The organism is Flavobacterium hydrocarbonoxydans (assembly GCF_009789235.1).
GTDB classification, from domain to species: domain Bacteria; phylum Bacteroidota; class Bacteroidia; order Flavobacteriales; family Flavobacteriaceae; genus Flavobacterium; species Flavobacterium hydrocarbonoxydans.
Window position 1 is genome coordinate 1 of the sequence record NZ_WSTB01000011.1, and the last position, 57,671, is coordinate 57,671.

Annotated in this window: 54 protein-coding genes, 2 tRNA genes, 1 rRNA gene and 1 other RNA gene (1 of these 58 running past the window's edge); 28 read left to right on the forward strand and 30 right to left on the reverse strand. The window is 33.3% G+C overall.

Annotation, left to right across the window (positions count from 1 at the left end):
• The first annotated feature begins 13 nt into the window (after nucleotides 1–13).
• From rrf to GON26_RS17240, 12 genes are all read left to right on the forward strand, one after another.
• Nucleotides 14–123, forward strand: a 5S ribosomal RNA gene (gene rrf / locus GON26_RS17185).
• Between the two features lie 74 nt (nucleotides 124–197).
• A tRNA-Phe gene (locus GON26_RS17190) sits at nucleotides 198–270 on the forward strand.
• A gap of 6 nt (nucleotides 271–276) precedes the next feature.
• Nucleotides 277–362: transfer RNA gene (locus GON26_RS17195), tRNA-Leu, on the forward strand.
• Nucleotides 363–628: 266 nt separating this feature from the next.
• The gene (locus tag GON26_RS17200) at nucleotides 629–2,434 is read left to right on the forward strand and encodes a glycoside hydrolase family 2 protein (RefSeq protein WP_160376007.1); all 1,806 of its coding nucleotides are present in this window, start codon (nucleotides 629–631) and stop codon (nucleotides 2,432–2,434) included.
• A 241-nt stretch (nucleotides 2,435–2,675) separates the two neighbouring features.
• Complete coding sequence (locus tag GON26_RS17205) at nucleotides 2,676–3,929, forward strand: tyrosine-type recombinase/integrase (RefSeq protein WP_160376008.1); 1,254 nt, start codon at nucleotides 2,676–2,678, stop codon at nucleotides 3,927–3,929.
• Nucleotide 3,930: 1 nt separating this feature from the next.
• Nucleotides 3,931–4,596 (forward strand): hypothetical protein, encoded by a 666-nt coding sequence (locus GON26_RS17210; protein ID WP_160376009.1) that lies wholly within the window; start codon nucleotides 3,931–3,933, stop codon nucleotides 4,594–4,596.
• A gap of 104 nt (nucleotides 4,597–4,700) precedes the next feature.
• Nucleotides 4,701–4,979, forward strand: coding sequence for a helix-turn-helix domain-containing protein (locus GON26_RS17215; protein WP_089350558.1), 279 nt, complete (start codon nucleotides 4,701–4,703; stop codon nucleotides 4,977–4,979).
• A 79-nt stretch (nucleotides 4,980–5,058) separates the two neighbouring features.
• Complete coding sequence (locus GON26_RS17220) at nucleotides 5,059–6,285, forward strand: primase-helicase family protein (RefSeq protein WP_160376010.1); 1,227 nt, start codon at nucleotides 5,059–5,061, stop codon at nucleotides 6,283–6,285.
• Nucleotides 6,286–6,540: 255 nt separating this feature from the next.
• A complete protein-coding gene (locus GON26_RS17225) occupies nucleotides 6,541–7,473 on the forward strand; it encodes a toprim domain-containing protein (protein WP_160376011.1) in 933 nt (310 codons plus the stop codon).
• 122 nt (nucleotides 7,474–7,595) lie between these two features.
• Nucleotides 7,596–7,976, forward strand: a complete 381-nt coding sequence (locus GON26_RS17230; protein ID WP_160376012.1) for a plasmid mobilization protein — start codon at nucleotides 7,596–7,598, stop codon at nucleotides 7,974–7,976.
• A complete protein-coding gene (locus GON26_RS17235; protein ID WP_160376013.1) occupies nucleotides 7,973–8,992 on the forward strand; it encodes a relaxase/mobilization nuclease domain-containing protein in 1,020 nt (339 codons plus the stop codon). Before GON26_RS17230 ends, GON26_RS17235 begins: the two co-directional genes overlap by 4 nt.
• Nucleotides 8,993–9,011: 19 nt before the next feature.
• Complete coding sequence (locus tag GON26_RS17240; RefSeq protein WP_160376014.1) at nucleotides 9,012–9,563, forward strand: hypothetical protein; 552 nt, start codon at nucleotides 9,012–9,014, stop codon at nucleotides 9,561–9,563.
• Between the two features lie 481 nt (nucleotides 9,564–10,044).
• Here GON26_RS17240 and GON26_RS17245 read toward each other — a convergent pair whose 3' ends face one another.
• From GON26_RS17245 to GON26_RS17255, 3 genes are all read right to left on the reverse strand, one after another.
• Nucleotides 10,045–11,583 (reverse strand): SulP family inorganic anion transporter, encoded by a 1,539-nt coding sequence (locus GON26_RS17245; protein WP_160376015.1) that lies wholly within the window; start codon nucleotides 11,581–11,583, stop codon nucleotides 10,045–10,047.
• A 542-nt stretch (nucleotides 11,584–12,125) separates the two neighbouring features.
• Nucleotides 12,126–12,521: a transfer-messenger RNA gene (gene ssrA / locus GON26_RS17250) on the reverse strand.
• A gap of 64 nt (nucleotides 12,522–12,585) precedes the next feature.
• The gene (locus tag GON26_RS17255) at nucleotides 12,586–13,791 is read right to left on the reverse strand and encodes a serine hydrolase domain-containing protein (protein WP_160376016.1); all 1,206 of its coding nucleotides are present in this window, start codon (nucleotides 13,789–13,791) and stop codon (nucleotides 12,586–12,588) included.
• 240 nt (nucleotides 13,792–14,031) lie between these two features.
• Here GON26_RS17255 and GON26_RS17260 point away from each other — a divergent pair, with 240 nt between their 5' ends.
• Nucleotides 14,032–15,234, forward strand: a complete 1,203-nt coding sequence (locus tag GON26_RS17260; protein WP_160376017.1) for an NAD(P)-dependent oxidoreductase — start codon at nucleotides 14,032–14,034, stop codon at nucleotides 15,232–15,234.
• A 355-nt stretch (nucleotides 15,235–15,589) separates the two neighbouring features.
• Here the strand turns inward: GON26_RS17260 and fumC are convergent, their stop codons facing one another.
• Nucleotides 15,590–16,975, reverse strand: coding sequence for a class II fumarate hydratase (gene fumC / locus GON26_RS17265; protein ID WP_160376018.1), 1,386 nt, complete (start codon nucleotides 16,973–16,975; stop codon nucleotides 15,590–15,592).
• 695 nt (nucleotides 16,976–17,670) lie between these two features.
• Between fumC and GON26_RS21580 the strand changes: the two genes are divergently transcribed.
• On the forward strand, nucleotides 17,671–17,841 hold the full coding sequence (locus tag GON26_RS21580) for a hypothetical protein (protein ID WP_041515998.1): 171 nt from the start codon (nucleotides 17,671–17,673) through the stop codon (nucleotides 17,839–17,841).
• A gap of 206 nt (nucleotides 17,842–18,047) precedes the next feature.
• Here GON26_RS21580 and GON26_RS17270 read toward each other — a convergent pair whose 3' ends face one another.
• Nucleotides 18,048–20,522 carry a TonB-dependent receptor domain-containing protein gene (locus tag GON26_RS17270; protein ID WP_160376019.1) on the reverse strand — a complete coding sequence of 825 codons (2,475 nt, stop codon included), beginning with the start codon at nucleotides 20,520–20,522 and terminating at the stop codon, nucleotides 18,048–18,050.
• 93 nt (nucleotides 20,523–20,615) lie between these two features.
• Nucleotides 20,616–20,960, reverse strand: a complete 345-nt coding sequence (gene arsC, locus GON26_RS17275) for an arsenate reductase (glutaredoxin) (protein ID WP_160376020.1) — start codon at nucleotides 20,958–20,960, stop codon at nucleotides 20,616–20,618.
• 112 nt (nucleotides 20,961–21,072) lie between these two features.
• Here arsC and GON26_RS17280 point away from each other — a divergent pair, with 112 nt between their 5' ends.
• Nucleotides 21,073–22,005 (forward strand): CPBP family intramembrane glutamic endopeptidase, encoded by a 933-nt coding sequence (locus GON26_RS17280; protein ID WP_160376021.1) that lies wholly within the window; start codon nucleotides 21,073–21,075, stop codon nucleotides 22,003–22,005.
• A 5-nt stretch (nucleotides 22,006–22,010) separates the two neighbouring features.
• Nucleotides 22,011–23,054 (forward strand): AMP-binding protein, encoded by a 1,044-nt coding sequence (locus GON26_RS17285; protein WP_160376022.1) that lies wholly within the window; start codon nucleotides 22,011–22,013, stop codon nucleotides 23,052–23,054.
• A 215-nt stretch (nucleotides 23,055–23,269) separates the two neighbouring features.
• Here the strand turns inward: GON26_RS17285 and GON26_RS17290 are convergent, their stop codons facing one another.
• The 9 genes from GON26_RS17290 to GON26_RS17330 all read right to left on the reverse strand — a co-directional run bounded on the left by GON26_RS17290 (nucleotide 23,270) and on the right by GON26_RS17330 (nucleotide 35,151).
• Nucleotides 23,270–24,502, reverse strand: coding sequence for an RsmB/NOP family class I SAM-dependent RNA methyltransferase (locus GON26_RS17290; RefSeq protein WP_160376023.1), 1,233 nt, complete (start codon nucleotides 24,500–24,502; stop codon nucleotides 23,270–23,272).
• A 317-nt stretch (nucleotides 24,503–24,819) separates the two neighbouring features.
• Nucleotides 24,820–25,005, reverse strand: coding sequence for a hypothetical protein (locus GON26_RS17295; protein ID WP_160376024.1), 186 nt, complete (start codon nucleotides 25,003–25,005; stop codon nucleotides 24,820–24,822).
• A 78-nt stretch (nucleotides 25,006–25,083) separates the two neighbouring features.
• A complete protein-coding gene (locus GON26_RS17300; protein ID WP_160376025.1) occupies nucleotides 25,084–26,244 on the reverse strand; it encodes a DUF2931 family protein in 1,161 nt (386 codons plus the stop codon).
• Nucleotides 26,245–26,362: 118 nt separating this feature from the next.
• Nucleotides 26,363–27,505 (reverse strand): DUF2931 family protein, encoded by a 1,143-nt coding sequence (locus GON26_RS17305; RefSeq protein WP_160376026.1) that lies wholly within the window; start codon nucleotides 27,503–27,505, stop codon nucleotides 26,363–26,365.
• A 6-nt stretch (nucleotides 27,506–27,511) separates the two neighbouring features.
• Nucleotides 27,512–29,434, reverse strand: a complete 1,923-nt coding sequence (locus GON26_RS17310) for a phospholipase effector Tle1 domain-containing protein (RefSeq protein WP_160376027.1) — start codon at nucleotides 29,432–29,434, stop codon at nucleotides 27,512–27,514.
• Complete coding sequence (locus GON26_RS17315) at nucleotides 29,431–29,781, reverse strand: hypothetical protein (protein WP_160376028.1); 351 nt, start codon at nucleotides 29,779–29,781, stop codon at nucleotides 29,431–29,433. Before GON26_RS17315 ends, GON26_RS17310 begins: the two co-directional genes overlap by 4 nt.
• 3 nt (nucleotides 29,782–29,784) lie before the next feature.
• Entirely contained in the window at nucleotides 29,785–31,608 is a 1,824-nt protein-coding gene (locus GON26_RS17320) for a type VI secretion system Vgr family protein (protein ID WP_160376029.1), read from the reverse strand.
• A gap of 191 nt (nucleotides 31,609–31,799) precedes the next feature.
• Nucleotides 31,800–33,764, reverse strand: coding sequence for a KUP/HAK/KT family potassium transporter (locus GON26_RS17325; protein ID WP_160376030.1), 1,965 nt, complete (start codon nucleotides 33,762–33,764; stop codon nucleotides 31,800–31,802).
• A 130-nt stretch (nucleotides 33,765–33,894) separates the two neighbouring features.
• A complete protein-coding gene (locus tag GON26_RS17330; protein ID WP_160376031.1) occupies nucleotides 33,895–35,151 on the reverse strand; it encodes a hypothetical protein in 1,257 nt (418 codons plus the stop codon).
• Nucleotides 35,152–35,269: 118 nt separating this feature from the next.
• Between GON26_RS17330 and GON26_RS17335 the strand changes: the two genes are divergently transcribed.
• A complete protein-coding gene (locus GON26_RS17335; RefSeq protein WP_160376032.1) occupies nucleotides 35,270–36,331 on the forward strand; it encodes a sialidase family protein in 1,062 nt (353 codons plus the stop codon).
• Between the two features lie 115 nt (nucleotides 36,332–36,446).
• Here GON26_RS17335 and GON26_RS17340 read toward each other — a convergent pair whose 3' ends face one another.
• The 5 genes from GON26_RS17340 to GON26_RS21690 all read right to left on the reverse strand — a co-directional run bounded on the left by GON26_RS17340 (nucleotide 36,447) and on the right by GON26_RS21690 (nucleotide 39,632).
• Entirely contained in the window at nucleotides 36,447–36,908 is a 462-nt protein-coding gene (locus GON26_RS17340) for a sensor of ECF-type sigma factor (RefSeq protein WP_160376033.1), read from the reverse strand.
• A 17-nt stretch (nucleotides 36,909–36,925) separates the two neighbouring features.
• Nucleotides 36,926–37,339, reverse strand: coding sequence for a hypothetical protein (locus GON26_RS17345; RefSeq protein WP_160376034.1), 414 nt, complete (start codon nucleotides 37,337–37,339; stop codon nucleotides 36,926–36,928).
• 33 nt (nucleotides 37,340–37,372) lie between these two features.
• Nucleotides 37,373–37,915 carry an RNA polymerase sigma factor gene (locus GON26_RS17350; protein WP_160376035.1) on the reverse strand — a complete coding sequence of 181 codons (543 nt, stop codon included), beginning with the start codon at nucleotides 37,913–37,915 and terminating at the stop codon, nucleotides 37,373–37,375.
• Nucleotides 37,916–37,980: 65 nt separating this feature from the next.
• The gene (locus tag GON26_RS17355) at nucleotides 37,981–39,120 is read right to left on the reverse strand and encodes an SRPBCC family protein (RefSeq protein ID WP_160376036.1); all 1,140 of its coding nucleotides are present in this window, start codon (nucleotides 39,118–39,120) and stop codon (nucleotides 37,981–37,983) included.
• 323 nt (nucleotides 39,121–39,443) lie between these two features.
• Nucleotides 39,444–39,632, reverse strand: coding sequence for a hypothetical protein (locus GON26_RS21690; RefSeq protein WP_160376037.1), 189 nt, complete (start codon nucleotides 39,630–39,632; stop codon nucleotides 39,444–39,446).
• Between the two features lie 81 nt (nucleotides 39,633–39,713).
• On the opposite strand from GON26_RS21690, the gene GON26_RS17365 reads away from it, so the two are divergent.
• The gene (locus GON26_RS17365) at nucleotides 39,714–40,094 is read left to right on the forward strand and encodes a pyrophosphohydrolase domain-containing protein (RefSeq protein ID WP_160376038.1); all 381 of its coding nucleotides are present in this window, start codon (nucleotides 39,714–39,716) and stop codon (nucleotides 40,092–40,094) included.
• Nucleotides 40,095–40,155: 61 nt separating this feature from the next.
• Here the strand turns inward: GON26_RS17365 and GON26_RS17370 are convergent, their stop codons facing one another.
• Entirely contained in the window at nucleotides 40,156–41,226 is a 1,071-nt protein-coding gene (locus GON26_RS17370) for a branched-chain amino acid aminotransferase (protein WP_160376039.1), read from the reverse strand.
• A 308-nt stretch (nucleotides 41,227–41,534) separates the two neighbouring features.
• On the opposite strand from GON26_RS17370, the gene mnmD reads away from it, so the two are divergent.
• Together mnmD and GON26_RS21695 are read left to right on the forward strand one after the other, a co-directional pair.
• The gene (gene mnmD / locus GON26_RS17375; protein ID WP_160376040.1) at nucleotides 41,535–42,200 is read left to right on the forward strand and encodes a tRNA (5-methylaminomethyl-2-thiouridine)(34)-methyltransferase MnmD; all 666 of its coding nucleotides are present in this window, start codon (nucleotides 41,535–41,537) and stop codon (nucleotides 42,198–42,200) included.
• Nucleotides 42,201–42,366: 166 nt separating this feature from the next.
• Nucleotides 42,367–42,564 carry a hypothetical protein gene (locus GON26_RS21695; RefSeq protein WP_160376041.1) on the forward strand — a complete coding sequence of 66 codons (198 nt, stop codon included), beginning with the start codon at nucleotides 42,367–42,369 and terminating at the stop codon, nucleotides 42,562–42,564.
• Nucleotides 42,565–42,595: 31 nt separating this feature from the next.
• On the opposite strand, the gene GON26_RS17385 is transcribed toward GON26_RS21695, so the two are convergent.
• Nucleotides 42,596–43,537 (reverse strand): LysR substrate-binding domain-containing protein, encoded by a 942-nt coding sequence (locus GON26_RS17385; protein WP_160376042.1) that lies wholly within the window; start codon nucleotides 43,535–43,537, stop codon nucleotides 42,596–42,598.
• Between the two features lie 107 nt (nucleotides 43,538–43,644).
• Between GON26_RS17385 and GON26_RS17390 the strand changes: the two genes are divergently transcribed.
• From GON26_RS17390 to can, 4 genes are all read left to right on the forward strand, one after another.
• Nucleotides 43,645–44,124 carry a Dps family protein gene (locus GON26_RS17390; RefSeq protein ID WP_160376043.1) on the forward strand — a complete coding sequence of 160 codons (480 nt, stop codon included), beginning with the start codon at nucleotides 43,645–43,647 and terminating at the stop codon, nucleotides 44,122–44,124.
• Between the two features lie 133 nt (nucleotides 44,125–44,257).
• Nucleotides 44,258–44,542: a hypothetical protein gene (locus tag GON26_RS17395; RefSeq protein ID WP_160376044.1), complete on the forward strand. Its 285-nt coding sequence runs from the start codon at nucleotides 44,258–44,260 to the stop codon at nucleotides 44,540–44,542.
• An 82-nt stretch (nucleotides 44,543–44,624) separates the two neighbouring features.
• A complete protein-coding gene (locus tag GON26_RS17400; protein ID WP_160376045.1) occupies nucleotides 44,625–46,280 on the forward strand; it encodes a SulP family inorganic anion transporter in 1,656 nt (551 codons plus the stop codon).
• Between the two features lie 123 nt (nucleotides 46,281–46,403).
• Entirely contained in the window at nucleotides 46,404–47,042 is a 639-nt protein-coding gene (can, locus tag GON26_RS17405; RefSeq protein ID WP_160376046.1) for a carbonate dehydratase, read from the forward strand.
• Between the two features lie 32 nt (nucleotides 47,043–47,074).
• Here can and GON26_RS17410 read toward each other — a convergent pair whose 3' ends face one another.
• The 3 genes from GON26_RS17410 to GON26_RS17420 all read right to left on the reverse strand — a co-directional run bounded on the left by GON26_RS17410 (nucleotide 47,075) and on the right by GON26_RS17420 (nucleotide 49,514).
• Nucleotides 47,075–48,277, reverse strand: a complete 1,203-nt coding sequence (locus GON26_RS17410; protein ID WP_160376047.1) for an LETM1-related biofilm-associated protein — start codon at nucleotides 48,275–48,277, stop codon at nucleotides 47,075–47,077.
• A 129-nt stretch (nucleotides 48,278–48,406) separates the two neighbouring features.
• Nucleotides 48,407–48,976: a YdeI/OmpD-associated family protein gene (locus GON26_RS17415; protein ID WP_160376048.1), complete on the reverse strand. Its 570-nt coding sequence runs from the start codon at nucleotides 48,974–48,976 to the stop codon at nucleotides 48,407–48,409.
• Between the two features lie 10 nt (nucleotides 48,977–48,986).
• Complete coding sequence (locus tag GON26_RS17420) at nucleotides 48,987–49,514, reverse strand: superoxide dismutase family protein (protein WP_160376049.1); 528 nt, start codon at nucleotides 49,512–49,514, stop codon at nucleotides 48,987–48,989.
• A 211-nt stretch (nucleotides 49,515–49,725) separates the two neighbouring features.
• Between GON26_RS17420 and GON26_RS17425 the strand changes: the two genes are divergently transcribed.
• The 4 genes from GON26_RS17425 (at nucleotide 49,726) to GON26_RS17440 (ending at nucleotide 52,303) form a co-directional block, all read left to right on the forward strand.
• Nucleotides 49,726–50,178 (forward strand): META domain-containing protein, encoded by a 453-nt coding sequence (locus GON26_RS17425; protein WP_160376050.1) that lies wholly within the window; start codon nucleotides 49,726–49,728, stop codon nucleotides 50,176–50,178.
• Between the two features lie 53 nt (nucleotides 50,179–50,231).
• Nucleotides 50,232–50,756: a DUF4251 domain-containing protein gene (locus GON26_RS17430; RefSeq protein ID WP_160376051.1), complete on the forward strand. Its 525-nt coding sequence runs from the start codon at nucleotides 50,232–50,234 to the stop codon at nucleotides 50,754–50,756.
• Between the two features lie 58 nt (nucleotides 50,757–50,814).
• Complete coding sequence (locus tag GON26_RS17435) at nucleotides 50,815–51,738, forward strand: transporter (protein WP_230407964.1); 924 nt, start codon at nucleotides 50,815–50,817, stop codon at nucleotides 51,736–51,738.
• Between the two features lie 76 nt (nucleotides 51,739–51,814).
• Nucleotides 51,815–52,303, forward strand: a complete 489-nt coding sequence (locus GON26_RS17440) for a hypothetical protein (protein ID WP_160376052.1) — start codon at nucleotides 51,815–51,817, stop codon at nucleotides 52,301–52,303.
• Between the two features lie 75 nt (nucleotides 52,304–52,378).
• Here the strand turns inward: GON26_RS17440 and GON26_RS17445 are convergent, their stop codons facing one another.
• The 5 genes from GON26_RS17445 to tnpA all read right to left on the reverse strand — a co-directional run.
• A complete protein-coding gene (locus GON26_RS17445; protein WP_160376053.1) occupies nucleotides 52,379–53,473 on the reverse strand; it encodes a glycoside hydrolase family 18 protein in 1,095 nt (364 codons plus the stop codon).
• A 269-nt stretch (nucleotides 53,474–53,742) separates the two neighbouring features.
• Nucleotides 53,743–55,548: an acyl-CoA dehydrogenase family protein gene (locus GON26_RS17450; protein ID WP_160376054.1), complete on the reverse strand. Its 1,806-nt coding sequence runs from the start codon at nucleotides 55,546–55,548 to the stop codon at nucleotides 53,743–53,745.
• 57 nt (nucleotides 55,549–55,605) lie between these two features.
• Nucleotides 55,606–55,956: a four helix bundle protein gene (locus GON26_RS17455; protein WP_202110894.1), complete on the reverse strand. Its 351-nt coding sequence runs from the start codon at nucleotides 55,954–55,956 to the stop codon at nucleotides 55,606–55,608.
• 47 nt (nucleotides 55,957–56,003) lie between these two features.
• Nucleotides 56,004–57,185: a thiolase family protein gene (locus GON26_RS17460; RefSeq protein ID WP_160376055.1), complete on the reverse strand. Its 1,182-nt coding sequence runs from the start codon at nucleotides 57,183–57,185 to the stop codon at nucleotides 56,004–56,006.
• Between the two features lie 368 nt (nucleotides 57,186–57,553).
• Nucleotides 57,554–57,671, reverse strand: partial view of an IS200/IS605 family transposase gene (gene tnpA / locus GON26_RS17465; RefSeq protein WP_160376056.1) — the 3' end only. Its footprint extends 344 nt past the window's final position; only the last 118 of its 462 coding nucleotides appear in the window; its start codon lies off the right edge, out of view; it ends in the stop codon at nucleotides 57,554–57,556.

Consider the following 57,671-nt stretch of genomic DNA (forward strand, 5'->3'; position numbering starts at 1 on the left):
TGCAAAACGACCTTAAGGTGGTTATTGCGGCGGGGCTCACCTCTTCCCATCCCGAACAGAGTAGTTAAGCCCGCCTGCGCAGATGGTACTGCAGTTATGTGGGAGAGTATGTCGTCGCCTTTCTTTTGAAAACCCTGTTTCGTAAGAATCAGGGTTTTTTATTCTTAATTTTATTTATAAATATAAGTAAATTTTAAGGTACCTTAGCTCAGATGGTAGAGCAATGGACTGAAAATCCATGTGTCCCTGGTTCGATCCCTGGAGGTACCACATCATGCTCGGATGGTGAAATTGGTAGACACGCTGGACTTAAAATCCAGTGAACAGCAATGTTCGTGCGGGTTCAAGTCCCGCTCTGAGTACTAAAACTTCAATTGGATAAAACCAATTGAAGTTTTTTTTTGCAATAAAATGAAAGGTTTCATCGGATACAAAAAAAATCTTTCGCATCAGTCGTAGATAAAATTATTAAAATTTAGTTTTAGACACAAAAAATACAAATAATTAAAATTTATTTGTATTTTTTGTGTCTTTATTTAAAATGATCGAATATAACACGTGATAAAGTGTTTGAACTGATATGTTATTAAAAAAAAACTAATAGTTGTAATAAATAAATGATTTTGACATGAGAAAAATTATAATGCTTTGTTTTGTTTTTTTAGTTGTTGGAAAAACAATGGCACAGGAAATTCCGTTACTATCTAATATTTCATCCCGAAATAACATTAATTTAAATGGAAAATGGAGTTACATCGTGGATCCACTCGAAAACGGTTATTACGATTATCGTTTAATGCCTTTTAAAACCAACGGATTTTTCGAAAATAAAAAATTCAATACGAAAGAATTGTCCGAATATAATTTTGCAACTTCGGCAACTATGGACATACCTTCTGATTGGAATTCAAAAGATCAGGGATTGTTTTTTTACGAAGGAACAGTTTGGTTTGAAAAAGATTTCCATTACAAAAAGAATTCTCAAACCAAAGGGATTCTCCATTTTGGAGCAGTTAATTATGATGCAAAGATCTATGTAAACGGGAAATTAGCCGGAAGTCATATTGGCGGTTATACGCCTTTTAACTTTGATGTGACTGATTTATTGGTTGATGGAAACAACTTTGTGGTTGTAAAAGTGGATAATAAACGTCATAAAGACAATGTTCCGACAGTTAATATGGATTGGTGGAATTATGGCGGTATCACCAGAGATGTTACATTAGCACAGGTACCAAATACCTATATTCAGGATTATCTGGTTCAGTTAGACAAAAAAGATAAAACAAAAATTGCAGGATGGGTAAAACTGAACACTGAAACCGCAAATCAGTCCATTTCAATAAAAATCCCAGAATTAAAAATCAAAAAAAGCATTACAACCGACAGCAAAGGAATGGCTTATTTTGAGATAAAAACCAATCCTGTATTATGGACACCGGAAAAACCAAAATTATATGATGTTGTAATTGATAAGGCAGATGAAAGTATTGAGGATAAAATTGGCTTTAGAACAATTGAAACAAAAGGGAAAGAAATTCTGTTAAATGGAAAAAAAGTATTTTTAAGGGGAATTAGTATTCATGAGGAAGCGCCTTACCGATCAGGAAGAGCGTGGTCAAAGGAAGATGCTATTACTTTGTTGACCTGGGCAAAAGAATTGGGATGTAATTATGTACGTCTGGCACATTATCCGCATAACGAAAACATGGTTAAAGAAGCTGAAAAGATGGGATTAATGATTTGGTCCGAAGTTCCGGTTTACTGGACCATTTCCTGGACAAATCCTGATACATATGCAAATGCAGAACGCCAATTACATGATATGATTTACAGAGATAAAAATCGTTGCGGCATCGTAATTTGGTCTATTGCCAATGAAACTCCACATGGAGAAGATAGAGATGTATTTTTAACAAAACTGGCTAAATATGCCCGAACGCAGGATAATTCCCGTTTGATAAGTATGGCGATGGAAGTTACCCAAAGTCCTAATAATGTGAATACACTTCATGATAATATGAATGAATATGTGGATATTGTGAGTTTTAATCAGTATTTGGGATGGTACAGAGGAACTAATGAATCCTGTAAGGACATGCAGTGGGTAATTCCGTATAATAAACCTGTAATTATAAGCGAATTTGGAGGTGGAGCTTTACAAGGTCTGCATGGCGATAAAACAGAACGCTGGAACGAAGAATATCAGGAGGAGTTGTATATCCAAAACACACAAATGTTCAACCGTATAGAAGGTTTGGCTGGTGTTTCTCCGTGGATATTAGTCGATTTTAGATCACCAAGAAGACAATTGCCCAACATTCAGGATTTCTTTAACCGCAAGGGTTTGATTTCAAATACAGGAATAAAAAAGAAAGCTTTTTATGTGATGAAGGATTGGTATGCTCAGAAAGAAAAGGAATATAATGATTAGTATGTTTTAGGACAAGGTATGGAAAGATTGTTTAAAAATTGATTTAATAAAAAAAGGGAAGATATCTAAAAATCTTCCCTTTTTCTGTGGAGTCGCCGGGTATTGCGCTAATTACATCAGAATTGGTTGTTAATAATTGATTTTCAGTAAGAAACGATTGTTTTTGCAGGAATTCTTATATTTGTTATTACTAAATTTTTATAACTAAATATAACATTATTGTCAACTAAATTGTCAACTGATGAAATACACTTTTAATCTTAAAGAACCGAAGAGTGATAAAGAAACTTTGATTTTATTTTCATGCTATTTTAAAAATGAGAATAAGAAATTTGTCTTTTCAACAGGTGAGAAAATAATGCCTGAAAATTGGGATTTTGAAAATAGATTCCCTTTTGTAAATGGGAAAAAGAAATCAAAATTTGTTCAAAGTATAAGACTTCAGATGAATCGATACTCTGACTTATTTCTTGAAACAGAAAGCTTGTATAAAAGAATAAATGAACCTTTTACTTCGAAGAATTTAAAAAAAGTTTTTGACGAAGAGTTTAAAAAAGCTCCGTCTGGGAAAAATGCATTTTTTGACGCGTATGATGAGTTTACTGCCGAAAAGGAAAAAGGCAAAGAATGGTCTTTGTCAACAATCAAAAGGTATAAAAATATAAAAAATATTCTAGAAAAATTTGAAGCAGCTAGAAAATTCAAATTGACATTTAGTAAGATCGATGAAACATTTCATCGTGAATTCACTTCCTATTGTATGGATGATTTAGAGCATATTAATAATACTTATGCTAGAAATCTGGGGCTTTTCAAGACCTTTATGTTTTGGGCTAGGAAAAATAAATTCACTTATAATGATAGTTTTGTAGGGTTTAAAAAAGTTGAGAGAGTAATTACAAATCAAATTGCATTAACTATAGATGATTTGAATAAGTTGATGCAACACAAATTTGAAAGTGAAAAGCTAGGGAAAGTTCGTGATGTTTTTGTCTTTGCTTGTGTAACTGGTATGCGTTTTGGTGAGTTGTCATTGATAAGGAGAAGTAATGTAACTAATGATTTTATCTTATTAAAAGAAAATAAAGATGAAACTAAAGAAACCAGGGAGATACCTTTAACCAGTATTTCTAGATATATTTTATTAAAATATGATTATAAACTGCCTTTAATTGCCAATCAAAAACAGAATAAATATATAAAAGATGTATTTCAGGAGATGGAATACAATAATAAAGTTCAAAAAGTTACAACTAAAGGGAAAGAAAATATTAAAGAAGAAATGTTTTTCTACAATAGAATAAGTACCCATACAGCCAGAAGAACTTTTATTACTATGATGAAAAGACAAGGTAAAAGTGATAAATTAATTGCATCTATAACTGGACACAACGATATGAAAACTTTGAATCAGTATTATCAGATTAGTGAACCAGAGAAAAAAGAAGCCATGGATGAAGTTTTTAATGTTGAATTGAAATTGAAAATCGTTTAGTATGGATTTTAAAAAGAAATATTTTAAAAAGAAATCTGAATTTATTGATTTAAAGCCTCTTGATAATAAGAAAACTAATGGTGAAATTAAACTAGGTGTAATTATTCTTATTATGGTTTTTCTTTTTTTGATTGCTTTTTATTTTTTCGAAAATGTTTTTCTGAAATCAGGAGGGATATTTAGACTAGTTGCTATAGGAATAACATTTTCGGCTGCAATTATGGTTGTTTTATATTTTCGTCTTTTGATTGATAAGACAGATAAGAGGAATAAAATAAATTCAGCAATAGTAAATTATGATTTCTTGAATGATGAAAATAATACAATAGAAGTTCGGTTTAAAAATTTTTTTAAAGATGAATTTTGCTATTTAAATTTTAAAAATAATGCAATTAAAATTGGATTAATTGACCAAAATTGTAAGTGGCTGTATAAAGAAAAAGAAATTTTATACTTCGCTTTATTGTTTTCAAAGTTAAAAGAGAATAATTATTTTAAAAACAGAATTGAAAACAAAGATTTTTGTGAGGTTTCTAGCCAATTTTTAGATATTAAAATTAATTCAACGATGCTAACAAAATATGATCTTTCCAAGGAAAATAATCTAATTAAAGCACATCATGAAAAATACTATGAAGATGATTATTCCATTTTTAACCAAATATAATTCAACTCATTTTCAATTGTATTCAATTGAACATATTGAATACAAATAAATTATAATTAATATGATTAAGTTATAAAATTGTAAAAAATTAAATCTACAATTTTATGCAAAATCCATTTGAAACAATTCAATCAGAATTGAAAGAGCTAAAAGGTTTAGTTGCACAACTTCTTACTAAACCAGAAAAAGATTTATCGAATAACATGTACACTGTCAAAGAAGCGGCAGAACTTTTACATGTGGATCGCCAGACCATTAGAAACCATATTGATAATGGTAATATTAAAGCTTCTTTTATTGGGAGAAGAATTTTAATAAATCACGAAGAGTTATTTGACTCTCTTAATGAAGTAAAATCCCTTAAATATAAAAGACAAGTATAGAAAGCACCATTTCTATACTTGTCTTTTGTTATCTAACCTATTGTATACACCATATATACAATAAAAAATATTGTACAAAATGGAAGAAAAATATTTACGAGTAGGAACTTCCTATTTCAAAATTATAGATAAACCTTTAATATCTGGCGATAAAGTAAAAGTAATGGTTCGGTGGAATCGTGAAACAATCATTTCAGATCATGGAAAAACGTTTTTAAACGATATATCCAAATTAGATGGTTTTTGCTGTATTCCGAATCATTTTGGTTATGAGCAAATTGTAGATGATTTCTATAATACCTATCATGAACTGCCTAACCAACCAATAGCTAAGGATTTTTCAATTCATGAACTCGAAAAATTGATTCCAAATTCATTACAATTTATTCAACATATTTTTGGAGACCAAACGCAATTAGGCTTAGACTATATAAAACTTTTATATGAAAAACCTACGCAAACATTGCCAATTCTTTGTTTGGTAAGCAAAGAACGATCGACAGGAAAAAGCTCTTTTATAAAGTGGTTGAAAGCAATTTTTGGAATGAATATGACTTACATAAAAGGCGATTCATTTGGGTCGCAGTTTAATTCTGATTGGGCGAGTATGTTACTTGTAGCGATTGATGAAGTGTTTTTTGATAAAAAAGAAATTACAGAACGTTTAAAATACCTTTCTACGACGGACAAAGATAAAATAGAAGCAAAAGGAAAGGATAGACAAGAAATTGAATTCTTTGCAAAATTTATTCTTTGTTCTAATAACGAAGATAATTTTATCCAAATCGACGAGGAGGAAATCCGTTTTTGGATTCGTAAAATTCGCACTATAAATACAGAAGACGTATTCTTTCTTAAAAAACTGAACAAAGAAATTCCGTATTTCTTAAAGTACCTGCAAATGAGAAATTATTTTTCCGAGCAAAAAACAAGAATGTGGTTTAAACCCGAACAGATTATGACCGCTTCCTTGTTAAAGCTTGTAAATCGAAATAAAGAGGAAATGCTTATTCTTGAATTGATACATGAGTGTTTTGAAAAAATGGAAGACGATGAGCTGAAATTTGCTCCTAATGATATTTACATTTTATTGAGGAAACAAAATAACAGAATAAATATTTCTGCTAGTGAAATAAGAAATATTCTGAAGCGATGGGGTTTTGCACCCGAAGACAATACAAAGTCTTATTGTGGAATTGAATTATTGTCGCACGGTGAATATGTGAAAGTCGATAGAAGAGGACGTTTCTATACTATCAAAAAGATTTTGTTTTATAAAATATTTGATGCTTTGATGCAAAATTAGTGTAAAGTCTTGTAATTGAGGTAAACAGATCTGCATCAAACCTTGCATCAAACTACAAAACAATCTTTTTTGATGCAAAACTGATGCAGGGTAAAAATAAATTGATGCACTGATGCAGCTATTGATGCAATGTAATGATAAGTTAATCAATGTGTTAGGTGGTATTTGCATCAAAACATCAAAAAAATATTTTTTTTTCATCAGCAAATGAACAGACTTGTGCCAAATAAAATAGAAGATTAAAAAAAAACAATTATGGAAAAGTTCAATTGTAAAATTGCAAATCAAATTGATTTGGTCAATTATCTGGAAACATTAGGGCATGAGCCATCAAAAATAAAAAATCAGGATTATTGGTATCTATCGCCACTCAGAAATGAAAACACACCCTCTTTTAAAGTGAATCAGAAATTAAATTCATGGTATGACCATGGAATTGGCAAAGGAGGGAATGTAGTTGATTTTGGGATTGAATATTTTAGATGTACTGTTTCGGAATTTTTACAGCATTTAAATAGTAATAGCATTTCCTCCGGTATAAGTTTATCACTTAAGAATGATAATCGAGAGTCTTCAAATCTAAGAATTGTAAATGAAAAGAAAGATAATCCCCTTGATAAAATTATCATTCTTAATGTACGCATATTGGAAAATAAGTTATTGATGGCTTATTTAGATAAACGAAGCATTACGCGAGAGATCGCAAGGCAACATTGTAAAGAAGTTGATTTTTGTTTAAATAATCGAAAGCATACTGCAATTGGATTTGAGAATATTTCAGGAGGATATGAATTACGCAGTGAAAATTTTAAAGGTAGCAGCTCACCAAAAGATATCACTTTCATAGATAATCAAGCAAAATCAGTTGTTGTTTTTGAAGGCTTTTTTGATTATCTCTCTTATAAAATGATGAATCAAAAATCGGTTAATCTACAAACAAATTTCATGATACTAAATTCCCTATCTTTTTTTAAGAAGTCTATGCAATTAATGGAAAAACACGAGAGAGTAGATCTCTATTTAGACAGAGATATAGGAGGGATAAAATGTACTCGTGAAGCCCTGCAAAGTGATTCGATAAAATATATTGACCAAAGTTTTTTATATGAGCAGAAGAAAGATTTAAACGAATGGTTAAACCAGGAACAGCAAGTTAAACGAGGTCATAATTTTAGACGATCTATATAACGTTCCGGTGGTAGCCAGCTATGTTTTGGTAAAACCAAAACGCTGGCTCCTCTCATGCTATGGCATTCGTTGAGAGAATTTTTTTCATGCATCCGCATTCAAAAAATAAATGATGAAAGACTATGGAAGAGCAGAAAGAAACTAAAAAAAATACAGGAGGCAGACCCAAAAAGGCAATAAAGAGAGACCAACTGATGGCGATTAAATGTACACCCAACGAGCGTAAAATAATTGAATCGAAAGCTAAAAAAGTAAATCTTACAGTTTCCGAATACCTTCGTGAAATTGGACTCAAGGCAAAGATTGGTTACAGAAATAAAGCTTTTCCAAAAGAAATTCTAAGCTTTACCGGAGTGCTTAATCACATGGCAGCCAATCTGAACCAAATCGCTAAAAAGAGAAATAGCAACGATGAATTAAGTCCGCTTGAACGAGCAGAATTAAAAGTACAGTCAGGTCAGGTTAAAGATCTAGCTGTCCAAATTAAAAACTTTATGTCATGATAGGTCGTGTAAGCATAGGCAGCTCTTTTTATCATTGTATTAGCTACTGTTTGGAAGATAAAAGAGAATTATCACAAGAGAAAAAACTTGCACTTGCAATGCAGGACCGTTTGCAGCATAAAGACCGAGCAGAAGTATTAGAATATAATAAATGCTTCGGTAACAAGTATGAGCTTACACAGCAGTTTAAAGATGTTAGGAGATTAAGCAGCCGTGTTGAAAAACCAATGTTGCATCTGACCTTACGTTTATCTCCGGAAGATACATTGACTAAAGAACAATTGAGAGAAGTTGGCAGAGAATGCGCCAAGGAGTTTGGTATTGCAGACAACCAATACATCTGCGTACTGCATAAGGATACCAAAGAGCAGCATATTCATATTGCAGCCAATCGAGTAGGTTTTAATGGCAAGGTTGCTAATGATAGTAATAGCTATAAACGCATGGCAGAACTTTGTCGTCGTCTTGAACGAAAATATAGTCTCCAAGAAGTATTAAGTCCAAGGGCATTTCTGTCCCCTAAAGATAGGTTATTGCCTCGCCATGATAGTAGAAAAGAAAAACTAAAAGTAGATATCCAACAGACATTAAGGTATGCAAGTTCCTATTTAGCATTTGAAAGACAAATGAAGGATTTGGGGTATAAAGTTCTCAAAGGCAGAGGGATTTCGTTTATAGATGATAAAAAAGTAAAAATAAAGGGGAGCGAAGTTGGTTTTTCTTTGACAAAAATTGAAAAGATATTACGTCAGAAACAACAGCTTGTCATGAAAAATACAGTGGAAGAAAAAAAACATAATAGAGACAGCCAGTCAATATCCAATTCTTTCAATACTGGAAAGCAGAATGAAGAAAAACAAAACTATAACTCAGGTAGAACAGGAGAGGAAGTTGTTAAAGAGATTTTAGGATTTACAGGTCAACTAATGAATTCTGAATATCAACCGGATTACAGTGATCCTGAATTAATGAGAAGACTTCAAAAGAAAAAAAAGAGACCATCATTAAGGAGATAATATTTTAAAAAATAGTAGTATGGAAACAGATGCAAACAAAGAACATATAGAACGAGAAACATTACAATTAGTATTGGAGGAATTTGCCCAGGAACAGAAGACAAATAATCAGCATATTGAGGCGCTTATTATTGCCATAAATAACATAGGGAATAAAATCGATGTATCTATAAAGGAGCAGAAAGCAGAAAAAAATGTTTTGGAATCATTGGATATTAAACCAATAGAGGCTATCCTGCAAAAAAGCTTCCTGGATATTAAATTTATGATTGGCAGGCAGCCAAAAAGTATCGTTAGGAAATTTCAGATTTTGTTATTTCCGGAACAGGATGCAAAACTGTTTTACAAAATTGTTTTTGGAAGATGGTTTTTATGGCTTGCTATAATGATAGCCTTAAACAATCTTTACAGCTGGGGCATACATTATAGCGATAATAGCAAAGAAATTGAAATACGACAAATTCAAAATGATAGGATAAGAAAAGCTTGGGAATATCTCTATGTTAATAATGACAAAGAAACCAAAAAGCTTATGAAAAAAGCATATGCAAACTCGGTAGAAAGTAAATGACGATTGAAATTTGAAATAAAAAATAATTTCTTTTATTCAATTAAGTAAATAGAATTGGAGATTTATAAAGGATTTTTTTGTCTTAAAAAATGGTAGGCAGCATTTAAAAATTAAGATTTATTTTCTCAATGCAGAAATTACTAGTTCAGTATTTACTGAGCCTAACAGTTGTCAAGGCACAATTACGTTACGACTCTGAACTAAATAATAAGAAACAAAAATAAACAGACATTATTCTTTTTTTACTAGAATTAAGAATTTTGTTGAACTGTAGTATATCTTTTAAGAACACATTAATCTAGTGGTTGAAGCAAATTAAAAAAAGATCATTAGCAGGATTGATATTTGAAGATGAGCAATTATAACAACACTAGGTAAAAGATTATTTATAACATAATGCTTTATAAGTTGCATATAAAAAAAAGAGCAATAACATTTTGTGTCATTGCTCTTTTATTTGCCTTATGAAAAATATATTTTTTTACTGTTGATCTACCGCTACTCTGTAAGTAGGATCTTCGATGATACTTACATCTATTACCGCCTCAGCATTTCTAAGGAGTTCCCGGCAGTCAGCACTAAGATGTTTTAATTCTACTATTTTGCCTGACTCGCTGTATTTTTTTGTCAGGTTGTTCAAAGCATCTATAGCCGACATGTCACTTACCCTACTTTCTTTAAAATCAATTATAATTTGTTTAGGATCACTTTCAATATTGAATTTCTCCATAAAATTCATTACCGAACCAAAGAAAAGGGGACCATAGATTTCATAATGTTTGATTCCATTCTCATCAATATAAGTCCTTGCGCGAATTCGTTTAGCACTTTCCCAAGCAAAAACAAGAGCAGAAATAATTACTCCTACAAGGACTGCTAATGCTAAATTATGGAGCAGTACAGTTATCACAGCAACAAGAATACCTATAAAAATATCATGTCTTGGCATTTTATTTATGATATTAAAACTTGCCCACTCAAATGTACCAAAAGCAACCATTATCATAACACCAACCAGCGCAGCCATAGGAAGTCTTCCTATAACTGGTGCTCCAAATAGAATGATTAATAGAATTGTAATTGCGGCAATAATTCCCGATAGTCTTGCTCTGGAACCTGCAGAAAGATTCACGAGTGTCTGAGCAATCATTGGACATCCTCCCATACCAAAAAAGAACCCGTTTGTAATATTAGAGGCTCCCTGAGCAATACATTCCCTATTTCCATTACCTCTTGTACCCGTTATTTCATCTACCAGGTTCAATGTCAATAGTCCTTCGGTAAGTCCCACGGCTGCAACTATCATAGAGTAAGGTGCAATTATTTTCAGAGTTTCGAAATTCAGAGGAATTTGCGGAATGTGAAATGGAGGAAAGCCTCCCTGAACTGAAGCAATATCCTGAACTGTCTTTGTGTTGATATTAAATACAAGTACCAAAACAAAAACAACTATGATAGCCACAAGTGATGCAGGTACCGCTTTGGTTATTTTAGGAAACAAAACAACAATGGCAATAGTTAATAAAACCAGTCCCAGCATAATGTAAAGGCTGCTGCCCTGAAGCCAGACAGTCTCTCCGTTAATAAGAGTTTTAAATTGTTCTAATTGTGACATGAATATGATTACAGCCAGACCATTTACAAAGCCATACATCACTGGCTGGGGCACGAGCCTGATAAATTTGCCCAGCTTGAAGACCCCGATCAGGATTTGGAAAACCCCGGCAAGGGCTACAGCAGCCAAAACATATTCAAGTCCATTTGATCTCATAAGAGCAATAAGTACCACAACAGTTGCACCTGCACCACCAGATACCATTCCTGGTCTTCCGCCAAATACGGCAGTTATTAGTCCTGCTATAAAAGCAGCATACAATCCCATGAGCGGAGGAAAGCCGGCCAGAATGGCGAAGGAAAGAGATTCAGGTATCATGGTCATAGCCACGGTCAAACCTGCTAAAATTTCATTTTTGTAATTGACTTGTTGTGAAAAGTCGAATAGATTGTAAACTTTTTTCATATATATAGTTATAGGGTACTGTCTTTCTGTTCATAAATAGAAACAGAAAAACATACAGATATTATCGGTAATATTTTTTTAGGCTTTGCCTGTCGATTTAAAAGGCTTAAATCAAGGCGGAGTAACTTTAATGAAGTATGTAGTAGTATTATCTTTCATAAGGTTCTGCAAAAATAGATTTTAAAAGACAATTTTGCAAGATTATGTGTTTAATTTTTGATGGATTTTTCTATTTGTGATTTATAATGCAAACTTTGTTTCGTGCTTGTACATTCGGGTTTCGATATTTAAATTTGTATACATCAAGAGCATTTCATGCAACCAAATAGTAAAAAATTAATTTCTGGAAGTGAAATTAACTTAATGCATATTTTTTTTATTGAAAGATAGGCTCTATTAATTAATACTGTATAGAGATGTTTTTAATTTGTGATAGGGAGAGTTCTTGAATTGTTTTTATAATTTTTATTAACAATTAAAACATCAACTAAATTGTCAACTAAAAAATAAAAAGCCTGTAAACATTGAGTTTACAGGCTTTTTTGTGGAGTCGCCGGGAATCGAACCCGGGTCCAAACAAGCAACTAAAGAGCTTTCTACACGTTTATTTCCTGATTAGATTTTCGATAGGATGCTAGGCCAGAAACAGCCACATACTACTTATCTTCTTAATTTCGAAATCCACCCGAAGCTCATGGAAATCTAGGTCTATTTTTACGGTTCCCCTGTACTGACCGCCACAAACCAAGGCTTTCAAGGAGAATCCAGCTTCCCTATCTGATAGGGACGTGGCTAATCTTACTATAATTCGGATTATGCAGCTAAAGCGTAGTTATTTTCGCCGTGTAAAAGTGTAAGATCTTATATTTACGAGCAAGGTCTTAATGCTCGACGTGCTTACTTTTCAATTCGACTTGCTGTCAAAACCAGTCGACCCCAAAAATGAGTTTGCAAATTTATACTTTTTGAAGTTAGTTTTGCTATAAAGTGCAAAGAAAAATTTTATTCTTCGCCATCTTTAAATTTAAACGGATAATCACCAAAAACCGGTGCCAGTTTACGGACCGCATAGGTTCTTCTGGTCATTTTGTTAGAGAGTGCAATTATCGTAACGTGTTCTTTCATCAGCGTAATGTAGGATGACGTATTACCATGCCACCAGCCATTATGAAAGTAGAAATTTTGTCCGGTCTCCCAATTGATCATTCGGATGCCTAAACCGTAATTTTTTTGTCCTTTATGTTCATTGCTATAACCGGTGTACACTTCTTTTAATAAAGCAGGTTTTAGAAAGTCAGGTGAATTTCTCGCTCTGTCAAATTTTAATAAATCGCGGGGAGTTGAGAAGATGTTTTTGTCTCCGTAAACATTGTCCAGGTAATCAAAACCAATTTCGACATTATTTCCTTTGTAAGAGGGAACAATCGTTTTTCGATGTTTATCGTAATCAAAAGCATACGTATGCGTCATTCCCAATGGTTTAAAAATCATTTGCGACATGGCATCCTGATAGGTTAAACCCGTGATTTTTTCAATAATAAGTGCTAACATGGCGTAATTGGTATTACAATACCCAAAACGTGTTCCTACTCTTGATTCTAAACCAACATTTTTCGTCGCCAGAATATCCAGAATGTCTTTATTGGTGAGCTGGTTATGTCTGTCCCAAACCGATTTGTCTCTGTCTGTAAAATAGGCATAATTACGCATTCCGCTGCGGTGAGTTAATAACATTCGAACCGTACATTCTTCGTACGGAAATGTTTTCAAAATGGTATTTACTTTTTGATCTAATTTAAGTTTTCCCGCATTTACCAATTTCAAAACGGCAGTCGCTGTCAGAATTTTGCTTACAGATGCAATATGTAACGGAGTATCTTGTGTAATTTTAGTTTTTTCATTCTTGTTGGCATATCCATTATATCTTTCAAAAATAATCTGACCGTTTCTGGCCACTAAAAAACTTCCGTTCATGCTGTTGTTAGGCCAGTTTTTGTTGTAAAAATGATTTATTCTTGGTTTTACCGAGTTGATATATTGGGCAGGAAGTTTTTTTTCAGCTCCTAAAGGCTTCATTTTAGGTAAGGTATCTTCTACTACTGAAACATTATTTTTATTCGTTTTTTTATCGTCTCCACACGAGTTTAAAACTAATAATAGGAGAAGGAATTGTGGTATATTTGTTTTTTTTAGGAATATCATTTGCATCGTTCTTGAAAAACAAATATATAGAATTCAATATTTATAGTTTTTGGATTTTGTGAATTTCAAAAGCTCAAATTAACAAAAAATTAAGAACCTTTTTTGTTAGTTATTTGTTTTTCAGGTTTTAACGAGTATTGTGTATTAAAAAAATAAAATCAGAAGTAAAATTTTAACGAAATTTGTTATATTTGAAACAAATAAGATTAAAAAAGTTATATTAATAATTATCATAAACCCATATAAATGAAATTTGGAATTATAAAAGAAAGAAAAAACCCACCTGACAGAAGAGTTGTTTTTACTCCAAATGAGTTGGCTAAATTGAAACAGCAGTATCACGAAGCTATTGTTGAAGTTGAAAGTTCTGATATTCGAATTTTTTCTGACATTCAGTACAAAAGCATGGGAATTACCGTAACAGATGACGTTTCGGATTGTGATGTTTTATTTGGTGTAAAAGAAGTTCCGGTTGAAAATTTGATTCCAAATAAAGCCTATTTCTTTTTTTCGCATACCATCAAAAAACAACCTTATAATCAGAAATTACTAAAAGCTATTCTCGAAAAAAATATCGATTTATACGATCATGAAACGATTGTCGATGCTCAAAATCGTCGTTTGATTGGTTTTGGAAGATACGCCGGAATGGTTGGTGTGTACAACGGAATTCGTGCTTTCGGAATAAAATTCGAATTATTTAAATTGCCAAAAGCCGAGACTTTAGACGGCAAAGATGCTCTAATTGCACATTTGAAACGCATCACAATGCCTGCTTTAAAATTTGTGATTACCGGAACTGGAAAAGTAGGGATGGGTGCCAAAGAAATTTTGGATGCTATAAAAATTAAAGAAATTACAGTTGATAATTATTTGACTAAAAATTATACCCAGGCCGTTTATGTTCAGCTTGATGTGTTGGAATATAACAAGCGTGCAGATGGACAATTATTAGATTTTAAAGATTTTGTTGCGCATCCGGAAGCCTATGTTTCTGATTTTGAAAAATTCACCAAAGTGACCGATATTTATTTTGCAGGACATTTTTACGGCAACGGAGCTCCAATGATTCTAACGAAAGAAATGCTAAACGCAAGTGACTGTAAACTAAAAGTTGTAGCTGATATTTCATGTGATGTCAAAGGTCCAATTGCCTGTACAGTGCGTTCATCAACTATTGCGGAGCCTATTTATGGTTATTTCCCTTTAGAAGACAGAGAAGTAGATGTTTTTCATCCAGCAGCTGTTGTGGTAATGGCGGTTGATAATCTACCATGCGAAATTCCAAAAGATGCAAGTGAAGGTTTTGGAGAACAATTTATGGAACATGTAATTCCGGCTTTCTTCAACGGAGACAAAGACGGAATTTTAGAAAGAGCCAAAATCACCGATAAAGGAAAATTAACTCCAAGATTCAGCTATTTGCAGGATTATGTTGATGGAAAATAGTTATGAGTTTTGAGTTATCGGTTATGGGTATCTCATTATAAAAATATAGATATGCAGTATTAATTTTTGGAGCTATTTTCAGCTATCCGTTACAAACGAAGTTCACTGAACTCCGATTAAAATAAAAATTAAGTGAAGTAATCTTTTGTGGCGAACCCCGCCACAAAAGGATTTTTACTTCTATCTGGGCTAGGAATAAGTTATAGAAAGTTTAATTCAAGAAAAACGACTCATCTAAAAAAAAGCTAAAAAAGCTTTTCAAAATTAAAAAATTTGAAAGGCTTTTTTTAACCCAAATTTCAAGTTTCAGAACTCAGAATCCAAAACTCACCACCCACAACCCACAACAAAGCTCTTAAACCATCTCCTCCGGTTTCACCCAGTCATCAAAATCTTCTGGAGTAACGTAACCTAAACGAACGGCTTCCTCTTTTAATGTTGTTCCGTTTTTGTGTGCGGTTTGGGCAATTTCAGCAGCTTTATAGTAGCCAATTTTGGTATTTAAAGCGGTAACTAACATTAGAGAATTATCAACTAATTCTTTAATACGTTTGTAGTTGGGTTCAATTCCCTGAGCGCAATGTTCGTCAAAAGAAATACAGGCATCACCTAATAATCGGGCTGATTGCAGAAAGTTTGCAGCCATGACAGGTTTAAAAACATTCAATTCATAATGTCCCTGCATACCACCAACGGCAATTGCCATATCGTTCCCGATTACTTGTGCGCAAACCATTGTGAGCGCTTCGCATTGTGTTGGATTTACTTTTCCAGGCATAATAGATGATCCTGGTTCGTTTTCCGGAATGTGAATTTCGCCAATCCCGGAACGTGGTCCCGAAGCCAGCATTCGGATGTCGTTTGCAATTTTATTTAGGGAAACAGCCAATTGTTTTAGCGCTCCGTGCGTTTCTACAATGGCATCGTGTGCCGCTAAGGCTTCAAACTTATTCTCAGCAGTTACAAAAGGATGGTTGGTGAATTTTGCAATATATTCCGCCACTTTTACGTCGTACCCTTTTGGAGTATTGAGCCCTGTACCAACAGCGGTTCCGCCTAAGGCAATTTCGGATAAGTGGGCTAAGGTATTTTTTAGCGCTTTTAATCCGTACGATAATTGAGCGGCGTAGCCTGAAATTTCCTGTCCTAAGGTTAACGGCGTGGCATCCATAAGATGGGTTCGGCCAATTTTTACCACTTCTTTGAATTCTTTCGCTTTCGCGGATAAAGTAGCGTGTAGTTTTTCGACTCCAGGAATGGTGGTTTCTACGACCATTTTGTAAGCGGCGATGTGCATCGCAGTAGGGAAGGTGTCGTTGGAGGATTGCGATTTATTAACGTCGTCATTGGCTTTTATAAACGGTTCACCTTCGCCAATGTTAAAGCCTTTCAGAACTTGTGCACGATTAGCAATAACTTCGTTGACGTTCATGTTGCTTTGCGTTCCGGAACCTGTCTGCCAAATCACTAACGGAAATTGGTCTTTTAGTTCTCCTGCTAAAATTTCGTCACAAACGGCTGCGATGGCATCTCTTTTTTCTACAGGTAAAACACCTAAATCGCAATTGGCGAATGCGGCTGCTTTTTTGAGATAGGCAAATCCTTCGATGATTTCCTGTGGCATGGAGGCTGATTGACCAATTCTGAAATTATTTCTGGAACGTTCGGTTTGGGCTCCCCAATATTTATCGGCTGGGACTTGTACTTCGCCCATGGTGTCTTTTTCTATTCTGTATTTCATGGCTTTTTTGTGAAATGTGATTTGTGATTTGTGAAATGTGATATGTAAAAAGTGATATGTAAAAAGTGATTTAAAACTTTGTGTTTAATGAACCGCGGATGATACGGATTCGCTAAAGCGAAAACGCTGATTTGTACGGATTTTTATTTTTTATTTTATTAATGATATACTTTGTGTTTAATGGACCGCGGATGACACGGATTCGCTAAAGCGAAAACACGGATTTGAACGGATTTTATTTTTTATTAATGATAAATTTTGTGTTTAATGGATCGCGGATGACGCTGATTCGTTAAAGCGAAAACGCTGATTTTAACGGATTTTTATTTTATATTTTATTAATGATAAACTTTGTGTTTAATAGAACGCAAATGATGTTGATTTACTTTGTAAAAACGCGGATTAAAACGGATTTTTATTTTTTTAACTGAAATTTCTTTTGAAAACGGATGCCCTAGCCCCGATAGAAGTGGAAATCCTTTTATGTTTTTTCTTTAAAAACATAAAAGATTGCAACGGATAGCGGGAAATAGCTCCTGAAAAATATTATTTTTTGAACGTTTGAATTTTAAAGCTATTTAAAACGAGTTTAAATGTACGGATTATTGCCTTTTTATGAAAATTGATTTGGTTTTTATTGGTGCGAAAGAATATAAAACATACATTTGTGGCTACATTCAAAAATTCCGGAAAACATGTTTGAATTTTCACAGTACTTAGGTTTTTTACTTTTCTTGACCATACTAACTATAGGGTTTTGGTTGATGTTTTTCTTGGTGGGTTTCGTATCTTATTGGGTAACGGGAGCAAGCTGGGAAATGATCAAAGAGAAAAGAGCAAAGAAAAAGCAAGAACAATCGATTTAATTTTAAATTGATTTCATAAAAAAAGGACCCGTTTATGCGAGTCCTTTTTTTTTGTGCCAAAAAATAAATTCCAAAATTGAAATTCCAAATTCCAAAATCCAAAATCCAAATTCCAATAAAAAATTCCAAATTCCAATTTTCTAAAACCTGATTATTAAGTTTTTAAATTGGAATTTGGAATTTTAAAATTTGGAATTTAACCTATGTTATCCCGGAAAGTCTCCACCACCTTCTTCGCCACCATTTCCGTTTTTAGGAGCATTTTTATCTCTATCGGTTTTCTTCATGTTTAAACGGTATGTAAAGGACAGATTGATTTGTCTTTTTCTCCATTGAAATTCGCTATACGAAGTAACGCTTTCCAAATTGGTTTCGTTTTTCATCCTTCTGGAATTGAATAGATCGCTTACGTTTAATGCGATTGTGGCTTTATCTTTTAAAATATCTTTGCTAAATGCGGTATTTATGACATAATTGCCTAAAACTTTTCCCTGAGCAGTATTTCTTGGACCAAAATACATTCCGGATAATTGCCAGTCGATTTTGTACGGCAATGACAAACGGGAGTTTACTCTGGAGAACCAAGAGAAGGTTTCGTTGTTTAAATTGGTTGTAATGATATCACCTTGGGTGTTTGTAAAACTATAATCTCCTGTTGTTTTGGTGTCTGAAAGATTAAAACTACTGTTGATTTTCCATATTTTGAATGGTGTGTAGTTTAATGTAAATTCGAAACCAAATTGCTGTTCTTTGGCTAAATTTATAGGACTGCTCAGAATTACGGGGCTGTTGCCAACATATTCTCCTGTTTCGCTACGCACAAATGAGAATACATCTTTGGTGTTTTCGTAATACATAGAAGTACTAAAAGTTACTTTTTCCCAACGTTTTAAATAGCCTACATCGTATTTATCAGTAAAAGAAGGGTCTAAGTCCGGATTACCTCTAAACAGGTTGATATTACTTGAAAAGTCTGTTGCCGGGTTCAGGAAACGTCCTCTTGGTCTGGATAAACGTTTACTGTAACTTAACGAAACACTGCTTTCGTCTGATATTTCGTAGTTTACAAATGCGCTTGGGAAAAAATTATTGTATTTTTTAGTATTAAAATTTTGGGTGTCTAATAAATTGATGTCAATTTTTGTGTCTTCCCAACGTAAACCAAAAAGAAAAGAAAACTTAGTTACTTTGAATCCATATTGCGTATAAAACGAATTGATTAACTCATTGTATTCTAAAGTGTTAGAAAGAAAGCCGTCAATTGGGTTTCCTTCGTCATCTGTAGAAACGCTGTATTCGTTATTTAGTTTGTTGAAATTTCCTTTATATCCGGCTTCAAACTGGCTTCCGTTATCAAAAGGCAAAACGTAATCTAATTGCGACTGAAACTGATTTTGTTTCTGATTATTAAAAGTGGTATCAAACTTTGCTGGTTCGCCACTTCCAATGGTTTCATCAGTAATAATAGCATTATTGGCATCTTTGTCTTTAGAATATGAAAAATCTATAGTTAACTTATGACCCTTATCGTTGAAGTTTTTCAGGAAGTTTGATGTAAATTCTAAATCTTTTCCGCTATCATCAGCGTTGCTCAAACGGTAACGGGTAGAGGTGAAAACATTATTTTCATCATACGAATCATAGTTGACCAGATCGCTGTTTGTACCGTTGTTGTTTCTGTAACTGATGGCATTTGTCCAGTAGGTATTAGGAGCAAGAGTCCATTCTACACCTGTTTTGGTAGAAATTCCTTTTCTAAGACGTTCAGTTTCTTTGTCTTCATTAGTATAACCAATAATATTACCACTGTTTAAGTTTGTAGCATTGGTCATTCCTGATCCTTCACTGGTTCTGTAATCGTATCCTGTAGAAGTAAAAAAGTTTAATTTTTCGGTTTTGTAATTCAGATTGGCACTTGCACCATAGGTTTCCGGAATTCCGGTCGAAAGGATAAAACTTCCATTAAAACCTAAGTTTTTACCTTTTTTCAAAACAATATTTAGGATTCCAGCTCCACCTTCGGCATCATAACGTGCAGATGGATTGGTGATAACTTCAACTTTGTCAATGGCGTCTGCTGGAATTTGGCGTAAAGCTTCAGCCATGTTCAGTGCGTTCGAAGGACGGCCGTCGATAAAAATACGTACGTTTTCATTTCCACGTAAGCTTACATTTCCTTCAACATCTACCGAAACAGAAGGTACGTTTTCTAACACATCGCTTACTGTTCCGCCTTTTACAATCATGTCCTGACCTACGTTATATACTTTTTTATCAAGTTTTATTTCTACCGTAGATTTTTCTGCACGAACCACAACTTCGTTTAATTGTGCAGCATCTTCGGATAAGTTTACTACTCCTAAATTAGTATTGTCCTGAATGCTTTTTTGTTTAAATTCCGTTGCTTTAAACGAAATAAATTCAATTTTTATATCGTAGGTACCCGGATCTACTGCAACTTCGAATTCTCCTTTCGGATTGGTAATTCCGCCCGTGATAACTTTTGTTTCGTTAGGCAGCATTACAGATACAGTTGCGTATTCCAGAGGTTGTTTGGTTGTTTTTTCTAAAACTTTACCTGTGATTTTAACTTTTGTTTTGGTAGTTGGTGCTTGTTGTGCATAGTTGTAAAAACTTGTAAATAGCAATACAAGCCATACTGCAAATTTGAATTGTTTCATTGTTTTTTTGGTTTCTTTTCTCTTTAGACCGCAAAAATAGCTTTTGGTTTAAAGAGGAGAATCACAAAAAAATGTTAATATAACACTTTATAATTATTCTAAAAAAGAAGCAACTAAATCCAGATCTCTCCCTATAATTGCTTTTCCGTCTTTAATAACAATTGGGCGCTCCATTAAAATAGGATTATCAACCATTGCCTGAATGATTTCTTTATCCGTCAGTGTTTTGGATTTGTAATTTTCTGTCCAGATTTTTTCTTTAGTTCTGATTAATTGAAGTGGCTGTAGGTTTAATTTTTCCACTAAAGATTGTAATTCTTCAAAGGTTGGCGTTTCGGTTAGATATGGAATGATTTCGTATTTCTGATTGGTTTGCTCAACAAAAGCCAGACAGTTTCTTGATTTTCCGCAACGAGGATTATGATAAATTTGTATCATTTTGTGATTTTTAGAAGTTATAAAGACAGTTAAAATAAAAATTAGGTATTTTAGCTATCCCAAAAATAGTATTTACTTATTAAATAGAATTCTCATTTTAAACTTTTAATATATGTTTTTAGAGCAAGGAATTAACCACGAAAATAAATTTTGGAAATATCTAATAGGATCTGTCTTGATTATTACAGCTTCGTTCGTTGGGCAAATTCCGCTTTCACTGGCTGTATTGTACCAGAGTATGGTCAATAAAGTAAAATATCCTACCACAGATAAGGAAGTAATGACCATGTTTGAGTCTAATCTTACCCTTTTTTTAGTCATGTTGTCTTTTGTTTTTGCTTTTGTCGGACTTTATTATGTTGTAAAATACCTGCACAATCAAACCCTTTTGTCTGTGGCTACTTCCAGATCAAAAATTGATTGGAAGAGAATTGGTTTTTCTTTTGTGTTATGGGCTGTATTTGCTGTATTAAGTTTTTTATTTGTGTATTACAGGTCTTCTGAGCATTTTGTTTGGAACTTTAAATTGATTCCGTTTTTGATTTTATTTTTGGCTGGTTCTATCTTGATTCCGATACAAACTTCTACTGAAGAATTTGTTTTTAGAGGATATTTGATGCAGGGTTTTGCGAATTTGACCCGAAATAAATGGTTTCCGCTTATCATGACTTCTGTCATTTTTGGATCGTTGCATGTTTTTAATCCTGAAGTAGCCAAAATGGGTTACATCATTATGATTTATTATATTGGCACAGGCCTTTTTCTAGGGATCATTACATTGATGGACGATGGAATAGAATTGGCTCTCGGGTTTCATGCCGCCAATAACCTTGTAGGAGCATTGTTAGTCACTTCGGATTGGTCTGTATTTCAGACACATTCTATTTTTATTGATTTATCCGAACCTTCAGCTGGTATAGATGTCATTTTGCCAATAGTAGTTATTTATCCTATACTGCTTTTTATTTTTTCCAAAAAATACAATTGGCATGACTGGAAAGAAAAATTAACCGGGAAAATTGCAGTAAACGAACCTTTAAATTAGATAGCATGACAACATTAACACATCATAATGTACATAATTATTTTAAATTAAATGGTTATCATTTAAACGGAAAAGAGTTAAGCCGCGTCGCGTATAGCTATATAAAAGAAGGCGATTTGTACGAACAGGTTATTGGTGAGTTTTTATTGGATTGGTTTGATAATAAAGACTATATCGAAGTAACGACTTCTGGCTCAACAGGACTTCCTAAACAGGTGAGCCTGCAAAAGAAAGCCATGATAGAGTCGGCTCTTGCAACAGGTGATTTTTTTGATTTGAAACCTGGAGACAAAGCATTATTATGTTTACCAGTCCAATTTATTGCCGGAAAAATGATGCTGGTTCGTAGCTTGATTCTCGGACTGGATATTGATGTTATTGAGCCAAGCTTAGAGCCTTTAGCCAGAAATAAAACAAAATATGATTTTGTAGCGATGGTACCCTTACAGGTTCAAAATTCGATTAAAGGTTTGGTAAACGTAAAAAAACTGATCGTAGGTGGTGCCAAAATGGATACCTCATTAGAAGAAAAACTGAGGCCTCTAAAAACCAAAATCTACGAGACTTACGGTATGACCGAAACCATCACACATATAGCGGCCAAACAAGTAGGAGAGAAGGCTTTTTCTGTTTTACCAAATGTAAAAATTTCCAGAGACGAACGCGAGTGTTTGGTCATTTCGGCTCCTTCAGTTTCTGATGTGCCAATAGTGACAAATGATTTGGTTGAATTAATCAGCGAGAATCAATTTGTTTTTATAGGAAGAATTGACAATGTCATCAATAGTGGTGGAGTAAAATTGATTCCAGAAAAAATTGAAACAAAATTAATTGGAAAAATAAATGCTCGTTTTTTTGTAACAGGAGTTCCTGATATTGCTTTAGGCGAAAAATTGATTTTGGTTATCGAAGGCGAAAAGCAAGATTTTGCCCCTGACTTTTTTGACTTTTTAGACAAATTTGAAAAGCCAAAAGAAATTGTTTTTGTTCCGAAATTCAAAGAAACCGGAAACGGAAAAATGCTTCGTAAACCAAGTTTGGAGGGATAAAGGAATAAAATAAATTCCATAAATAAATTTCAAACCCCAAGTGTAAAATTAAATTTTGATTACATTTTTGTCATTCCGCAGGAATCTCTATCCGTAAAGAATTACCAGTTTTGAGATTCCTGCGGAATGACAAGATTGAGTTTTTTTTAAAATAAAAAATTCCAAATCCTAACTGTAAAATTGGAATTTGGAATTTATTTTTTGGAATTTAAAATTTACTCAGCTATAGTTGGAGCGTTTTTACGTTCTAATAACGCCATATAAAACCCATCAAACCCTGATTCTGATGCCAAAATTTTTCTGTCTTTTATAAAAGTAAATTGCTTTCCGATTTCTGTTTTTAAGAATTTCTCTACCTGCTCCTGGTTTTCAGATGGCAAAACGGAACAAGTTGCATAAACCAGTTTTCCGCCTGGTTTTACGATTTTCGAATAGCTTTCTAAAACTTCGGCCTGTACTTTACGAATATTATCGATAAATTCAGGTTTCAGTTTCCATTTTGCATCAGGATTTCTTTTTAGAACTCCTAAACCGCTACAAGGTGCATCAATCAATACACGATCAGCTTTTTCGTGTAACTTTTTGATTACTTTGGTAGTATCGATTATACGATATTCTATATTGAAAGCACCATTTCTTTTGGCTCTTAATTTTAATTGTTTCAGTTTGCTTTCGTACAAATCCATTGCAATCAATTGTCCTTTGTTTTCCATCAAAGAAGCAATATGCAGCGTTTTTCCGCCAGCACCTGCACACGTATCTACCACACGCATTCCTGGTTTTACATCAAGGAAACCGGCAACCAATTGTGAGTTGGCATCCTGAACTTCAAAAAGCCCTTGTTTAAAAGCATCTGTCAAAAAAACATTGGCTCTTTCTTTCAAAACCAAAGCTTCAGGCTGATCTTTCAAATATTCGGTTTCGATATTCAAATCCATTAAGGTGTTTCTTAGACTCTCTTTTGTTCCTTTAAGCGTATTGGTTCTCAAAATAACTTTGGCAGGTTGGTTTTGAGCGGCAATTTCTGTAGCCCAAACTTTTTCACCCAATTCTTTAACCCCCAATTCATCCATCCAGTCCGGAATAGATTCTTTAAGTGCTCTAACTTTCGAAAGTTCGTCAAAACGACCTTTTATTTTTCGTTCAGGAGTTCCTTCTAATTGTCTCCAGTCCGGAATAGGGTATCCTCTTAAAACGGCCCAAACGGCAAACATTCTCCAAAGATTGTCTCTATCAAAAGGTTCTTTTACTTCGGCAATTTCTGCGTATAATCGTTTCCAACGAACAATTTCGTATATCGTTTCAGCAACAAACTTCCTGTCAGAACTTCCCCAACGTTTGTCTTTTTTTAATGCTCTTGCTACCACTTTGTCTGCATATTCTCCTTCGTTGAAGATAGCATTCAATGAATCAATGGTAGTATAAACTAAATTTCTGTGTAATCTCATTTTAATTATTTGAGTTGCAAAGGTACTATTAATTGCTTGAAAGTTAAATTTTATATTTTGAATGTTATTTTTGACTTTTAATAAAAAGAAAAAAAACACTCAAATAGTACCTAAATGAGTGTTTTTGAAATTATTTATTTAATAGATTGTATTATTTTTTGTTTATAGTAAATGTTAAAAAAATCTACAGTATGAAACTGACCTTCTTCATGAAAAATTTTATTAGCAATTTCCGGAATGTCTTTAGATAAAAGCAAAGTAATTGTAGTCCCGTTTTTTCGTCTGATTTGATCACCTATTTTTCTTAACGATTATCTTTAGTCATCAATAACAAAACAGCCAGGATCATTAAGTATTACGTTTCCATATTCATCATCAAATCTCATCCCTTTTCCATAAACACCAAAGTAAGCATCATTTTTTGAGTTTCTAAAGTTGAAGATATCTGCTCGTTCTTCTTTTATTATAATTCCTCCAATTATTGTTGTTTTTATATGTTCCATTTTTTTGTTTTTTAATTTAAGGTAGTGTTTTTGTTTCCTAAATATTAACTACCGTTTTAAAATCGATCGTCACCTTTTTTATTTTTCTTGCCAATAATCCAGTTCAGGAAATGTTAAAGGTTCTCTGCCTTCCCATTTTGGAAATACAAAACCTTTTGGTAGAGAGTATTTAGAAACACTGTATTTTCTAGTTTTATAATTTAATTTTGCTAATCTAAACTTCATTATTTTTTTTTTGTTTAAAGAACTTTGTAGCCAAATATTTCCAAACGTATAGTCTTGTGAAGAATCAATTTTGTCCATTACAAATACAATATTAGCTGTCTTGTGCTTATTATAAAATTTTTCAAAAGTTATCTGAAAATCTAATGGAAATATCAACTCTCCTTCGTACCATTCTTTATCATCGTATGAAATCCATTGAATCGAAGTATGAACAGGTAATTTACCTTTTTTTAAATTATGTTTCCATTCGATCTTATTATGTGTCCATTTTGAATATGGAAAAATTTCAACATCCTGATTAAAAAAAATATAACTGCCATCTTTGGAAATTGGTCCTATGTTTACAGTAAATTTATTATCACCCTCGCTGCAAAAAACAAAGTTATAATTATACTCTTTTTCGCCTTTCTCCCAAACGGAATATGGGATTCCGTGTAAAGAAATATATTTTAAAATCCCTTTTGCTTCTGTACCTTTAGAGGTCCAAAGTGTTACGGAATTAGAATTGTATTTGTCTGTTTTTCCTATAGAATCGACCTTAAATTTCTGGACTATTGTACTTGCATTACCACCCTGCATCCAGATGGTTACGTTTCCTCCGGGAGCCATGCCTGCGGTTATCACACTATATTCTTTTAGATCTCCATAAGAATCGATTACTCCATCCTTGAATAGTTTAACCATTTTATCTTTAGGTAATTTGTTTCCTCCTTTGTATTCTATCAAATCGAAACCACACCTCCAACTTACAGCTACACTATCGGGCACTTCTTTATATTTGTCACTTCCTACATAACCTCCACTTCTTATTTCCCATCCAGGATTAATTCCTACATTGGAAGAAGCTCCTGCCAGGCTTTTTCCTTTATAAAAATACTCTACAAAAGGACCACCTGCAATATAATTTTTGGGAGCAGAAATTCCTGCATTCCAATCGAATTTATCTTTGGGTTGGCAACATGATAAACTCAATAATAGTAATAAAAAAAATGGATATGATTTATATATTTTCATCCTCAATTATTTGTTATAATAAATTTCTCTGTGATAAGTTACTTTATTGTCTGCGATAGTAGGCGCGACAGGTTGATTGAAAAAGACTACACTTTCTAGTATGTGATGGTCTCCTGTTTTATGGTTCTTGCCAATAATCCAGTTCAGGAAATATTAAAGGCTCTCTGCCTTCCCATTTTGGAAATACAAAACCTTTTGGTAGAGAGTATTTAGAAACCTTGAAATCTTTTATATCAAAATTAAATTTTGCTAATCTAAACTTCATAATTTCTTGTTTTTGAATGGAGTTCTGTAAAAAAATTGTACCATAATTATTATCCTCATTTTTATTTTGTTCTTTAATAAAAACTACGATTTTTGAATTTATGCCATATTTTTTTTGAAAATCAATAAATATGTTAGGCAAATTTTTTGGGAGTATTATTGTTCCCTCATACCAGTCTTTTTGATCATGAGATATCCATCTTACTGAAAATTGTACAGGTAATTTTTTAGGATTTATTTTATGTTTTTCATTGAATTTTACTAAATCTTGAGAATCAGAATAAACATAACTTCCATCTTGAGTAATCCCTGTAATTGCTATATCAAATAATGAGTTTAGTTCTTTTGTACTACTAAACCCTATGTCATAATTATACTCTTTTTCGCCTTTCTCCCAAACGGAATATGGGATTCCGGGTAAAGAAATATAATTTAAAATCACTTTTGCTTCTGTACCTTTAGAGGTCCAAAGTGTTACGGAATTAGAATTGTATTTGTCTGTTTTTCCTATAGAATCGGCCTTAAATTTCTGGACTATTGTACTTGCATTACCACCCTGCATCCAGATGGTTACGTTTCCTCCGGGAGCCATGCCTGCGGTTATAACACTATATTCTTTTAGATTTCCATAAGAATCGATTACTCCATCCTTGAATAGTTTAACCATTTTATCTTTAGGTAACTTGTTTCCTCCTTTGTATTCTATCAAATCGAAACCACACCTCCAACTTACAGCTACACTATCAGGCACTTCTTTATATTTGTCACTTCCTACATAACCTCCACTTCTTATTTCCCATCCAGGATTAATTCCTACATTGGAAGAAGCTCCTGCTAGACTTTTTCCTTTATAAAAATACTCTACAAAAGGACCACCTGCAATATAATTTTTGGGAGCAGAAATTCCTGCATTCCAATCGAATTTATCTTTTGGTTGGCAACATAATAAACTCAATAATAGTAATAAAAAAAGTGGATATGATTTATGTACTTTCATCCTCAATTATTTGTTATAATAAATTTCTCTTTGATAAGTTACTTTATTGTCTGCGATAGTAGGCGCGACAGGTTGATTGACAAAGACTACACTTTCTAGTATGTGATGGTCTCCTGTTTTTACTGTTATAAAATCATTTTTTAGCCCACCAAAATGGGCAGACAGATGTATGTATTTGTTACAGATGTGTCTGTACATCTCAAAAGGTATTTCGTACGAACTGTTTTGGTCTTTATTTTCTTCTTTCGAAATTTTTTTCATCAGTTCCAGATAATCAGTCAGTATTTTAAATTCTTCTGTCTGAGGAATTTCATATTCAAATTTCTTTTTTACATCTGGAGCTATGTTATAATCGTTATAAAAAGGAACTTTATTTTCAATTGCTTTTTCTAGCATTAAATACATAGAAACTAAAGAATATTTATTTGAGATATATCTAGAATCTTGCAGTACATAATGATCTGACTCTTTGGTTTGATAAATTTGATGAGATGGATTTTTTGAAATTGCTGTACCATTATCCGGAAAATCACTTGGTGCTTCTATGTCTCTACTATAAATACCAGGCCCTTTAGCATTTGGTGTTATTGTAGTTTCGGTAACATGGTCATAGGTATTTATAAACTGTAAGGCATCGTTGGTACACAGATATTGGTTTACATAAAATTCTTTAAATTTTTGCATGTCGGTTAATGTGCCTGCGCTATTTTGGGGAACATCAAAAAAACTTAATGCGGGTTCATGCTTATCCAATTCGGCATAACCACCCCCAATATCTGAGTGAGAACCTAACATTTCTAATGTATATCCTTGTTCTGAAGGGGTAAAGGCAAAGTTTTTTCTCCACTCGGTCTGGGCTTTTATATGAAAAACTTTACCAATATTTAAACCGCTTAAATTGGTTTTTATATCCTGTAAGGCTTCCTGACCTAAGGGAGCAAGAGACAATAAAGGAATAAGAACACCGCCTAATCCTAATTTATAACCCATGTTGTCTTTTGTAATCATATCGGATACAACAGTATCAAAAAGTCCTAAAAAACGAACTTCTATTACAAAAGTTTCTCCAACAGGTATGCAGCCTTCTTCTTTTAGCTTATTTCCCAGAATCCCACCTGCGTGTTGCGATATATAGGTTTTCCCCGTATAGATAGGAATTCTATCTCCTGGCACTCTTTTTTGTTCTAGTTTGGTTTCGGCTTTTTTTAATACTTCATTACAAAAATGTCTTGCTGCTGTTGCGCCACGGCTAAACCCAAATACATCAAAAACTATTTTGTTTATTTTTTTGTCTTTCGGGATATTGACAAACTGATCTGTTATCAGTTTCTCGATACCTTCTTCTACACGTTTTAGAACGCCCCAGCTTCCTCTGGCCAAACCAGAACCTAATATATCATCTCCCTCATCTTGTTTGGTGCCAATGCCTTCTACATATTGTTTGAGGATGGAATATTCTCCATATTCAGGATAAATATCGTCTTTGTTACTTTTTTTCTTCTCTTTATACAAATCAAAAAGTTTAGCCACGTTAGAGTAAGGGTTCCAATAACTATCCCGGTCTGTTATTTTTACTTTTACCTGTTTTTCACTATTGTCTTTTGTTTTTATTGTTTTGGTATGTAAAAAATCTGAGGGAATGTCTTTTGCATTAATTTTATCACCATTGCCTTTTATTTTGGAGTAATAGGTAGTATCAGAGTTGTGTCTATTATTACCAGTGCCATCAAAAAACATCCCAACATATACATTTACTGAGTTTTCAGCTTGTTTTGGAGTGTATTGTTCAGGGTCTTCGTGAGTGTATTCTTGTGCAAAATAATCTATATGCCCTTCAGAGTTATGTTCTATACCTTCTTTTGCAAAAACTTTTGAGATTCCGCCTGTTTTTTCAATAATATTTCCTTTTACGCGTGTTCTTTTTGTCATAATTCGTCTTGTTCTCTTATGGTAAAAGTCAAAAAATCTATTATATGAAATTGCCCATCTGCATAAAAACTTCTATTAGCAATTTCCAGAATTTCCTCAGGAGGTAGAGATGTTATAATTCTTTCATTTTTTAATCCAGGAAGATTATCTCGCCCTCTTAATCCAGAAACCTCATAAGGAGGTATCATGGGATGATATAAGATAATGTTCCCAAAGGGATCTTCGTACTGGATTTGATTTTCTGAAATAGAAAAAAAAGCATTATTTCTTAAATTCCGAAGTATAAACCCACCATCTTCGCATTTGGTAATTTTTATGTCATTGACATATTCGCTAAACTCTTTCATAATTTAATTCATTCTGGTTCCTTCTCCACTATTGTTTTTTATCACTTTATCAGTATGAAACTCATGGCCTTTAATACTTTGGGTGATAATTTTGTTTTCGGTAGCAGTTTGTCTCTCTTTTTTAACTTCAGAAATATAATCACCTTCAATTTCTTCGTCATGATCCCCTGTAACTTTTAATGTATTATTACCCTTTACACCAGTATATAGATTTACCCCAACGCTAGTAGTTTTATTAACAATCACCGTTTCGGTAGCATTTTGCCCAACAGTAGTAATCATATTGTCTCCAATATTTATAATAAGGTCTTTACAATTTAGTGTCAAAGTTCCTGGTGTGCTTAGAGTTATACTTTTGCCTTCCTCATCCAAATACAGTTCGTTGCCACTTGGGTCTGAGAGTTTGATGTACATTTTTTCTACAAATTTTAGCATTTGTCCAAATCTCAGAAAAATACCTTTTATCATATTCTTCGGGTCAAAATTCTCTGGTTTCGCTTGTCCGTTATAAAGCGAATGCGAAACAAATGGTCTGTCGATATCGTCTCCTTCAAAACCTATCATGACTTCGTCTCCAATTTCTGGATTTTGGTAGTAACCTCTTCCTTGGCCTGCATAAGTAGTACCTACACGCATCCAGTCGCTTTCGTTTTTATCATCGCCAGACCAGTTAAAACGAACTTTTACGCGTCCTAATTTTTCAGGATCGTTATTCTCGGTTATTTTTGCAGGTTGTGTTCTGGCTAACGAAAAAATCTCGACATCGGTATATGGAGGAGCGTAAACATCGGAAGGAATCGCAACAAATTCGCAACAATAATTACCTCTTCCGGTTGACAAATGGGTCACTTCGATTACGACTAAATCTCTTGGAATTTCTTGCTCTTTGATGTTAAAAACCTGCCCCAAACCTAATGGCAAATGCGACATTCCGGTATAAAGAACACTGCCGGCATCTTTTGCAGCGGCCTGCATTTTGACCATTTCTTCTATTTCTGTGCTATTATGGGCTTGGGAGGTATAACTTCCGTAAATTCGCAGATAATCATGCGAATAAACTATCTGAGCCTGATCACGAGTGATGACCCTGGACAGCGAATCCTGACTACCTGTTGGGGTTTTGGGTACATGACTTTTTAGTGTATTGGCGGTATTAAAATCATACCCCGACAACGAAGTTTTGTGTGATTCCAGAACGGTTTCGATACCAAAATTATGCAGCGAAGAACCGTTTATGAGCTTTATTTTACTTTGTTTGAGTTGCCCAAACTGCATGCGCATGCCATCAAAATAAAACCATTGTCCGTAGCGGATTGCCGTTCTTCTGAGGAATTCAAAATTGGTTTCGTTGTTTTGCGCAATGGCATCAAAACGTTTAGTATAGGTGGGTTTTATGGCTTCCTGCTGGTAAAATTCGCCCGGACCTTCTTTTGAAAAAATATCCAAAGCAATTTCTTCCAGGGTCTGATTCTTAAAGATTCGGGTTTTTCTTAAATCATTTAGCACTGCGGTATGACTAACACCTGTTACCTGAAGCCCAACAGGGCTTCCGTTTCGATATTGTGTCATGGTTTTGGTAATTATGCCTTTGGACATCAATTTGGTTCCGCCTTCGGTTTTAAAAGTAAAAATAACTTCACCACCATTAAACATCTGAATTTGCTTAAACTGTTCTTCAGGCTTTATGACTATCGAACCGGTGTAATGCCACATAAACGAAAAATGATGGTGTTCATTCATTTTTTGTTCTAATCGCAATTCAGAATGGATTACTTGTTTTTGAAATCCTGTAACGGAGATGTGAACTTGGTCCGCAAATTTTCCCATGGCTTGTATGTTTTTAAGATGGTTAATAATTCATTATTAATATCTAAGTCGCTCAGATATATTAAAAGTAATAAATTTCTTAAATATAAAAACAAAAAGCAGGTTTTTATTTATAAAAATTTAGTATTAGACAAAAAAAACACTCAAATAGTACCTAAATGAGTGTTTTTGAAATTATTTTAAAAGAGTTTTTATTTTATAATTCGGGTCAGTCCAATGTTTTCCGGAGCGTGAAGCACCATTGGGAATTTTTCAATTTTTACAGAACTGCTGTCAAGACCAAAAGCACTTTCTTCGGAAAGACTTAATTTTTTGATTAAGAAATAGGAGTTCATAACTATTTTTTCATGCCAGATTAAGTCAGAGTCGTTAGACAAGAATTTCTCTGATAATACAAATTTGAAATCACCAACAATATTATTTTTGTTTAGAGATTCGTAACGGCTGGTAATATCAACTTCGCCACGTTTTACCATATCTTTGATAACTTCTCTAAACATCAAATTGATTTTAGTTGGTTCTCTAAAACCTAAATTAAAATCGATTCGGTAAATATCATCTTTTACAATTTCGGTAACTTTATATTGTGTTTTATAAGGTTCTGTAAGGATATTTACGTGCACAAACCAATAAATATCGGCTCTTTTTGGGCGTTTTTGCAATATCGAATACACTACCTTTTCTTCCAGTTCATCTACACGATTGGCATTAGTCATATAAACCAGGTGTGTTGCGTACTTTGGTATTGATAAGTCATTACTTAGCTCCATTAACACCTTTTTATAGTCATCAATTTTGATAATTTTAGTGTAGCTTTTGTTGATTTTTTTAGCCATATACCAAATTGTCATTACAGAAATCAGCATAATAGCAATGATTAAGGTAACGTAACCACCTTCGGAGAATTTGGTAATATTTGCGATTAGAAAACATCCTTCAATTACTAGATAAATGGTAATTAGCGGAACCATAAAATAGAGTTTTACTCTTTTCATGATTAAGTAATAATTCAATAAAATGGTAGTCATAATCATACACAACACGATTGCAAGCCCATAAGCATGCTCCATATTACTGGATTTTTCGAAGTGTAAAACAATTCCAACACAACCAAAAAACAACAACCAGTTGATAGAAGGAATGTACAACTGTCCTTTTACTTCAGTAGGATATTTGATTCTTACTTTAGGCCAGAAATTCAATCGCATCGCTTCATTTATCAGGGTAAAAGACCCACTGATAAGCGCCTGAGATGCAATTACTGCGGCCAAAGTTGCTATGACAATTCCTGCTGGCTGAAACCAGTCTGGCATAATTAAGTAAAATGGATTTCCGTTTTCGCCACCTAATGCTTGTAATGTCTGACCTTCATGGTGAATTAGATAAGCTGCTTGGCCGAAATAGTTTAAAACTAAGGTCAGTTTAACAAAAATCCAACTAATTCTAATGTTTTTTCTTCCGCAGTGTCCCATGTCTGAGTACAGTGCTTCGGCTCCTGTTGTACACAAAAACACAAAACCCAGTACAAAAAAACCATCAGGGTGTATGGATAGTAAACGATAAGCATAGTAAGGATTTATTGCTTTAATAACTTCAGGATGCTCAATGATTTGAGTAACTCCTAAAGTACCCAGCATAGCAAACCATAAAAGCATCATCGGAGCAAAAAACTTCCCGACTAACTTGGTTCCAAATTGTTGAATAGTAAATAAAACAAACAAAATTCCGATAACAATCGGGATGGTATTTATTTCAGGATAATAGGTTTTTATTCCCTCAACCGCAGAAGAAACCGAGATCGGCGGGGTGATAATTCCATCAGCAAGCAAAGCACTACCTCCAATAATGGCAGGTACAATGAGCCATTTAATTTTTGTTTTTTTAACTAAAGCATAAAGAGCAAAAATCCCTCCTTCACCGTGATTATCAGCACTTAAAGTAATTAGTACATACTTTATGGTTGTTTGTAAAGTTAAGGTCCAGAAAACACAGGATATGCCTCCTAAAACAATGTTGGCATCAATAATGTGTTCGCCAAGTATGGCTTTCATAACATACAAGGGAGAAGTACCTATATCTCCATAAATAATTCCTAAAGTAATTAATAAACCCCCTATAGACAACTTACTGTGTAAGTTTTTATGCGATGCGCTCATGTATGTTTTTATAAAAGACGGTTGCAAATTTACTGTTTTAAAATAAATTAACATCAATTATAGAGAAAAAGATACAAAAAAGCACAATCGTAAAATTGTGCTTTTTTATTGTATTCTGGAATATTATTATTTAGCCTCTTCTTCCGCCACCTCTTGAAGGTGATGATGCTTCTCTGGAACCTTGGTTTCCTCTGGATTCCTGAGCTGACCTCTGTTGTGGTTCCGAGCGTTGTGGAGCCTGAGGTCTTGAAACATTATTTCTACTTTCTGTGCTTCTTCGGTTTTCTTGGTAATTTCTTGCCGGTTCAGTTCTTTGTGTTTGAGCAACTCTCTGAGTATTGTTTCTGTTTTCTGTATTTCCTCTTGAAGATCCCATATTGTTTTCGTTGTAATTTCTTCTGGTTTCAGTTCTTGGAGAAGTTTCAGTTTTTGCCGGTGTGTTTACTCTAACAGGATTTTCTCTGTTTGAATTTGAAATTCCAGGATTTGACCTATTGGTTCTGTTAGAATTTGTTCTGTTTTCAGCATAATTCCTGTTAGTCGTTCTATTGGCTGTAGTTCTGTTTTCTGTCGAGGAAACTCTGTTAGAGTTTCCTCTGTTTGAACTATTGTAAACATTATTATTTCTATTGCTTTCTCTGCTTGCAACGCGTCTTTGATCTAGTTCATATCTGTTTTTTACACTTGAATTTCTTTGTGAAAAACTATTATTTGGACGCATTTTTTCGTAACCATAAGAACGTCTTGATTCGTATAATATTGGTGCTCTTGAACTTCTTCTGTAGTTTACGTAGTTGTAATTATTATTTACGTTGATGCAAACATTGATATTATTTCTATATCTGTAAATTGGGTAAGGTCTCCAGGCATAATAGTACGTTGGATAGTAATTCCATGTCCAGCTTGAATAATATGGTCTGTAATTGGTTACCCAAAAAGAGGTATAAATTACCGGTGCAACATGATAAACGGGTTCGTAAATATAATTGGCTCCGTATAAATAAGTATTACCTACTACCTGTACGCTAACTTTGTTATAATTATCTCTTTCAACATCAATTGTTGCAATGTCCTGGTAAACATCTCTGTCTAAAACTGCCTGTATAATAACAACGTGTGTTCTGTTTTCTACAGACTCAATTACACGTAAATAATCAACATCGTTATCACCATTTAGGTCTAAGTTTGATATTTGATATTTAGGATCATTTAAACGTCTTTCAAAGTCTTGCAAGTTTGCTGATTCCCCAAAAATAGAAGCAACAGCTCTAAGGTCTAAATTATCACTGATATCTGAATTTTTTGCGTAAACAGTAGTTTGAGCTTTGGCTTGAAAAGTGCTAAGTCCTAAGGCTAGCATTACAATTAAAAGTAGATTGGTTTTCATGGCAAATCATTTTAGGATTAATATTCTGAGATATCCAATTACTGTGCCACAAAAAAAAAACGAACTATTTTGTTTCTAATAAATAGTTGTATTTTAGCAATAACTAATTTTTATTTTTATGAGAAAAATATTTTTTATTTTAAGTGTTTTTGGTTTGTTAGTTTCTTTTACTACAATTCATTATAAGCAAAATGAGAAGCTTAAAGGTGGGTTTACATCGGTAGTGGTCGATACTTTATTTCAGGACAAAATAAGTATTAGAGCTATCGAAATTGATAAAGAAAAAGTCTGGTACGGAGCAAATGATTCCCGATTTGGGTACTTTGATTTGGAGAAAAATGAAAAATTTGAAGAGCATATTTATAAAGATACTTTAAAATTAGAGTTTAGAAGTATTGCACAAACTTCAAAAAATATTTTTTTATTAAGTGTTGGGAATCCGGCCTTACTTTATCAGGTTTCTAAAAAAACAAATAAAGTAAAATTAGTTTACAAAGAAGTGCATACAAAAGTGTTTTATGACAGTATGAAATTCTGGAATGATGATGAAGGAATTGCAATTGGAGACCCTATCGAAGATACTTTTTCAGTTTTAATTACCCGAGATGGGGGAGAAACCTGGGTAAAAGTTCTCTCAGATCATTTGCCTACTCTTTCTAAAGGAGAGGCCGCTTTTGCTGCCAGTAATACCAATATTATTATAAAAGGAAAAGATACCTGGTTAGTTTCCGGTGGAAAAAAAGCCAGAATTTTTTATTCTGGTGACAAAGGAAAAACATGGAAGGTGACTACAACTCCTATAGTTCAGGGAAAAACCATGACCGGTATTTTTACAGCTGATTTTTACGATTCTAAAGAAGGTTTTATAGCGGGTGGTGATTATGAATTACCTAAGCTAAAATCAGATAATAAAGCCATTACTAAAGATGGTGGTAAAACCTGGGTTGTGGTGGCTCAAAATGAAGGATTTGGTTATACTTCATGTGTTCAGTATGTTCCGGGAAGTAATGCTAAAGAAATTGTTTCAATTGGTGCTTCCGGATTGTATTATTCTGAAAATTCAGGCTTAACCTGGACGCAATTATCAGATGATACAAGTCTTTTTACCATTCGTTTTTTAAATAGAAACACTGCAATTGCAGCTGGTAATAACAAAATGGTTCGTATTAATTTTAAGTAAGTAAGATTAAAAACAATATTTCCTGACCAGATTCTATAAAATAACAAGAACCCTAAATAATAAAGTAAGTATTATTATATAGGGTCCTTGTCGCTGTTGTTAGGTTTGCCAAAATTTAGTTTTTGGCTGCTGCTTTATCTCGATATTGTTTTAATAATTTTCTATTAAAATCGTCTTCGGATTTTTTAAGCTTTAATATTTTTTTTGCTGAAAGTATCTTTTTTAAATTTGAATTGTATTTTTCTTTCAAAATGTACAATTCTTTATCAGTGCTTTCTATTTGCGATAACAATGTAGCTGCCTCTTTCTCTGAAATCGAATTGATATTATCATCAGCCAATTTGCGTAAATAGGTTTTCATCTTCTCATGACGCAATTCAAACTGTTTGTCATCAAAAGCATTATAAATAGGCCAGAATTTTTCTGCCTCAGCTGATGTAAGCTCTAATTCGGTGGTCAGAAAAGCCACTTTGTATTCTTTTATTTTTTCACGTTTTTCATCAATTTTCGAGTTTTGTGCATAAAACGAGAAACTAATCAAGAGGCAAAATATCGATAATGTATGTTTGATTTTCATCTTTTCTAAGATTTTATTTATTCTGAAATTAAATTTTCAATATTTGGATTTGATGATAAAATATCTTCAATGGTTTCGTCTTCCAGAGCCACATTTTTTCCCAGTTTCTGAATGTCATTGTTGTCTAATTCTTTCATTAAATCATATTGATTTAAGTTAGACTGATAAGACAAATACGTTTCTAATGTATCTTCGTCTAATTCCTTTGCGTTTTTATTATAATTGTATCCTATCGGAATCATTAGCGCCAGAATCAGGACTGCGGCAACAAGCATCGAGATTACATTTTTACGTTGGTAAATCGGAATCACTTTTACTTCTTTTGCGTTCATCTGTTCTAAAACATTAGCCGATAAAGTATCAAAATAACCTTCGGGAGTTTTAAATCCTGATGCAATTTTCGGTTCGTTTTCTAATTTAAATGCTTTCATAATGTCTATAAGATATATTTTTTACCAAAAGGTTTAATTTGTGGTAACATATAATTCAATTTTTTTTACAGCGTGATGATAAGAAGCTTTTAAAGCACCCACAGAAGTTCCTAAAATTTCGGCTATTTCTTCGTATTTCAATTCTTCAAAATATTTCATTTTAAAGACTAATTGTTGCTTTTCTGGCAATGTTACAATGGCTTTTTGAAGTTTAATTTGAATTTCATCTCCATCAAAATAAACATCAGCTTTCAAATTATCGATGGTTTTATTTTGTAACGCTTCTGATGTTAATCCGTTCAGTTTTGCTTTTTGATTCAAAAAAGTCAATGCTTCATTAGTAGCAATGCGGTACATCCACGAAAATAATTTGCTTTCGCCCTTAAAATTTTTTAAATATTGAAAAACTTTTACAAATGTATTCTGCAAAACATCATCGGCGTCATCATGATTCAAAACGATATTTCGAATATGAGAATACAATGGTCGTTGATATTCAGACAAGAGTTTTTGAAACGCAACATTCTGCGTTTTAGAATCTAATAATTGGGCTATAAATTCCTTCTCGTTTGTCAAGTTTTACAATTTATCTTGTTAGAATGAATTTAGAGCAAAAGGTTTAAAATGAGTGCCTTATTTTTTTAAAATTCTGATTGCTCTTCTTCAGGAGTTGTGGCTGGAGTAGCTGGCGTTGTTTGCTGTTGTACAGCCGGTTCTGTTGTTTGGGGTTTGTAAACCGGAACTTTTACTACAGGAACTACTTTTGGTTTTGTTGGAAAATAAATTTCTGTCATCAATTTTGATGGACTTTTGACATCCATTTTACTGATGGACCAAATTTCTAAATGTGACCAGCTTAGTTCCGGAACAATTTTTTCGTTGTTTATAAAAGCTTTAGTTTTTGCAATCGCTTCTGAAGTGTGGGAGTAATCACCGTTAAGAGTTGTTTTTACAGCTTCAAAAGAGTTTAATTTACCCGCCAGAATATCACTTCCGGCGCTAATAGAAATTTCTTTATTGATGGGTAAGCAAATGGAGACTTTTGCTAAACCTTTATCAGTGTCATAAGTATGATAAATAATAAATGGTTTTCCGCTCTGAGCCAAATTAGCGGTTTTGCAGAAATCAATTAACTTTGGAATTACAATTCGGGCATTTTTGTTAACCTTTTTAATTTCGCTGTTAAAGGTTTGTTTGATATAAAAAGTTTCAGTTTTCTTTACAAGACCATTTACTTTTACTGTAAAAGTTTTGGTTTCATAATCTAAATTTTTATCGATATTGGCTAAGCTTTTTTCATACATCGTTCCGATAATATTATCAGAACCACCATTTAATGCCGTATAAATTTTAAAAAGAAAACTCATTGTTCCTTTTCCTTTCCAGGTTACTTTTGTTTTTCCGTTTAAGGTATCTTTAAAAATCCAGTTTACATCTGTTTCAGTACCGTCAATGTTCATTTTTTGATGAATACTTTCGCCTTCTATAGCTTTAATTGTGATGGCATTTCCGTTTCCTTCAGTACCCTGCCAGGAAAATGAAGCACCATTACCGGAAGTTTTTTTTGGAAAAACCATAGCAATTGATGGGTCTTCGACAGCCCAGGATTCAAAATCTTCAAAATTTCTAAAATCATTCACATAATTATAGACCGTTGCTTTTGGCGAATTAATCACCTTACTTCTTTCTACTGAAAAGTTTCCTTTTTGAGTAGCGACAAAAACGGTAAGAGCAACAAAGCTTAATAAAAGTAAAAGAAATAGATATTTTAAAATTTTCATTGGTTGTAGGATGTTTGGTGTCGTAAAGTTATAAATTTTATCAGTAGTCCTGCTATAAGCATTAAAAATAATAAATACTTTTTGAAAATACCTTAGTTCAAAAAGGTTTTATTTAAAAACGTCACAACAACCTTTTTAAGTATAAAATTGAAAATGTTTCTGATGGAAGTTAATTAATAATAATGCAAAAAGCAACATCATCTTGTCATTCCGCAGAAACCCAGATGCACTGTAAATAAAAAGAGATTCTTACAGAATGACAAACTGTTTTTAAAATTTACTATTGGAATTTGGAATTTATTAAATTTGGAATTTTCCTTAAATTATCTTTTCAGAAAAATTTTGATAACGAAAAGAATTACAATGAAAAGCAAAAAGGCAATTAAAACTTTGTAATTTCCTTTGTAGAAAATTTTGTGCAAAGCCAAATCTTTTCGGTAAGCAAAAATCATTGCGATAACAAAAGCGATAAAAAAGCATACTCCAAATATTACTTGTCCTTGACTAAACATAATTTTAATTTTTTTGACAAAAATAGTTAATTGTATATGAATTGTTGCTAATTTGCTCTTTCATTTAATCAAATAAAAAAGATGAAAAAACAACTTGATGCGGTGAAGGAATTTCATACTGCTTTTAAAATAGGACATAGCGAAACGCCAGTAGCTGATTTGGGTGCAACCAAAAAGCTGTTGCGATTTAATTTGATGAAAGAAGAAAATGAAGAATATCTCGAAGCGGTTCAGAATAATGATTTGGTTGAAATTGCTGATGCTTTGGGTGATATGATGTATATTTTATGCGGAACTATTATCGAACACGGTTTGCAAGATAAAATTGAAGCTGTTTTTGACGAAATCCAACGCAGTAATATGAGTAAGTTAGGCGAAGATGGTCAGCCTATTTACCGTGAAGATGGAAAAGTAATGAAAGGCCCGAATTATTTTAAGCCCGATTTTTCGAAACTGTTGTAAAAGAAAAACACCTGAGAGGTTTTGAAACCTGTCAGGTGTAATAGTATAGATTAACTTTTATTTATTGCACTTTTACTGTCCAGCCAAAAGTATCTTCAGATAATTTATTTTGAAGGCTAGTTAGTTTTTCTTTCAAAAGAGCAGCGTATGAATTCTCAACAGGAGTCATTTCATAATATACATCCTGATAAGAGAAACCTTTAATTACGCTAATTACAGCCGCTGTTCCAGCTCCAAAAATTTCTTTCAAAGAACCATTTTTAGCTGCTTCAACTAATTCAGAAACTAAAACCGGACGAACTTCTACATTTAATCCTTCTTTTTCTGCCATTGCAATCAAACTTTTTCGGGTGATACCATCTAAAATTCTTTCACTCGTTGGCGCAGTTAATAAAGTATCATTTATTCTGAAGAAAACGTTCATTGTTCCAGCTTCTTCTAATTTTGTATGCGTTGCATCATCTGTCCAGATAACTTGCTGGAAACCTTCTTTGTTAGCCAAATTTGTTGGGTAAAATTGTGCAGCGTAGTTTCCTGCCGCTTTTGCAGCACCAATTCCGCCATTTGCAGCTCTACTGTAATGTTCGGCAATAATTACTTTTACTTCACCAGCATAATACGATTGTGCAGGAGAAAGTAAAATCATAAATTTATATTCGTCAGAAGGATTAGCTACAACACCAGCTCCAGTTGCAATCATAAAAGGACGAATGTACATACTGCTTCCGTTTCCTTTTTGAATCCAGTCTTTGTCTAATTTCAATAACTCATTTAAACCATCCATAAAAATAGCTTCAGGAACCTCTGGCATGGCCATACGGGTTGCTGAACTGTTGAAACGTTTGTGGTTTTCATCAGGTCTGAACAACCAGACATCATTATTGTCATCTTTATAAGCTTTCATTCCTTCAAAAATAGCTTGTCCGTAATGGAAGACTTTTGAAGAAGGATCCATCAAAATAGGAGCATAAGGCTTAATGACAGGAGATTGCCATTGCCCGTTTTTGTAATCACATTCGAATAAATGGTCTGTAAAAACAGCACCAAAGCTTAAGTTATCAAAATCTACTTCGTTTATTTTTGTCGAAGTGGCTTTGATGATTTCAATTTTGCTTGTTTGAGTTGTACTCATAATAATGTAAGGTTTTATTGTAATTTTCAATCTGAAAGAAAAAATCTAACGTCATGATTTGGTGTAAAATAGAATTTATTGAATGCAAAATTAAGTAAAAATATGTAATTTACTTACTAAAACTGCATTAATTCTGCCGTTTGACTGAGATTTATTTATCTTATAATAAACTTAAAAATTTAGCACATTTTTATAAAGAATTTATGAAAAAACTGTCGTTTTTTAAGGCTTTACGCATTTGTTTTGATTAAATTTGACTTCTGTTTTGGTCTTAAAACCAATCATATCTCATTATTAATTTCGAAAAAGTGAAAAGAGAAATAATTAAAACGCTAGATGGTTCAACAACAATTCATTTGCACGAATGGGATGAATGTTATCACTCTAAGCACGGTGCTATACAAGAAGCAAAACATGTTTTTATCAAAAACGGGCTTTCGCTGTTCGAAAATAATCCAGTGACCATTCTGGAAATTGGTTTCGGAACGGGTCTGAATGCTTTTATTACTTTTTTAGAATCAAATAAAAAAAATCAAACAATAGATTATGTTGGAGTAGAAGCGTATCCGGTCGCTGCCGAAGAAGTGCTGCAGATGAATTATGTAGAAGAATTGGAAGCATTGGAATTTGATAACATTTTTGAGAAAATGCATAAATGTGAATGGAACATTAAAACTGAAATTAGCGCCTCGTTTTCGTTAACCAAAAGGAAACAATTTTTTGATGAAATAGACGATTTTGAAACTTTTGATTTGATTTACTTTGATGCCTTCGGATTTCGTGTGCAGCCGGAGCTGTGGAGTACTGAAATTTTTAGAAAAATGTACAATAGTTTAAAACCAAATGGTGTTTTAGTAACCTACGCTGCGCGTGGAGTTGTCAAAAGAAGTATGATCGAAGTTGGCTTTACTGTCGAAAAACTGGCAGGGCCTCCAGGTAAGCGAGAGATGTTCAGGGCAACGAAAAAGGCTTAAAATCACTTATTTAGAATTATTCTATATTGATTTATAAATATTAAGAAAACGGTTTCGTTGCTAAAATTTTCAAAAAAAATAGTTAAAAGTAATTGTTATATGTGTTATTTGTTTACTTTTACTGCGAGTTTAAAAATAAAGATAAACCCCAAAATCTTATTTTATTATGTCAAAAATGATGTTTGATTACACGAAATCAATACTTGAGAGAGTAAGTTTCGACCCGGTGCTTTTCTGCAAAGAGCTAGAAAAAGCTATCAAAACGCTATTACCATACGAAATGGAACAATTGCAAGAATGGTTATTAAATTTCATTGTTGAAAAACCAGAACTAGAATCAAGTTTACTACTGATAAAAGTATAAGAAAAGGAGCCAATTGGCTCCTTTTTTATTTCTATTTCTTTTGTAGTGGACTAATTATCTGTACATTTTGAAAAACAATTGCACCCTTTACAACTCCTGCAATTGTAGAACGAAGTGCGTCGATAATTTGCATTTTTAATTCGCTTTTCGGGTAAATCAAACTTACCTCACGAGCTGGTTTTGGTTCCTTAAAGTTGCGTAGTTTCAGTTTGTCGGATTCTTTCAAATCTAAGGTGTGCAAGTACGGAAGTAATGTTGTGCCCAAACCTTCATCGGCTAATTTTATAAGGGTTTCAAAACTACCGCTTTGAATCTGAAAATTATTTTGTTCGACATCAGAACCATTTTTGCATAAATTCAGAATTCCATCTCTAAAACAATGACCGTCCTGCAAAAGTAAGATTTCATTCAAATTCAAATCCGAAACTTCAATTTCTTCTTTCTGAAAATTAGCATGGTGTTCCGGTATATAAGCCACAAAAGGCTCAAAATACAAAACAATCTCTTTTATTTTTTCATCTTCCAAAGGCGTTGCCGCAATGGCAGCATCCAGATGACCGTTTTTCAATTTTACAATAATTTCATCGGTATTCAGCTCTTCGATTAAAAGCTTCACTTTTGGATATTTATTTATAAAATTGCTCAAAAACATTGGTAAAAGAGTTGGCATAATGGTTGGAATAATTCCTAAACGAAATTCGCCACCAATAAAACCTTTTTGCTGTTCTACAATATCTTTGATTCTATCGGCTTCATTAACAATATTTTTGGCCTGATTTACAATTTTTTGACCAATATCGGTAAGCTGAATAGGTTTTTTTGTTCTGTCGAAAATCAAAATATTAAGTTCTTCCTCGATTTTCTGGATTTGCATACTTAATGTGGGTTGAGTCACAAAACATTTCTCAGCAGCAAGTGTGAAATTTTTATGTTCGGCAACCGCTAATACATATTGTAATTGAGTAATAGTCATTTTGATAGTATTTTTTGATGCAAAAATAATAAAATATAATTTTTGTTTATCATTAATTTTAAAAACTTACCTTAAATTTGTAGTAACATACTGTAAAAATGAAAAAGATGAAAACGAATATTTTAGGATTACCTGTTAAAGAGTCAGAATTATTAGTGAAAGAATTAAATGTTTTGTTAGCCAATTTTCAGGTTTACTATCAAAATTTAAGAGGAATTCATTGGAATATTAGAGGGAAGCGTTTCTTTGATCTGCATGTGAAATTCGAAGAATTATATACTGATTCACAACTTAAAATAGATATGATAGCCGAAAGAGTTTTGACAATTGGCGGAACACCATTGCATACTTTTGAAGATTATATCAAAAACAACAAATTGACAGTTGGTAAAAATATCTCAAACGATGAAAAAGCAGTGCAATTGATTGTTCATTCCTTATCTGATTTGTTAAAAATTGAAAGGAATATTTTGAACAAATCTGGAGAAATAAACGACGAAGGAACCAATTCGATGATGAGCGATTTTATAGCAGAGCAGGAAAAAACCATCTGGATGATGAATGCCTGGCTTGAGGAAGAATTGTAAAAGGCTATTTTTGAAAACGTTAAAAAAACAGAATGATATTCGAATATCATTCTGTTTTTTATTTATGTTAAATTTGTATAAAAATTTCAGGTCAATGCTTTGATTTTAGTTGTTAAATTCTATTTTTGTTCAAATGAAGTTAATCGCTCGCATATTATTATTTTTATTCGTTGCTTTCTTATCTACTCCAGCTATTGTGACGACGATTAAGAAGAGCAGCAATACTTCTATGTTTTTTAGTTGCTCCGAGGAGGAATTAGGACATAAGGAACTTAAAGCGGCGGTTTATCCTTCTATTTTTGAACACGAATTGGTTCTGCCTGTTTACACAGAATCAAAATTAATTGTTTCTGAAAATATTGTAAAACTTGACAATATTTCTCCGAGCATTTTTGCTCCTCCACCCAACTTGGTATAATACTTCCGATTATTTTTTAATAAACTACATTTGTGTAAATGCAGTTTAAATTCTTCACGAATAATTTTTTTAGTATTATATTATGTCAAAAAAAATCAATCTTTTTGCTAACCTTAAATCTGATTTTGCTTCAGGTTTGGTAGTTTTCTTGGTAGCTCTTCCATTGTGTTTAGGTATTGCAATGGCCTCAGGAGCGCCTTTATTTTCTGGAATTATTGCTGGTGTTGTGGGCGGAATAATTGTAGGTTATTTAAGTCAGTCACATATTAGTGTTTCAGGACCGGCGGCTGGTCTAACAGCTATTGTTTTAACAGCAATAACAAGTTTTGGTGCTTTTGATGTGTTTTTAATGTCTGTTTTTATTGCAGGACTAATTCAATTAGTATTAGGATTTTTAAAAGCCGGAAGTATTTCAAACTATTTTCCTACCAATGTTATTGAGGGAATGTTAGCGGGTATCGGGATTATCATCATCTTAAAACAATTGCCTCATGCTTTTGGTTATGATGCTGATTTTGAAGGTGATCAGGCGTTTATTCAGCATGACGGGAGTAATACTTTTTCGTTTTTATTTGATGCCATCAATCATGTTCAATTAGGGGCGGTAGTGGTGTCTGTAGTTTCACTTATTATCTTAATTGCCTGGGATAAAGTACCTTTTTTAAAGAAATTAAAATTGGTGCCAGGAGCCTTAATTGCGGTTATTGCAGGTGTCGTTTTAAACGAAGTTTTTATATCATCAGGTAGCTCATTGGCAATTGCAAAAGATCATTTGGTTTCATTGCCAGTTCCAAAATCTTTTGATGATTTTAAATCTATTTTGATTTTACCAAACTTTGCCTCAGTTACAAACCCACAGGTTTGGGTGGTTGGGGTTACAATTGCCATTGTAGCTTCTATCGAGACTTTATTATGTATCGAAGCCGCTGATAGAATGGATGTTCAAAAACGTTATACCAATACCAATATTGAGCTTAAAGCGCAAGGGCTAGGTAATGTAGTAAGTTCTTTATTAGGTGGTTTACCCATGACATCTGTTGTGGTGAGATCATCTGCAAATAATAATGCTGGAGCAAAATCTAAGATGTCAACCATTATACATGGCGTACTTTTATTGATTAGTGTTTTAGCAATTCCGACAATTCTAAACAAAATCCCATTGGCAACTTTGGCAACTGTATTAATTTTAGTTGGATATAAATTGGCTAAGCCGGCAACTTTTATTCATTTTTGGGAAAAAGGAAAATATCAGTTTGTTCCTTTTATTGCCACTTTAGTATTTGTAGTGGCTACAGACTTGCTTAAAGGTGTTGCACTTGGAATTATCATCAGTATTATTTTTGTTTTAAGAGGAAATTTAAAAAGAGCTTATATTTTTAAAGTAGAAGAATACGAAGACGGAGATATCATTCATATCGATTTGGCTCAGGAAGTTTCATTTTTGAATAAAGCAGCCATTAAACAAACATTGAGTGAAATACCTGAAAATTCAAAAGTAATTATCAGTGCACACGATACGGAATATATTGCCCATGATGTGCTCGATTTGATTAAAGAGTTTAAAGAAACACGTGCTATTGACGAAAATATTAAGGTAAAACTTAAAGGTTTTAAAGAAGCATACGAGTTAGAAAATACTCCTGACAAAGACAATCACGTTTCGATAGAACATTATTATGATGTTGCCAAAAGACAAATGATTAAAAAGGAAGCAAAAGAAGACTTTAAAGCCAACTAAATTATATATTAATTAAGGTTTTTCCAGAGCAAACAAGTATCAAAATTTAGGTAACTTTACAATCAAAAACATTTTGATAGCTCTATTAAAAAATAAAATACCATTTAAAAACAATACATTATTATGAAAGAGTTTTATAAGCAGTTATTAGATAACAATAAAGAATGGGTTGAAAAATCATTAGCAAAAGACCCAAATTATTTCGCAGATTTAGCAAAAGGACAAACACCACCTGTATTATGGATTGGATGTTCGGATAGCCGTGTTCCTGCAAATGAAATTATCGGTGCTAAACCTGGTGAAGTATTCGTTCATAGAAATATAGCCAACATGGTCGTGCATTCAGACATGAATATGTTGAGCGTTTTAGATTATGCCGTAAACGTATTGAAAGTAAAGCACGTTATTGTTTGCGGACATTACGGTTGTGGTGGTGTAAAAGCAGCGATGGGTAATATGTCGGTAGGGATTATCGATAACTGGATTCGTCATATTAAAGATGAATACCGTTTACATGATAAATATCTAAATGCTATCGAAGATGAAACAGAGCGTTTTAATGCTTTTGTAGAAATCAATGCTAAAGAGCAGGTTTACAATTTAGCTAAAACTTCTATCGTGCAGGGAGCCTGGAAAAATGGTCAGGATTTAATGCTTCATGGATGGGTTTATGGTTTAAATTCAGGTTTTGTAACCGATTTGAATGTAAATATCAGTTCGAATTCTGAACTCGACGAAGTTTATCAGCTAAACAATCTATAAAAAGAAAAATCGCCTCACAAGGGCGATTTTTTTTATTCATTTTCATCTAAATTTTCATTAAATGCTGATGGCAGCATGGTTGGGATAAACTTGATTAATATAGGTAATAATAAGCTTCCTCCCGGAAGTAAAAATATAGTAAGTGACGGAATCGTTTTGCAAATATCCAAAAGTTGTTTTTTTACTTTTTTCTTTTCTTTGGCATCCAGATCTCTATGAGTCGAATGTGCCAGTAAAATCATGAGTTCCTTACTCTGAACAATTTCTTTTACCAATCTGTTTTTATTTCGGGTAATCAATTTTACAACACTAGCCGTCATCTGGTCATAAAAATGTTTTACCGGATTCGAGTAATTAAAATACGGAATCTTTTTTTTATGAGTTGTAATAAAACTATTGGTAGTAGTGATACTATTGGTTACAAAATCATCTGGAACGGCCATCATCGAACCTAAAGAATATAAAAAGTATGCCTCTTCATTTTCTACAACACCATCACTCCATAAAGCCATTCCAGCCATGTCGATTAAATAATATTGCTCCAGTTTATTGCCAAAATAATCCAAATCTAAGGTTTCTAAAGTATCAACCGTAACTTTCGAAAATTTAGAATAACGTACAGATGCTTCAAAAAGTTTATTCAGTAAATCATCGTGCTGTGATTTTACTGTTTTAGTTTTTAAAGCCAAACCTACGATACCCAGTACAGCCTCTTCAATTCGTTTTAAATATTTCTCAGGAATTTCGCCATGCTGTAAATATTGTCTAAATGCCAAAACATCAATAAACAACAAAGCATTAGTAACCAGATGCGAAAAGTTTTTGCTAATAATACTATCGTTCGTTTGTACTCTTTGGTCAATTATGTTTTCTAAAGAAAGCGAAGGAGTGTCTTTTGGAAGTAAAATTTTAAATAAATTAAAGCCTTCCGGATTCATTTCTTTATAAAACTTCAAAACTTCATGAATGAAATTATCAGATTCAGAACTTCTTTTTTCTAAACAAAAAACACCATAAAGGGTATTTAGTAAAGCTACTTTAGAAATTTCCGTTTTAAACCAGCCCTTTATCGAAATTGGAACTTGCGAATCTATAGAGATGATATGCCCATAGATAAAACCGGTTTCTCTGACTTTATAATAAAAGGTGTCAGCAGTTTCAAAAGGAATCACTTCTGAAATCTTTTGTTCGCTAAAAAACTTATCTATCCAACCTGCTGCTGATGGGTTAATCATTACTTTTATTTGAAGTTACAAAGCTATATTTTTTTCTGGTTCAAAAATTAATTTAAAATTAAATAACCACTAGATTTTGTGAAAAAAAATAGTGGTTATATATTTTAGGTAGTAAAGAAAAGTATAAAACTATATTCTGGCTTTTTTATTTTGTTCGCAAAGCGAAATAATCTCTGTAATTCTGTTGTTTCGGGTTTCTTCTCTTTTGGCCTGATTGAGCCAATAAAGGTATCCTTTTTTATATGACGGGCTAAATTTCTGATAGTTTTCAAAAGCTATTACATTCGAATTGAATGCCAATTGAAGGTCTTCAGGAATAAGCAAATCATCAACAGAGTCTAAGGAGTTCCAGGAACCGTTTTGTTTAGCAATTTCAATTTTAGCGAAACCGCTTTCATGCATCAAATTTGCAGCAATTAGTTTTTCGATATGGGTTTTATTGAGTTTGCTCCAGACGCTTTTGTCTTTTCTGGGAGAATAAAACTGTTTTCGGGAATCTTCATCTATTTTTCGAACGGTTGAATCAATCCAGCCATAGCAAAGCGCTACCTGAACAGCTTCTTCCCAGCGCATACTTTCACTTATACTGCTTACTTTGTAAAAAAGCAAATGAACACCTTTTGAACAATGATGATTTTCATGTAGCCAGGCACGCCATTCCTGAGCATTTTTAAAATATAAATATTCCTGATCTTCCAAAAAAAAACTATTATTTGATAATTCCGGAACAAGCTACTCTGGCTCCTGCATTTCCTGCTGGTTGCGAAACAAAATCATCAGCACCCTGATGAACAATTAGTCCTTTACCTAAAATGTTTTTGGTCTCATCATCGCCGCCAATTGCCCATTCGTCTGTTGTAAGGGTAATGGTTCCGTTCCCATTTGCATCAGCAGTAAAGTTTCCGATATCACCTCTGTGATATTCGCCAACACCCCATTTTCCGTGTTTTTTAAAGGTAGGATTCCAGTGTCCTCCAGCCGAACTTCCGTCTGCAGCAGTACAATCTGATTTTTCATGTATGTGAATCGCATGTACCCCAGGCTCTAAACCTGCCATCTTAGCAACAAAAGTTACTTTACCGTTTTTCTCTGTAAAGGTTGCTGTTCCGGTCACGGTACTATTGCTTTTTGGCTCTAATGTAATAGTTAAGGTTTTGGCATCTGCCGATTTTGTATTTGTTTTACAACCAATGATTAAGGCTGTAATTATAGCGAAAGAAACGACAATTTTTTTCATGTTATGAGGCTTTAAAATTTAATAAGTAGTAAATTTAACATAAAATAGCGAGAAAGTTTCTTGTCAAAAGTTAAAAAAATCTCAAACTATTGATTGTAATTTAAGAGTGCTTTGAGATAAGAAGATAATATTATTGCGTAATTTCGTAAAAATTCAATAAAAAGAAGGTTTTGAAATTTGTTTTAAAAATAATTTAATTAAATATATTAATATGGTAAAGAGAGTTTTAATTTTAGTTTTTCTGGGTGTTGCATTGACTTCGTGTGGTGTTTTTAAATGTAATAAAGAGGACAGTACAGCAAAAAACGGTGTAAGTAAACTGGAAGGGAATTGGGAACTTAATTATATTACTGGTCCGAGAATCGCATTTGATGGTTTGTATCCTAATAAAAAACCGGCAATTAATTTTGATATAAAAGAAAATCATGTTTCAGGGAATAATGGCTGTAATTCTTTTTCTGGAAAATTAAATGTTGATGGAAACAAAATAAATTTTACAGACCAGGCAATGGCAATGACTAAAATGGCCTGTATGGATGGTCAGGGTGAACAGGTTTTTATGAGTACTTTGCAAAAAATCACGACTTATGCCATTTCTGACGATGGTAAAACGTTGACATTTATTTCTGATGATATAGCCATGATGCGATTTGTCAGGAAATAATTTTTCATTTTAAGGAGAATAGATTTATTTAAAACCTTTAAAAGATGTAATTTATGAAAACAAAATGGTCAATTTTACTAGTGTTAGTTTGTTTTTTGAACTTTCAGGGTTATGCTCAGGAAAAAAAATCTAAGAAAGAACTAAAGGCAGAGGCCAAACTCAATAAAGAAAAGGAAATTGCAGCTTTGATTGATGCTAAAAATTTTGTTTTCGATGCCGAAAGAGTGATGCCGCAAGGCTACAGAACCATTAATATAGACTATAATACCTATTTCCTAAAGTTTACCGAAGAGAAAGTAGAAGCAGATTTACCTTTTTTCGGACGTGCTTTTAATGTAGCTTATGGTTCAAGCGATGGTGGGATGAAGTTTGAGGGTAAGCCTGAAGATATAATTATTGAGAAAAAGAAAAAGTATTACGAAATTAAGGCAACCGTAAAAGGCAAGGAAGATGTTTATTCAATCCTGATGTCGGTTTATTTTGAAGGTGGAACAACACTTACCATTAACAGTAATAAAAGAGCCTCAATATCTTACGATGGAAATAGTAGAGCGCCAAAGACAGATGCAGTAAAATAATGATTAGGATATAACAAGAATAATATTATTTTTGTTATGTCCTTTTTTTAATTTTAATATGCAAAAAATTACTCTTTTAAAGATAATAGAAAAATATCATTTGGCGATGGTATTTTTTTTGTGTCCATTTTTAAACTTTGCCCAGGATTTAGAACCGAGAGTTTACGCAAACGTTCCTACAAAACTTAACGTAGCAGCCTTGACTTACGGTTATCTCGAAGGAAACATTCTTACGGATCCGTCATTACCTATAAAGGATTTTGAAATTTCAAGTCATAATGTGGCTGCAAGTTATGTGAGAACCTTTGGCTTAGCCAATAAATTAGCGAGAGTTCAGGTTACGCTCCCTTTTACATTTATGGATGGTTCTCAGACGAAAACTTCAGGAGAGGTTTTAACGGGTTCGCGAACAGGTTTTGGCGACACAAGAGTTCGGTTTGGAATAAATTTATTAGGATCGCCAGCCATTGATAAAAAGGATTTTAATAAGTTTGAACAGAATACTATTCTGGGAGTCAGTTTAGTAACGTCTATTCCGACAGGAAGATATTATGATGAAAAACTCATTAATATCGGAACCAATCGTTGGGCTTTTAAGCCAGAAGTTGGGCTTTCGAAAAGATTTAATCATATCTATGCAGAAATTTATACAGGAGTTTGGTTTTATACTAATAATAATCATTATTTAGTAAATAAAAAATTAGAACAAAAGCCAGCTTATAGCTTACAAAGTCACGCAAGTTATTATTTTAAAAATAGCATGTGGATTGGTTTTAATGCCAATTGGTTTGTGGGCGGAAAAACCATTACCGAGGGCGTTTCAGATGATAGCCAAATCGATAACTGGCGGGTAGGAGGTACGTTTTCGCTACCAATTGCAAAAGCACAATCTTTAAAATTTCAATACCATATAGGTGCTTTTACCAACAACGGATTGAATTATAATGCCGGAACCGTAACCTATCAAAATTCCTTTTTTTAATTTATTTTTCATTCGTAATTATTTATTCGGTAAATTCGTATAGAATTATTGTTAATCGTTTAATAAATAGTGTCTTATGAGAAAAATTAGCGTTATCTTCATCGTGGCTATTGCCTCATTATCATCTTATGCACAATCTTCTTTTAAAGAAGATGTAGATGTTGTACAAAGTATTTATGGAAAATCTAAAAGTGATTTGGTAAAAGAATATATGAATTTACCGGAAACACAATTCGCTGCTTTTACAAAAGTGTATGACAATTACGAAACCGAACGTAAAGAATTAGGTCAGACAAAATTCCAACTTATTAATGATTATGCGGCCAATTACAATACCCTGACAGATGAAAAAGCTGACGAATTGGCCAAAGCAACCTTAAAAAATAATTTGGCTTACGAAAAACTTTATACCAAAACGTATGGTCAGGTAAAAAAAATAATTGGAGCAATAAATGCCGCTAAGTTTATTCAATTGGAAGTTTATTTGCAAACTACTATTCGTAGCGAAATTCAAAATTCAATTCCGTTTATTGGAGAATTAGATAAGTCTAAAGTTAAAATGTAACATTAGATTTCTGTAATAAAAAAGGACAATTATTTTGAAATAATTGTCCTTTTTTATGTCTGGTTAGAAAATCGTTTACTTTTCAGTTTTCACTTCATAAATAGCATTCACTAATCCATTACGAGTAGTGTCTAATGGCAGTTCCCAAAACATGATTCCACCTAACTTCTTAGATTTTACATAGTCGGTTTTGGCTTTTATAGAAGCAATATCATCTCCTGTTGCAAATGTTTTAGTACTTTCGTTGTACCAGTAAGGTGCTTTTGCTTTGTCATCCCAAAAATATTTCCAGCCATTTGCTTCAGTATAAGTTGTAGCAAAATTTTTAAACGAAACACCTTCAATGTGCTGTCCGGATTGGTACAAACCATTATTTATATTTTCTACATTTTTCCAGGTTCTGGTATAAAATGCTCCTCCAATAACTAATTTTTCTGCTGGAATTCCTAATTTTAATAAATACGTTACTGCTTTATCGACTGATTCCTCTGTTGGAGTAGTGCTGAATAAAGGCGTATGATGTCCTGTAACCTTAGAATAGCCATTTACCAAATCATAACTCATAATATTAACTCGATTTACCAATGGCATGATTTTTTTCCATTCTACAGATTCATCTAAATATTTTTGAAAACCTCCAGCCGCAAAACTTAATTCGTATTTTTTACCCAAAGTAGAACGCAAAATTTTGATTAATTCGGTAAAATTCGTTTTATCAGCAAGCTGGAATAAATGTCCCGGAAGGCCCTCGATAGTTGGATATTCCCAATCCAGATCTAAACCGTCAACTTTAAAATAATCACTTACTTCTTTTACAGATTTTGCAAAAGTCAATCTGCCTTCAGCTGTTGAAAATGCAGCAGAACAAGGTTCGCAGCCACCCCAGCCACCAAGCGAAAGTAAAATTTTAAGTTGTGGATTTTTAGCTTTTAAAGAAACTAAATGTTTGATTGTTGTGGAATCTTTAGGAGAATCAACGCTTAGTTTCCCGTCTTTTAAATGGCAAAAACTAAAGATGATTTGATTTAATTTGGATACTTCATATTCGTTTATCATTTTGTCATCGCCTGTATAATAAGCAATAATGTCAAAGTTTTTGTTTTTCTGTGCAAAAATTGTCGTGGTACAACAGCACAATAGCAGAAAAGCTATTAAGTTAATTTTTTTCATTTCGTAGTTTTTTGTGTTTTATGGAATGCTAAATATAAAACATTAGAATATAAAAATCGCTATAGAATATGTAGTAGAAATGCAATTTTAATAAAGATTTGTGAAATGATAATACAAAAAAACGTAGAGGCGCACAGCAGTGCGTCTCCTCTCTGTTTAGACGCACAGCAGTGCGTCTCTACAATATGATTTAAAATTAAAAAATAAACCCGCACTGTTTCGGACAAGTGCGGGTTTAAACAAATTAAAAGCTAAAAACTATTGTGTTATTAGAAGCAGTATTCGTTTTCTGCCACTAATTTATTGGTAATTGTTTCTCTCAATGCCACAACATTTGGCAAGTTGGTGTATTTTGTAAAACGTTTTAATCCCATTAACATCATACGTTGTTCGTCACCTTCGGCAAAAGAAGCGATTCCTTCTTTTCCTCTTAAGTTTACGATATCTACTGCTTTGTATAAGTATAATTTTGCCATAGCAATTTGCTCTTGTACTTTAGCCTCACCTTGATTTTTGGCTAATTTTTCCGTTCTTAAAATAGTACTTTCTGCCATGTAGATTTCGATTAGGATATCAGAAGCAGCCATTAATAACTGTTGGTGAGAATCTAAATCTGGTCCGTATTTTTGAACAGCGCTACCAGCAACCATCAAGAAAACTTTCTTAAGATTAGCGATAATTCCTTTTTCTTCAGCAAATAATTCAGAGAAATCTGGAGTATCAAAAGAAGGAATTCCCATCAATTCTTCCTGAACTTTCATGGCTGGTCCAAGTAAATCAACATGACCTTTCATAGCCTTTTTGATTAACATTCCCACAGAAAGCATTCTGTTGATTTCGTTTGTTCCTTCGTAGATTCTAGCGATACGGGCATCTCTCCAGGCACTTTCCATTGGAGTATCTTCTGAGAATCCCATTCCACCAAAAACCTGAATTCCTTCGTCAGCACAATTTTGTACGTCTTCAGAAACCGCAACTTTCAGGATAGAACATTCGATAGCATATTCTTCAACCCCTTTTAATTCTGCTTCCTGGTGAGTAGCACCTTCCGCTTCACGAGCAGCAATTCTGTCTTCGATGTCTTTTGCAGCTCTGTATGATGCACTTTCACCAGCATAACAGCTGGTAGCCATTTCAGCTAATTTTGAACGGATAGCGCCAAAAGATGAAATTGCAGTATTAAACTGAATTCTTTCATTTGAATATTTTACTGCTCCGGTAGTTACTCTACGTTGTGCATCCAAACAAGCTGCAGCCAGTTTAATACGGCCAACGTTCAAAGCATTCATAGCAATTTTGAAACCGTTTCCTCTTTCAGACAACATGTTTTCAACAGGAACTTTTGTATCGTTGAAGAAAACCTGACGCGTAGAAGAAGCACGGATTCCTAATTTATGCTCTTCCTCATTCATAGAAATTCCGTTTGAAGGATCGTTTTCTACGATGAAACCTGTAATATTTTTGTCATCACCAATACGGGCAAAAACGATGAAAACGCTACAGAAACCTGCATTCGAAATCCACATTTTTTGTCCTGTAATTAAATAATGCGTTCCATCTTCTGATAAAACTGCTTTTGTTTTTCCAGAGTTGGCATCAGAACCAGCACCTGGCTCTGTCAAGCAATAAGCTCCGAACCATTCTCCTGAAGCTAATTTAGGAACGTATTTTTTCTTTTGTTCTTCAGAACCATAAAGTGTAATTGGCATAGTACCAATTCCTGTATGCGCTCCAAAAGCAGTAGAGAAAGAACCTGTTGCTCCGGAAATATAATCGCAAACCAACATAGTTGATACGAATCCCATTCCTAATCCACCGTATTCTTCAGGAACTGCAACTCCAAGAAGTCCTAATTCACCCGCTTTACGCATAGAAGATTCTGTGTAAGCGTAGTCTTTTTTCTCAAAACGATCTTTATGTGCCCATAATTCTTTGTCAACGAATTCTTTTACAGAATCACGCATCATTAACTGCTCTTCCGAGAAATCTTCTGGTGTAAAGATATCTTCACATTTTGTTTCTTTAACTAAAAACTGACCACCACGGGTTACGTTTTTTTCGATTGTATCTGCCATTTTTTATTTTTTTAGAGAAAAGAAAATAGAATATAGAAAATAGATTTTTGACTGAACTTATTTTAGTCCGTTTTGAAAACCCATTGTCATTCTTTGGAATTCTTCTATTTTAATTTCTAATTGGTTAAATTGTGTTTCGTTTATATATTTTCTATGCGTTGCAATCAATAATTGTGTAATGAGTTCAAATGAAGATCCAAGAGAAACGTCTAAGAAATGGCTGAAAGATTTATCTGTTCTGGATGAACCTTCAGCAATATTACTAGGCATTGAAACAGAACATCTGCTTATTTGAGAACTTAGATCATATCTTTCATGTTTCGGAAAGTCTAATAGTAAATCTGAGATATCATTGGCAATTGAAATTCCAATCTGCCAAATCTTCAAATTCTTATAATTATGTCTCATCTCAATCTAAAGTCTTTATTCTATTCTCTATATTCTATTTTCTCTTTCTATAAAACTTCGTAAATCCCCGCAGAACCCTGTCCAGTTCCCACACACATGCTCACAATTCCGTATTTGTTACCTCTGCGTTTCATCTCATCAAATAACTGAACAGAAAGTTTAGCTCCTGTACATCCCAGAGGGTGACCTAAAGCGATTGCTCCACCGTTTACGTTTACAATTTCTGGGTTTATATTTAACTCGCGAGTTACTGCTAAAGCTTGTGAAGCAAAAGCCTCGTTTAATTCAATTAACTCAATATCGTTCAATGTTAAACCAGCTTGTTTCAACGCTTTCGGAATTGCTTTTACAGGACCGATACCCATAATTCTTGGCTCAACACCAGAAGAAGCAAAATTTACTAATCTGGCGATTGGTTCAAGATTTAATTCTTTAACCATGTCTTCGCTCATGATTAAAACAAAAGCAGCACCATCACTCATTTGTGATGAGTTACCTGCTGTTACACTTCCGTCAGCAGCAAAAACGGGTCTTAATCCAGATAAAGCAGCAACAGATGTTCCCGCTCTTGGACCTTCGTCTTGTTTTACAACGTATGATTTAGTTTCTTTTTTACCATTTTCATTGATGAAAGTCTGCTCAACAGTAATCGGAACGATTTGCTTGTCAAATTTCCCTTCAGCTTGTGCTTTCAAAGCTTTCATATGTGAGTTGTATGCAAACTCATCCTGATCTTCTCTTGATATTTTGTATTGGTTGGCAACCGCTTCTGCAGTTAAACCCATTCCCCAATAGTAATCTTCGTGACCTGCCGCAGCAACTTTATAATCCGGAGTTGGTTTGTAACCTCCCATCGGAATAAAACTCATGCTTTCAGCTCCACCAGCGATGATACAATCTGCCATTCCTGATTGAATTTTAGCAGTTGCCATTCCGATAGTTTCTAGTCCAGATGCGCAATAACGGTTCACCGTAACACCAGGAACATCTTCTACCTTTAATCCCATCAAAGAGATCAAACGTCCAACATTAAGCCCTTGTTCTGCTTCTGGCATGGCGTTTCCTACCATCACGTCATCGATACGTTTTTTATCAAAATCAGGCAACTCATCCATCATAAACTGAATGGTTTCTGCTGCTAATTCATCAGGTCTTTTAAATCTAAAAACCCCTTTTGGTGCTTTTCCTACTGCGGTTCTATATGCTTTTACTATGTAAGCTGTTTTCATAATTCTTAATTGTTTTTGATATTTTTATAGGTCGCTCCTAAGGAGCTAAATTGCCGTTTAAATTATATTTTCTACAAACAGTTTGCCTCTACGAGGCTATTATTAAAGTCCATGGCCATTTCATCTCTTCTAAACCTGCCTCGAAGAAGCAATTTTTATAGAATTAAATCATTATGTTTCCAAGAAGTTAAATTGCCATTTAAATCATGGTTTTCAACAAACAGTTAATCTCTGCGAGATTATTTAGACACATATATAAATTTTTATTTCTACTAAAACTTGCCTCGGAGAGGCAAACTGTTTGTAGCATTAATTTAGGTATGTGATATAAGCTCCTTAGGAGCGACCTGTTATTAACAATCTGTATGTTATTCAATCCAATCAAACAAATATTTCTCTTCGTAATCAATTTCAAATTTTTCTAAAAATGAAAGATACTCTTCTTTAAATGTCTGTTTCTTATGGTTTTCTTCCTGATTTAAAATG

Bases quoted from the DNA above. Each gene is read 5' to 3' on its own strand.
- GON26_RS17370 (WP_160376039.1), bottom strand. From the start codon at position 41,226: ATGAGTACAACTCAAACAAGCAAAATTGAAATCATCAAAGCCACTTCG.
- GON26_RS17330 (WP_160376031.1), bottom strand. From the start codon at position 35,151: ATGAAAACCAATCTACTTTTAATTGTAATGCTAGCCTTAGGACTTAGC.
- GON26_RS17385 (WP_160376042.1), bottom strand. From the start codon at position 43,537: ATGACTATTACTCAATTACAATATGTATTAGCGGTTGCCGAACATAAA.
- GON26_RS17295 (WP_160376024.1), bottom strand. From the start codon at position 25,005: ATGGAACATATAAAAACAACAATAATTGGAGGAATTATAATAAAAGAA.
- GON26_RS17410 (WP_160376047.1), bottom strand. From the start codon at position 48,277: ATGATTAACCCATCAGCAGCAGGTTGGATAGATAAGTTTTTTAGCGAA.
- GON26_RS17420 (WP_160376049.1), bottom strand. From the start codon at position 49,514: ATGAAAAAAATTGTCGTTTCTTTCGCTATAATTACAGCCTTAATCATT.
- GON26_RS17300 (WP_160376025.1), bottom strand. From the start codon at position 26,244: ATGAAAATATATAAATCATATCCATTTTTTTTATTACTATTATTGAGT.
- GON26_RS17290 (WP_160376023.1), bottom strand. From the start codon at position 24,502: ATGAGATTACACAGAAATTTAGTTTATACTACCATTGATTCATTGAAT.
- GON26_RS17255 (WP_160376016.1), bottom strand. From the start codon at position 13,791: ATGCAAATGATATTCCTAAAAAAAACAAATATACCACAATTCCTTCTC.
- GON26_RS17320 (WP_160376029.1), bottom strand. From the start codon at position 31,608: ATGGGAAAATTTGCGGACCAAGTTCACATCTCCGTTACAGGATTTCAA.
- GON26_RS17445 (WP_160376053.1), bottom strand. From the start codon at position 53,473: ATGAAAAAAATTAACTTAATAGCTTTTCTGCTATTGTGCTGTTGTACC.
- GON26_RS17260 (WP_160376017.1), top strand. From the start codon at position 14,032: ATGAAATTTGGAATTATAAAAGAAAGAAAAAACCCACCTGACAGAAGA.
- GON26_RS17230 (WP_160376012.1), top strand. From the start codon at position 7,596: ATGGAAGAGCAGAAAGAAACTAAAAAAAATACAGGAGGCAGACCCAAA.
- GON26_RS17460 (WP_160376055.1), bottom strand. From the start codon at position 57,185: ATGAAAACAGCTTACATAGTAAAAGCATATAGAACCGCAGTAGGAAAA.
- GON26_RS17245 (WP_160376015.1), bottom strand. From the start codon at position 11,583: ATGAAAAAAGTTTACAATCTATTCGACTTTTCACAACAAGTCAATTAC.
- GON26_RS17270 (WP_160376019.1), bottom strand. From the start codon at position 20,522: ATGAAACAATTCAAATTTGCAGTATGGCTTGTATTGCTATTTACAAGT.
- GON26_RS17220 (WP_160376010.1), top strand. From the start codon at position 5,059: ATGGAAGAAAAATATTTACGAGTAGGAACTTCCTATTTCAAAATTATA.
- GON26_RS17435 (WP_230407964.1), top strand. From the start codon at position 50,815: ATGCAAAAAATTACTCTTTTAAAGATAATAGAAAAATATCATTTGGCG.
- fumC (WP_160376018.1), bottom strand. From the start codon at position 16,975: ATGAAATACAGAATAGAAAAAGACACCATGGGCGAAGTACAAGTCCCA.
- GON26_RS21690 (WP_160376037.1), bottom strand. From the start codon at position 39,632: ATGTTTAGTCAAGGACAAGTAATATTTGGAGTATGCTTTTTTATCGCT.
- GON26_RS17280 (WP_160376021.1), top strand. From the start codon at position 21,073: ATGTTTTTAGAGCAAGGAATTAACCACGAAAATAAATTTTGGAAATAT.
- GON26_RS21695 (WP_160376041.1), top strand. From the start codon at position 42,367: ATGTCAAAAATGATGTTTGATTACACGAAATCAATACTTGAGAGAGTA.
- GON26_RS17430 (WP_160376051.1), top strand. From the start codon at position 50,232: ATGAAAACAAAATGGTCAATTTTACTAGTGTTAGTTTGTTTTTTGAAC.
- GON26_RS17365 (WP_160376038.1), top strand. From the start codon at position 39,714: ATGAAAAAACAACTTGATGCGGTGAAGGAATTTCATACTGCTTTTAAA.
- GON26_RS17315 (WP_160376028.1), bottom strand. From the start codon at position 29,781: ATGAAAGAGTTTAGCGAATATGTCAATGACATAAAAATTACCAAATGC.
- GON26_RS17225 (WP_160376011.1), top strand. From the start codon at position 6,541: ATGGAAAAGTTCAATTGTAAAATTGCAAATCAAATTGATTTGGTCAAT.
- GON26_RS17440 (WP_160376052.1), top strand. From the start codon at position 51,815: ATGAGAAAAATTAGCGTTATCTTCATCGTGGCTATTGCCTCATTATCA.
- GON26_RS17310 (WP_160376027.1), bottom strand. From the start codon at position 29,434: ATGACAAAAAGAACACGCGTAAAAGGAAATATTATTGAAAAAACAGGC.
- GON26_RS17425 (WP_160376050.1), top strand. From the start codon at position 49,726: ATGGTAAAGAGAGTTTTAATTTTAGTTTTTCTGGGTGTTGCATTGACT.
- GON26_RS17325 (WP_160376030.1), bottom strand. From the start codon at position 33,764: ATGAGCGCATCGCATAAAAACTTACACAGTAAGTTGTCTATAGGGGGT.
- GON26_RS17390 (WP_160376043.1), top strand. From the start codon at position 43,645: ATGAAAACGAATATTTTAGGATTACCTGTTAAAGAGTCAGAATTATTA.
- GON26_RS17335 (WP_160376032.1), top strand. From the start codon at position 35,270: ATGAGAAAAATATTTTTTATTTTAAGTGTTTTTGGTTTGTTAGTTTCT.
- GON26_RS17285 (WP_160376022.1), top strand. From the start codon at position 22,011: ATGACAACATTAACACATCATAATGTACATAATTATTTTAAATTAAAT.
- GON26_RS17395 (WP_160376044.1), top strand. From the start codon at position 44,258: ATGAAGTTAATCGCTCGCATATTATTATTTTTATTCGTTGCTTTCTTA.
- GON26_RS17200 (WP_160376007.1), top strand. From the start codon at position 629: ATGAGAAAAATTATAATGCTTTGTTTTGTTTTTTTAGTTGTTGGAAAA.
- GON26_RS17345 (WP_160376034.1), bottom strand. From the start codon at position 37,339: ATGAAAGCATTTAAATTAGAAAACGAACCGAAAATTGCATCAGGATTT.
- can (WP_160376046.1), top strand. From the start codon at position 46,404: ATGAAAGAGTTTTATAAGCAGTTATTAGATAACAATAAAGAATGGGTT.
- GON26_RS17205 (WP_160376008.1), top strand. From the start codon at position 2,676: ATGAAATACACTTTTAATCTTAAAGAACCGAAGAGTGATAAAGAAACT.
- GON26_RS17455 (WP_202110894.1), bottom strand. From the start codon at position 55,956: ATGAGACATAATTATAAGAATTTGAAGATTTGGCAGATTGGAATTTCA.
- GON26_RS17210 (WP_160376009.1), top strand. From the start codon at position 3,931: ATGGATTTTAAAAAGAAATATTTTAAAAAGAAATCTGAATTTATTGAT.
- GON26_RS17215 (WP_089350558.1), top strand. From the start codon at position 4,701: ATGCAAAATCCATTTGAAACAATTCAATCAGAATTGAAAGAGCTAAAA.
- GON26_RS17340 (WP_160376033.1), bottom strand. From the start codon at position 36,908: ATGAAAATCAAACATACATTATCGATATTTTGCCTCTTGATTAGTTTC.
- GON26_RS17305 (WP_160376026.1), bottom strand. From the start codon at position 27,505: ATGAAAGTACATAAATCATATCCACTTTTTTTATTACTATTATTGAGT.
- GON26_RS17400 (WP_160376045.1), top strand. From the start codon at position 44,625: ATGTCAAAAAAAATCAATCTTTTTGCTAACCTTAAATCTGATTTTGCT.
- GON26_RS21580 (WP_041515998.1), top strand. From the start codon at position 17,671: ATGTTTGAATTTTCACAGTACTTAGGTTTTTTACTTTTCTTGACCATA.
- GON26_RS17355 (WP_160376036.1), bottom strand. From the start codon at position 39,120: ATGAAAATTTTAAAATATCTATTTCTTTTACTTTTATTAAGCTTTGTT.
- GON26_RS17450 (WP_160376054.1), bottom strand. From the start codon at position 55,548: ATGGCAGATACAATCGAAAAAAACGTAACCCGTGGTGGTCAGTTTTTA.
- GON26_RS17240 (WP_160376014.1), top strand. From the start codon at position 9,012: ATGGAAACAGATGCAAACAAAGAACATATAGAACGAGAAACATTACAA.
- GON26_RS17235 (WP_160376013.1), top strand. From the start codon at position 7,973: ATGATAGGTCGTGTAAGCATAGGCAGCTCTTTTTATCATTGTATTAGC.
- arsC (WP_160376020.1), bottom strand. From the start codon at position 20,960: ATGATACAAATTTATCATAATCCTCGTTGCGGAAAATCAAGAAACTGT.